Source organism: Cohnella caldifontis (assembly GCF_029360585.1).
Taxonomy (GTDB): Bacteria; Bacillota; Bacilli; order Paenibacillales; family Paenibacillaceae; genus Cohnella; species Cohnella caldifontis.
In genome coordinates, this window is sequence record NZ_JAQZSJ010000009.1 from 1 (window position 1) to 57,671 (window position 57,671).

At 60.8% G+C, this 57,671-nt stretch carries 46 protein-coding genes (1 of these 46 running past the window's edge); 11 read left to right on the top strand and 35 right to left on the bottom strand.

Going from position 1 to position 57,671, the window contains the following annotated elements; all coding sequences use genetic code 11:
• Positions 1-725 precede the first annotated feature (725 nt).
• The 3 genes from hrpB to PTZ19_RS13905 are packed head-to-tail and all read right to left on the bottom strand — an operon-like array spanning position 726 to position 5,442.
• The gene (gene hrpB, locus PTZ19_RS13895; RefSeq protein ID WP_276355458.1) at positions 726-3,272 is read right to left on the bottom strand and encodes an ATP-dependent helicase HrpB; all 2,547 of its coding nucleotides are present in this window, start codon (positions 3,270-3,272) and stop codon (positions 726-728) included.
• 57 nt (positions 3,273-3,329) lie between these two features.
• The gene (locus tag PTZ19_RS13900) at positions 3,330-4,187 is read right to left on the bottom strand and encodes an NAD-dependent epimerase/dehydratase family protein (protein WP_276355460.1); all 858 of its coding nucleotides are present in this window, start codon (positions 4,185-4,187) and stop codon (positions 3,330-3,332) included.
• 55 nt (positions 4,188-4,242) lie between these two features.
• Positions 4,243-5,442: an MFS transporter gene (locus tag PTZ19_RS13905; protein WP_276355462.1), complete on the bottom strand. Its 1,200-nt coding sequence runs from the start codon at positions 5,440-5,442 to the stop codon at positions 4,243-4,245.
• A gap of 124 nt (positions 5,443-5,566) precedes the next feature.
• Here PTZ19_RS13905 and pdxR point away from each other — a divergent pair, with 124 nt between their 5' ends.
• A complete protein-coding gene (pdxR, locus tag PTZ19_RS13910; RefSeq protein ID WP_276355464.1) occupies positions 5,567-6,991 on the top strand; it encodes a MocR-like pyridoxine biosynthesis transcription factor PdxR in 1,425 nt (474 codons plus the stop codon).
• 508 nt (positions 6,992-7,499) lie between these two features.
• Here pdxR and PTZ19_RS13915 read toward each other — a convergent pair.
• From PTZ19_RS13915 to PTZ19_RS14005, 19 genes are all read right to left on the bottom strand, one after another.
• Positions 7,500-8,711 (bottom strand): sugar ABC transporter permease, encoded by a 1,212-nt coding sequence (locus tag PTZ19_RS13915; RefSeq protein WP_276355467.1) that lies wholly within the window; start codon positions 8,709-8,711, stop codon positions 7,500-7,502.
• A gap of 45 nt (positions 8,712-8,756) precedes the next feature.
• Positions 8,757-10,277, bottom strand: coding sequence for a sugar ABC transporter ATP-binding protein (locus PTZ19_RS13920; RefSeq protein WP_276355469.1), 1,521 nt, complete (start codon positions 10,275-10,277; stop codon positions 8,757-8,759).
• A gap of 92 nt (positions 10,278-10,369) precedes the next feature.
• Entirely contained in the window at positions 10,370-11,485 is a 1,116-nt protein-coding gene (locus tag PTZ19_RS13925; RefSeq protein WP_276355470.1) for a sugar ABC transporter substrate-binding protein, read from the bottom strand.
• A 127-nt stretch (positions 11,486-11,612) separates the two neighbouring features.
• Complete coding sequence (gene xylF / locus PTZ19_RS13930; RefSeq protein WP_276355473.1) at positions 11,613-12,725, bottom strand: D-xylose ABC transporter substrate-binding protein; 1,113 nt, start codon at positions 12,723-12,725, stop codon at positions 11,613-11,615.
• Between the two features lie 19 nt (positions 12,726-12,744).
• Complete coding sequence (locus PTZ19_RS13935) at positions 12,745-14,304, bottom strand: response regulator (RefSeq protein ID WP_276355475.1); 1,560 nt, start codon at positions 14,302-14,304, stop codon at positions 12,745-12,747.
• Position 14,305: 1 nt separating this feature from the next.
• Entirely contained in the window at positions 14,306-15,745 is a 1,440-nt protein-coding gene (locus tag PTZ19_RS13940) for a sensor histidine kinase (protein WP_276355477.1), read from the bottom strand.
• Entirely contained in the window at positions 15,742-16,719 is a 978-nt protein-coding gene (locus tag PTZ19_RS13945; protein WP_276355480.1) for a substrate-binding domain-containing protein, read from the bottom strand. Before PTZ19_RS13945 ends, PTZ19_RS13940 begins: the two co-directional genes overlap by 4 nt.
• A 144-nt stretch (positions 16,720-16,863) precedes the next feature.
• A complete protein-coding gene (locus PTZ19_RS13950; RefSeq protein WP_276355482.1) occupies positions 16,864-18,561 on the bottom strand; it encodes a methyl-accepting chemotaxis protein in 1,698 nt (565 codons plus the stop codon).
• A 78-nt stretch (positions 18,562-18,639) separates the two neighbouring features.
• A complete protein-coding gene (gene mglC, locus PTZ19_RS13955) occupies positions 18,640-19,653 on the bottom strand; it encodes a galactose/methyl galactoside ABC transporter permease MglC (RefSeq protein WP_276355483.1) in 1,014 nt (337 codons plus the stop codon).
• A 16-nt stretch (positions 19,654-19,669) separates the two neighbouring features.
• Positions 19,670-21,172: a sugar ABC transporter ATP-binding protein gene (locus tag PTZ19_RS13960; RefSeq protein WP_276355486.1), complete on the bottom strand. Its 1,503-nt coding sequence runs from the start codon at positions 21,170-21,172 to the stop codon at positions 19,670-19,672.
• 79 nt (positions 21,173-21,251) lie between these two features.
• Positions 21,252-22,295: a galactose ABC transporter substrate-binding protein gene (locus tag PTZ19_RS13965; protein WP_276355489.1), complete on the bottom strand. Its 1,044-nt coding sequence runs from the start codon at positions 22,293-22,295 to the stop codon at positions 21,252-21,254.
• A gap of 132 nt (positions 22,296-22,427) precedes the next feature.
• Positions 22,428-23,399, bottom strand: coding sequence for a substrate-binding domain-containing protein (locus tag PTZ19_RS13970; protein WP_276355491.1), 972 nt, complete (start codon positions 23,397-23,399; stop codon positions 22,428-22,430).
• Positions 23,396-25,117, bottom strand: a complete 1,722-nt coding sequence (locus PTZ19_RS13975; RefSeq protein ID WP_276355828.1) for a cache domain-containing sensor histidine kinase — start codon at positions 25,115-25,117, stop codon at positions 23,396-23,398. The genes PTZ19_RS13970 and PTZ19_RS13975 overlap by 4 nt, the downstream gene beginning before the upstream one ends.
• Before the next feature lie 38 nt (positions 25,118-25,155).
• Positions 25,156-26,823, bottom strand: a complete 1,668-nt coding sequence (locus PTZ19_RS13980) for a response regulator (RefSeq protein ID WP_276355493.1) — start codon at positions 26,821-26,823, stop codon at positions 25,156-25,158.
• Between the two features lie 285 nt (positions 26,824-27,108).
• On the bottom strand, positions 27,109-28,002 hold the full coding sequence (locus PTZ19_RS13985; protein ID WP_276355496.1) for an ABC transporter ATP-binding protein: 894 nt from the start codon (positions 28,000-28,002) through the stop codon (positions 27,109-27,111).
• 3 nt (positions 28,003-28,005) lie between these two features.
• Positions 28,006-30,906: an ABC transporter permease gene (locus PTZ19_RS13990; protein WP_276355498.1), complete on the bottom strand. Its 2,901-nt coding sequence runs from the start codon at positions 30,904-30,906 to the stop codon at positions 28,006-28,008.
• 95 nt (positions 30,907-31,001) lie between these two features.
• The gene (locus tag PTZ19_RS13995; RefSeq protein WP_276355500.1) at positions 31,002-32,024 is read right to left on the bottom strand and encodes an efflux RND transporter periplasmic adaptor subunit; all 1,023 of its coding nucleotides are present in this window, start codon (positions 32,022-32,024) and stop codon (positions 31,002-31,004) included.
• The gene (locus PTZ19_RS14000) at positions 32,008-32,694 is read right to left on the bottom strand and encodes an ABC transporter ATP-binding protein (RefSeq protein ID WP_276355502.1); all 687 of its coding nucleotides are present in this window, start codon (positions 32,692-32,694) and stop codon (positions 32,008-32,010) included. Before PTZ19_RS14000 ends, PTZ19_RS13995 begins: the two co-directional genes overlap by 17 nt.
• Positions 32,654-33,790, bottom strand: coding sequence for a LacI family DNA-binding transcriptional regulator (locus PTZ19_RS14005; protein ID WP_276355504.1), 1,137 nt, complete (start codon positions 33,788-33,790; stop codon positions 32,654-32,656). Before PTZ19_RS14005 ends, PTZ19_RS14000 begins: the two co-directional genes overlap by 41 nt.
• Before the next feature lie 270 nt (positions 33,791-34,060).
• On the opposite strand from PTZ19_RS14005, the gene PTZ19_RS14010 reads away from it, so the two are divergent.
• The 5 genes from PTZ19_RS14010 to PTZ19_RS14030 all read left to right on the top strand — a co-directional run bounded on the left by PTZ19_RS14010 (position 34,061) and on the right by PTZ19_RS14030 (position 41,148).
• Entirely contained in the window at positions 34,061-34,924 is an 864-nt protein-coding gene (locus PTZ19_RS14010) for a MurR/RpiR family transcriptional regulator (RefSeq protein WP_276355506.1), read from the top strand.
• Positions 34,921-35,649, top strand: coding sequence for a glucosamine-6-phosphate deaminase (nagB, locus tag PTZ19_RS14015; RefSeq protein WP_276355509.1), 729 nt, complete (start codon positions 34,921-34,923; stop codon positions 35,647-35,649). The genes PTZ19_RS14010 and nagB overlap by 4 nt, the downstream gene beginning before the upstream one ends.
• Positions 35,646-36,827 (top strand): N-acetylglucosamine-6-phosphate deacetylase, encoded by a 1,182-nt coding sequence (gene nagA, locus PTZ19_RS14020; RefSeq protein WP_276355512.1) that lies wholly within the window; start codon positions 35,646-35,648, stop codon positions 36,825-36,827. The genes nagB and nagA overlap by 4 nt, the downstream gene beginning before the upstream one ends.
• Positions 36,828-37,194: 367 nt before the next feature.
• Positions 37,195-37,887, top strand: coding sequence for a response regulator transcription factor (locus tag PTZ19_RS14025; protein ID WP_276355515.1), 693 nt, complete (start codon positions 37,195-37,197; stop codon positions 37,885-37,887).
• 27 nt (positions 37,888-37,914) lie between these two features.
• On the top strand, positions 37,915-41,148 hold the full coding sequence (locus PTZ19_RS14030) for an ATP-binding protein (protein ID WP_276355517.1): 3,234 nt from the start codon (positions 37,915-37,917) through the stop codon (positions 41,146-41,148).
• 94 nt (positions 41,149-41,242) lie between these two features.
• Here PTZ19_RS14030 and PTZ19_RS14035 read toward each other — a convergent pair whose 3' ends face one another.
• Genes PTZ19_RS14035 through PTZ19_RS14045 form a run of 3 tightly spaced genes read right to left on the bottom strand, consistent with a single transcriptional unit; the run spans position 41,243 to position 44,747 of the window.
• Positions 41,243-42,844 (bottom strand): extracellular solute-binding protein, encoded by a 1,602-nt coding sequence (locus tag PTZ19_RS14035; protein WP_276355521.1) that lies wholly within the window; start codon positions 42,842-42,844, stop codon positions 41,243-41,245.
• A gap of 54 nt (positions 42,845-42,898) precedes the next feature.
• Entirely contained in the window at positions 42,899-43,771 is an 873-nt protein-coding gene (locus PTZ19_RS14040; protein ID WP_276355523.1) for a carbohydrate ABC transporter permease, read from the bottom strand.
• Between the two features lie 46 nt (positions 43,772-43,817).
• Positions 43,818-44,747, bottom strand: a complete 930-nt coding sequence (locus tag PTZ19_RS14045; protein WP_276355525.1) for an ABC transporter permease — start codon at positions 44,745-44,747, stop codon at positions 43,818-43,820.
• A 135-nt stretch (positions 44,748-44,882) separates the two neighbouring features.
• Between PTZ19_RS14045 and PTZ19_RS14050 the strand changes: the two genes are divergently transcribed.
• Positions 44,883-45,797, top strand: a complete 915-nt coding sequence (locus PTZ19_RS14050; protein WP_276355527.1) for an AraC family transcriptional regulator — start codon at positions 44,883-44,885, stop codon at positions 45,795-45,797.
• A 3-nt stretch (positions 45,798-45,800) separates the two neighbouring features.
• Here the strand turns inward: PTZ19_RS14050 and PTZ19_RS14055 are convergent, their stop codons facing one another.
• The 4 genes from PTZ19_RS14055 to PTZ19_RS14070 all read right to left on the bottom strand — a co-directional run bounded on the left by PTZ19_RS14055 (position 45,801) and on the right by PTZ19_RS14070 (position 49,389).
• Positions 45,801-46,793: a glycoside hydrolase family 130 protein gene (locus tag PTZ19_RS14055; RefSeq protein WP_276355530.1), complete on the bottom strand. Its 993-nt coding sequence runs from the start codon at positions 46,791-46,793 to the stop codon at positions 45,801-45,803.
• 147 nt (positions 46,794-46,940) lie between these two features.
• On the bottom strand, positions 46,941-47,267 hold the full coding sequence (locus PTZ19_RS14060) for a DUF2269 family protein (protein ID WP_339329330.1): 327 nt from the start codon (positions 47,265-47,267) through the stop codon (positions 46,941-46,943).
• A 300-nt stretch (positions 47,268-47,567) separates the two neighbouring features.
• Positions 47,568-48,137, bottom strand: a complete 570-nt coding sequence (locus PTZ19_RS14065; RefSeq protein ID WP_276355533.1) for a Uma2 family endonuclease — start codon at positions 48,135-48,137, stop codon at positions 47,568-47,570.
• Positions 48,138-48,294: 157 nt separating this feature from the next.
• On the bottom strand, positions 48,295-49,389 hold the full coding sequence (locus PTZ19_RS14070; protein ID WP_276355536.1) for a ParM/StbA family protein: 1,095 nt from the start codon (positions 49,387-49,389) through the stop codon (positions 48,295-48,297).
• Between the two features lie 192 nt (positions 49,390-49,581).
• Here PTZ19_RS14070 and PTZ19_RS14075 point away from each other — a divergent pair, with 192 nt between their 5' ends.
• From PTZ19_RS14075 to PTZ19_RS14085, 3 genes are all read left to right on the top strand, one after another.
• On the top strand, positions 49,582-50,595 hold the full coding sequence (locus PTZ19_RS14075) for a M23 family metallopeptidase (protein WP_276355538.1): 1,014 nt from the start codon (positions 49,582-49,584) through the stop codon (positions 50,593-50,595).
• Position 50,596: 1 nt separating this feature from the next.
• Positions 50,597-51,064, top strand: a complete 468-nt coding sequence (locus PTZ19_RS14080; protein ID WP_276355541.1) for a bactofilin family protein — start codon at positions 50,597-50,599, stop codon at positions 51,062-51,064.
• Positions 51,065-51,190: 126 nt separating this feature from the next.
• Complete coding sequence (locus PTZ19_RS14085) at positions 51,191-52,012, top strand: hypothetical protein (protein ID WP_276355544.1); 822 nt, start codon at positions 51,191-51,193, stop codon at positions 52,010-52,012.
• 65 nt (positions 52,013-52,077) lie between these two features.
• On the opposite strand, the gene PTZ19_RS14090 is transcribed toward PTZ19_RS14085, so the two are convergent.
• The 5 genes from PTZ19_RS14090 to PTZ19_RS14110 all read right to left on the bottom strand — a co-directional run bounded on the left by PTZ19_RS14090 (position 52,078) and on the right by PTZ19_RS14110 (position 56,421).
• On the bottom strand, positions 52,078-52,344 hold the full coding sequence (locus PTZ19_RS14090; protein ID WP_276355547.1) for a DUF1294 domain-containing protein: 267 nt from the start codon (positions 52,342-52,344) through the stop codon (positions 52,078-52,080).
• Positions 52,345-52,378: 34 nt separating this feature from the next.
• On the bottom strand, positions 52,379-54,445 hold the full coding sequence (locus tag PTZ19_RS14095) for an Ig-like domain-containing domain (RefSeq protein ID WP_276355549.1): 2,067 nt from the start codon (positions 54,443-54,445) through the stop codon (positions 52,379-52,381).
• A 192-nt stretch (positions 54,446-54,637) separates the two neighbouring features.
• Positions 54,638-55,132 (bottom strand): DUF1904 family protein, encoded by a 495-nt coding sequence (locus tag PTZ19_RS14100; protein WP_276355551.1) that lies wholly within the window; start codon positions 55,130-55,132, stop codon positions 54,638-54,640.
• Positions 55,133-56,090: 958 nt separating this feature from the next.
• Positions 56,091-56,261 carry a hypothetical protein gene (locus tag PTZ19_RS14105; RefSeq protein WP_276355554.1) on the bottom strand — a complete coding sequence of 57 codons (171 nt, stop codon included), beginning with the start codon at positions 56,259-56,261 and terminating at the stop codon, positions 56,091-56,093.
• A 16-nt stretch (positions 56,262-56,277) separates the two neighbouring features.
• The gene (locus PTZ19_RS14110; RefSeq protein WP_276355557.1) at positions 56,278-56,421 is read right to left on the bottom strand and encodes a hypothetical protein; all 144 of its coding nucleotides are present in this window, start codon (positions 56,419-56,421) and stop codon (positions 56,278-56,280) included.
• Positions 56,422-56,541: 120 nt separating this feature from the next.
• On the opposite strand from PTZ19_RS14110, the gene PTZ19_RS14115 reads away from it, so the two are divergent.
• The gene (locus PTZ19_RS14115) at positions 56,542-56,757 is read left to right on the top strand and encodes a hypothetical protein (protein WP_276355559.1); all 216 of its coding nucleotides are present in this window, start codon (positions 56,542-56,544) and stop codon (positions 56,755-56,757) included.
• Here PTZ19_RS14115 and PTZ19_RS14120 read toward each other — a convergent pair.
• A protein-coding gene (locus PTZ19_RS14120) for a metallophosphoesterase family protein (protein WP_276355561.1) crosses the window boundary here: on the bottom strand, positions 56,735-57,671 show its 3' portion. Its footprint extends 32 nt past the window's final position; the window shows 937 of its 969 coding nt (coding positions 33-969); its start codon lies beyond the right edge, outside the window; its stop codon occupies positions 56,735-56,737. The two genes, PTZ19_RS14115 and PTZ19_RS14120, sit on opposite strands and share 23 nt — an antisense overlap.

The following is a 57,671-nucleotide window of genomic DNA, read 5'->3' on the forward strand; positions in this document are numbered from 1 at the left end:
TTGGCGCGAGACTTCGGGCAAATTAGTGGATCACATACGCTATTCCGGGGTTGGTGCGAGACTTCTGGCAAAATAGTGGATCACATACGCTATTCGGGGGTTGGTGCGGGACTTCGGGCAAAATAGCGGATCACATACGCGATGCGGGGGGTGGTGCGCGACTTCGGGCAAAATAGCGGATCACATACGCGATGCGGGGGGTGGTGCGCGACTTCGGGCAAAATAGCGGATCACATACGCGATGCGGGGGGTGGTGCGCGACTTCGGGCAAAATAGCGGATCACATACGCGATGCGGGGGGTGGTGCGCGACTTCGGGCAAAATAGCGGATCACATACGCGATGCGGGGGGTGGTGCGCGACTTCGGGCAAAATAGCGGATCACATACGCTCTTCGGGGGTTGGTGCGAGACTTCGGGCAAAATAGCGGATCACATACGCTATTTGGGGGATGGTGCGAGACTTCGGGCAAAATAGCGGATCACATACGCTATTCGGGGGTTGGTGCGAGACTTCGGGCAAAATAGCGGATCACATACGCTATTCGGGGGTTGGTGCGAGACAACGCGAAGACCCCCGCGTCCGTTATGGAATGCGGGGGGTTTAACATGTCACGCTTGCGGGCGGATATGAATCGGCTACATTCCAATCTCGCTTCTGCTGAGTCCAAGTCTCGTCTCGGCTGCGTCCGGGTCCAGCTTACGCCCGGCTCTGACGATTCCCGGCCTAAGTCCGAGGCTTAGCCCTCCGGGTGGCGGGCGCTTCCAGCGGGTTGTCGGGCCAGTAATGCTTGGGGTAGCGGCCCCGCAGGTCCTTGCGGACCTCGAAATAGGCGCCTTGCCAGAAGCTGGCCAAATCCCGCGTCACCTGCACCGGGCGCTGGGCCGGCGACAGCAGCCGCAAGGTCAGCGGCACCCGACCACCCGCGATCCGCGGCGTGTCGGACTGCCCGAACATCTCCTGCAGACGCACGTCGAGAGCCGGCGCGTCCGGGTCCGAGTAGTCGATCGGCAGCCGCGAACCGCTCGGCACCGTCCAATGGGTCGGAGCAAGCCGGTCCATCTCCCGCCGCTGCTCCCAAGTCAGCAAGGTCTCGAGCGCCGACTTCAGATCCAGCCGCTGCAGATCGGCCAGGCTTCTCATGCCTTCCGCGGAAGGAGCCAACCAATCCTCCAGCGCCGCAGCCAGCGCTTCGTCCGACAAATCCGGCCAAGACGGATCGCTTCGGCGCAGGAAAACCGCGCGCTCCTGGTATTGCCGGGCCGCCTTCGACCAAGGCAACGCCTCCAGCCCGACTGCCCGGACACCCTCCAGCAAGGCCGCGGTCACCGCTTCGGCCGGCGGCGACGCCAACGGCCGCTCTTCCAGCAGCAAAGCGCCCAGCTTGCGCCGGACGCGGGCCCGGACCGCCTTGACGCCGGCATCCCATGATACCGTCCGCTCCTCCGTAACGGCTTCGGGAAAATGCTGAAGCAGATCCGCCAACGACACCGGAGCGGCCAGCCGGATGCGCGCTTCCGCACCGGCGTCTTCCACGTCCGCCGCCGCGATCCATTCGGCGCCGGCCGGCGGGGAATCGCCCGGCAGCGCCGCGCCGCGTCCGCCGCTGAGCAAATACTTGCCGTTCTCCCGGCTCCGGCCGATCCGGTCCGGATAGGCGAACGCCAGCAGCAAGCCGCAAGCCAAGTCCGACTGCCCCGGAGTGCCGCCCCCGCCGTCCCGTCGACCCGCAACGCCGCATTCCCTTTTCAACCGCGCGGCTTCTTCCCTCAGCCGGCGTCGAACGGCCTCATCCATGGCGAGCGGTCCTTGCCCGTGCAGAGCTTCCAGCCGATGGCGAAAATCGGCGTCCGCCGCCCCTCCGCCGGCGACCGGCCGTCCTTCTCCGAGCAATACCGCCGTTTCGCACGCCAAGTCTCCATAGCCGAGCGGCAACGCGCGCAAGATCATATGGGCCAGCCGGGGATGCAACCCGAACGCGGCCATCCGCCTGCCATGGGCCGTGACCGTGCCGTCCGCCCCAAGCGCGCCCAGCGAAGCCAGCAGCTCCCGGGCCTGCTGCACGGCCGGCGCGGGCGGCGGATCGAGCCAGCGCAGTTCCTGCGGATCCGGCGTTCCCCAAACGGCCAGCTCCAGCACCAGCGGAGCGAGATCGGCCTCGCGGATTTCCGGAACGTTCGCGGGCGGCAGCCGCCGCTGCTCTTCCTCGCTCCACAAGCGATAGCACGCCCCGGGCTGAAGGCGTCCCGCCCGGCCCCGGCGCTGATCCGCGGACGCCGCCGACACCGCCGCCGTCTCCAGCCGGGCCATGCCCGTACGGGGCGAAAAGCGGGATACCCGGGACAAGCCGCCGTCGATGACGACCGTGATCCCTTCGACGGTCAAGCTCGTTTCCGCCACGGAGGTCGACAGCACGATCTTGCGCTCTCCCTCCGCGGAAGGCGCCAAAGCGCGGTCCTGCTCCTCCGGCGGCAGGCTTCCGTGCAGAGGGAAAATCCGCACGGACGCCCCGGACCGCGTCCCGAGCACGGCCCTAAGCCTGCGCTCCGCGGCGCGGATTTCCGCCATTCCCGGCAAAAACGCGAGCACGTCTCCTTCCCGTTCCCGCAGCGCTTCCTCCACGACCGGCAGAAGGGCTTCGTCCACAGGCATCCCCGCCCGCGCGGGCGGCCGGTACAGCGTCTCCACGGAATATTGGCGTCCCGCGCTTTCGATCACCGGCGCGTCTCCCAGCAGGCGGGCGACCGGTTCGGCTTCGATCGTGGCGCTCATGACGAGAAGCCGCAAATCGTCCCGCAGCAGCTCCCTCGTCTGCAAGCAGAGCGCGAGGCCCAGGTCGGCCTGCAGGCTCCGTTCATGGAATTCGTCGAAAATGACCAGCCCGACGTCCGTCAGGCCCGGATCGTCCTGCAGCATCCGGGTCAGCACGCCTTCGGTCACGACCTCGACGCGGGTTTGCGGGCCGGCCTTCGTGTCCATCCGCACCCGATAGCCGACCGTTCCGCCGACCGGTTCCCCCAGCAAGGCCGACATGAACCGGGCCGCGCTCCGCGCGGCAAGCCGCCTCGGCTCCAGCATCACGATTTTGCGGCCGGCCAGCCAGGGCTCGTCCAGCAGCGCGAGCGGCACGCGCGTCGTCTTGCCCGCGCCCGGCGCCGCGACGAGCACGGCGCTTCGCGCTCCCGCGAGCGCCTCCTTCAGCCGCGGCAAGGCGGACTCCACCGGCAGTTCCTTCGTCACCTTCATGCCTCCGTCTTCGAGCGTATGCTGCATCCAGCTTACCATTTTCCCGGAGTGACGGAAACCGCCCCCATTCAAGGGGCAAGTGTCTCAATTGCCGATCGCTTGCGCGAAACCGGACCTCCAGGTCGGAAACAGAGGCTTCCATCCGTACGCGTTCCGCGCCTTGGCATTCGAGGCGCCGCGCTCCCATGCCTGCCTTCCCGGCTGATATTCCGGAGCGGGGGCCTTCAGGACCTCGGCATAGATCGGCAGCCACTCGGTACCCGCGGCAGGCTCGTCATCCGCGACGTTCACCGGTCCGTCCGGCCAATCCAGCGCCAGCAAGGCCGCGTTCGCGGCATCCTCCACATGCAGGAATGACCGGACCCCGTCGGTGGCCGGCAACTCGCGGTTCCGTACGCTTTCCGCTACCGTACCCCCGGCTTCGTACCAGGTGCCGGGTCCGTAAAGCATCCCGTATCGAAGAATAACGGAATGGGGCATTTCGGCCACCGCGTTCTCCAGCGCCGCGACGCCGTCGATCGTTCGTTTCCTGGGACTGGTGGCGCCCAGGTCAAGCGGAACGTCTTCCGTCGCGGGAACCTCTCCGGGCTCGTAGGCCCAGGCGATGCTTTGCGCGATCATCCGCTTCACGCCCGCGGCTCGTGCCGCATACACCAAATGGCGGGTTCCCTCGATCCGAATCCTGGCGTTCTCTTCCAAATTCCATTCGCCGAGCGAAGTCAACTGATGGATGACGACATCCGGCCGGACGTCCGCGACTGCCGCCCGCACCCCGTCCCGGTCGTACGCGTCGGCGACGACGGCCTTCGCGCCGAACGCGCGGATGAGCTCCCCGCGCTCGGCCGCATGCGTCATGCCGACCACTTCGTGGCCCGCCTGCACCAGCTTGGGCAGCAGCAACCGGCCGATCGCTCCCGTGGCGCCTGCGACAAAGATTTTCATATCCGATAGCCTCCTCATGGAATAACATCCGGAATCGCAGTCGGAATTCCGGTTTTTACGCGGCGGAGCGGACCGCCGGTTTCGCGCTTTGCCGAACGATCCGGCATTGGACGATCATCAGCGCCAGCATGACGGCGATCAACCCCAGCTCCGCCTCGCCGAAGGAAAGCGACGCGTCGTGCGTCCACCCTACCCAGATCGGTCCCGCGGCGGCGATCAAATATCCCGCCGATTGCGTCATCGCCGCCCAAGAGACGGCCTCCCGCGGATTCGACGCCGCATCGATGGGAAGCAAGGTGCCGAGAGCGAACAGCATTCCGGAGCCCAATCCGCATATCAGTACGGCTAACCAGAGACACGCCGGGCATACGATCAGGATAAGCCCGGCTAACACCAGGATTGACGCGGCAAGCAGCCATGTCAAGCGGGAAGGGTATCGCCGCAGCAGCATCTGCAGGATCCATCCGCTCGGAATTTGGATCACGGAGAATACCGTGAAAAGCGTCCCGGCGTAGAGGCGGGAAGCGCCCGCGCTCTGGAGCATCGGCGGCAGCCATGCGAGCAACGAATAAAAGACGAGCGCCATCAGCCCGAAATGGATGGTGAGCAGCCAAGCTTTCGCGTTGCTCCACGGCAGCTTCTGCACGGGAGGTCCGACAGCCGGCTTTGACGGTTCTTCGGCCTGCCGCCCGATCGCGCCGAACCAGACCGGAACGGCTGCGAGAGCGAGAAGGGCCCATAGGGCAAGCGCCGTTTGCCAGGAATGGAGTTTCGATTGCACCGGAGCGGACAAGCCGGCGCCTAAAGCCGCCCCCGACGACAGCGCCATGGCGTAGACGGCGGTCATCATCGGGGCGTTGCGGGGGCCGGCTTTTTTGATGATTCCGGACAACAGCGGGCCCATTACGGCGATGCCGATGCCGGTCAAGCAAGCGGTAGACAGCAGAAGCGGCGGGGAAAACGCGGCCAACCGCAACAGCGTGCCGGCGCCGATCAGGACGAGTGACCAGCCGATCACGCGTTCCTGTCCGAAGCGGCTGCCGAGCCCTGCGGAGATCGGCGAGAGAACCGCCATGCAGAGGACCGGGATCGATGTCAGCAAACTGGCGGCGGACGCGTTCATCCCCAAATCGCTTCGGATGAGGTCCAGCACGGGAGAGACGGAGCTGATCGCCGGCCTTAAATTCAGCGAGGCGATGAATAGCGCGGCAATCAGCCATCCCGCCGAGAGCGGCTTCCCGTTCCCTCGACTCATGTTCATCACCTCCCCCCTGTTCCGCGGTATTGACATCTTTAGCCTAGCAAAATAAATTGGTATCATTCAGATCCACTTTCCATCAATTTCGATCATACCAATTTCATACGAAGGGACGCGTCGCATGATGAATCGTTCTTCCTCCGGCGCTGCGGAAACGAAATCGAAACGAATCTACGACCTGCTGCGGGAACGGATTTTCCAGAACCGATACGCGGCGGGTGACCGGCTTCCTTCGACGAGGGATCTCTCGGGCGAGCTTGGGGTGTCGCGGTCGACCGTCGTGGAAGTCTACGAGCAGCTCATCGCGGAAGGGTATTTGGAGAGCCGGCCGGGCTCGGGAACCTACGTCGCGAATCTGGGAAAACGGCAGCGCTCCGAAGCGTTCCCTCACGCAGCGAAGGAAGACGGCGCTCCGGCCGGGCTTCCGGAAAATCCGGTTCCCTTTCGCGGCATCGATTTCCGCCCGAGCTTTCCGGCCCTGGATTCCGTTCCGGTCCGAAAATGGAAGGAAGCCGCCTTAACCGCGCTCGATCAGGCTTCCGCGGCGGATTTCGGCTACGCTGAAGATCCGGCCGGGAGGGAGGATCTTCGCGTGATCCTGTGCCGGCTGCTGCTGCATTCGAAGGGGATTCGCTGCAAGCCGTCGCAGGTCATCGTGACTTCCGGCGCGACGCAGGCGATCGCCCTGCTGTGCCGGCTATTGTTGCAGCCCGGCGACGTCGTCGCCACGGAGGATCCGATGGCTCCTTTCATCCGGCAAATCTTCGTGTCTACCGGCGCGGAGCTCCTCCCGGTTCCCGTGGACGAACACGGCTTGCGCGTCGAGGAACTGCCGGCGACTCCGAGGCCGAAGTGCGTGTACGTCACGCCTTCGCATCAATTTCCCCTGGGCGGCATTCTCTCCATCGGGAGGCGTTTTCAGCTTCTGGAGTACGCCCGGCAGACCGGCTGTTATGTGATCGAAGACGATTACGACAGCGATTTCCGCTATGAAGGCATGCCGATTCACGCGCTGAGGGAGCTGGACGAGGAACGCGTCGTCTACGTCGGAACGTTCAGCAAAACGTTGTTCCCCGCCCTGCGGATCGGTTACATGATCGTTCCGCATCATTTGCTCGACCCGCTTCTTCGGCTGAAGCGTCTGATGGACATGCACGGCCCGACTTTGCCGCAAGCCGCCCTCGCGAGATTCATCGCGGAGCGGCATTTCGAACGCCATGTCGCCCGCATGAAGCGCGTCTACGGCAAAAAACGGAGCCTTCTCATCGCTTGCCTGCGGGATACGTTCGGAAACGGGGTCCGAATATCGGGGGATGCGGCGGGCTTGCATCTGATCGCGGAATGGCCGGACTGCCGGTTCGACTCCCGGACGGTTGCGCTGCTGGAGCGGCAGCAGATCCGAATTTACCCTGCGGAGAGATACGCGATCGTCCGGGGGAAGCATGAAAACCGGCTCGTCATGGGGTTCGGCAACTTGGCGGAATCGCAAGTAGAAGAGGGAGTGCGGGCGATCGCGGAAATCGGACCGGGGATCATTCGGCGATAAAATTTCGCAACAATTCGGCCACCTGTGCGAAGACGGCTGGGAGAAAGAAATCATCACGAGACATGTCTGGCACCTAAGCAAGGAGTGGGTAAGTGCCCGCGACCTGCCAAAACATTAAGAAGATCGCCAATATCCTGGCCAAGAAGGCTGGATGATCGGCGATCTGCTTCATTTCATGCTCGAATACGGGTTTCTTCCCGTTCCGATCATGAATCAAAAACAAAATTCGTCAACAATCTGAACTCCATCGAAGGTCTTTCGAAGACGAGCGACCGCGTTAAGCCGAAGTTTTTCCAAGTACGAAAAGTTGTTTGCGCTATATTCCCTCAGTGAACTTAAACTTTCCGCATCGTTGAAAAAGGCCGCCCCCGCCCTCTCCCCGCGCTCCGCGGGGAAAGGAGCGGAAAGCGGCTCCTGCTCGTATTTAGCTCATGCTCCTAATCGCTCCTGCCCGCAATTAGGGAGCATGCGAAAATCGGCTTCCCATTCCGGCGTACGCCGCCAACGATCAGCCTCTTTTCCTGCGCGTGATGACGTCGAAAATGACCGCCGCCGCCAGCACGGCGCCGCGGATCATGTACTGGTAGGAGATGCCGACGCCGAGCAGGTTCATCCCGCTCGTCAGCGAAGCCATGACGATCGCCCCGATGATGGAGCCGGTCACTTTGCCGACGCCGCCGGCCGCCGACACGCCGCCGACGTACGCGGCCGCGATCGCATCCAGCTCGAACAGCGTGCCGGCGGTCGTCGTCGCGGATTGCAGGCGGGAGGTGAAAAGAATGCCGGAAAGCGCGGAGAGGAGCCCCATGGAACCGAACACGATGTACGTAATCTTCTTGACGTTGATTCCGCTGAGGTGCGCTGCTTCCGGATTGCTGCCCACGGCGTAAATGTGCCGCCCGAGCACCGTTTTGGTCGACAGGAAATGGTACACGAGAACGACGAACACCATGATGACGACCGTCCAGGAGAAGCCGTTGTAGCCGGCGATGATCCAGGTGATGTAAGCGATGATGGCCGATACGAACACGAGCTTGACCGCGAAAATGCCGCCGGACACGACTTCGAATCCGTATTTCAGCTTGTTCCGGCGGTTGGATACCTCGGAGAGGATATACAGCACGATCGCGACCACGCCCAAAATCAGCGAGAGCAGGCTGAGCCCGCCGACCGTGGAGATCGCCGGAATGTATCCGTTGCCGATCGCGTTGAAATCCTCGTCCTTGATGATGATGGTGCCGGTCTTCTCCGTCACGCGCAGCAGCGCGCCGCGGAAAATGAGCATGCCCGCGAGCGAGGCGACGAACGACGGTATGCCGAGGGAAGCGACGAGAAAACCGTTGATCATGCCGGCCGCGATGCCGAGCACGAGCACGATCGGGATGATCAGCCATATCGGGACGCCGGCCTGGGTCAGCAGGATGGCGGCTATCGCCCCCATGAAGCCCGCCGCGAAGCCGACCGACAAGTCGATATGGCGGATGACGATGACCAGCGTCATGCCGACGGCCAGCACGGCGATGTACCCCGTGGCGTCCAGCAGATTGCTGATGTTGCGGGAAGACATGAACAATCCGTCCGTCAGAATCGAGAAGATGAGCATGATCACGAACAAGGCGATATACATGCCGTATTCGCGAATATTGAACTTGACCAGCGATTTCGCCTCTTGGACGAAGTTCGTCTTCGGCTCCATCTTCAACTCATGCGAAACGTTCATCGGTGCTCCTCCTATGATCGGGAGTCAAACTTTCCCCTATTGCGACTATTGCGTGGCGAAATGCATGATTTTTTCCTGGTCGGCCTCTTCGGCCGGCAATTCGCCCTTGATCCGGCCTTCGGCCATGATGTAGATGCGGTCGCTCATGCCGAGCACTTCCCCGAGTTCGGACGAAATCATGATGATGCTCATTCCTTGGGCGATCAGCTCGTTCATGATCGAATAGATCTCGAACTTGGCTCCGACGTCGATGCCCCGCGTCGGCTCGTCCAGGATCAGCAGCTGCGGGCCGGCGAACAACCATTTGCCGAGCGACACCTTCTGCTGGTTGCCCCCGCTCAGCTTGCCGACGATCTGCTCGATGGACGGCGCTTTTACGTTTAAGGACTCCTTGTAGCGGAAGGCGGCTTTGATTTCCTCGTTCTCGTTGATCCAGCCCCCCGAAGCGAGCTTGCCCAGGTTCGCCGCCGATAGGTTGCTCTTGATGTCCTGAATCAGGAACAGCCCGTTGCCTTTGCGGTCTTCGGTGACGTAGGCGATTCCCTCCCGGATGGCGTCGCCGGGCAGGCGGAACGTTCGGGGGGCGCCGTTAACCAGAAGCTCGCCCTGCAGTTTATAGGATTTGGGATTGCCGAAAATGCTGAGCGCGAGCTCCGTCCGCCCCGAACCCATCAAACCGGCGATTCCGACGATTTCTCCTCTCCGCACGTGCAGGTTCGCGTCCGTCACGACGTTCCGGCCGGCCTGCGGGTCGTAAGCGGTCCAATTCCGGATTTCCAGCACCTTGTCTCCGAACCGCTTGTTGGCCCGCTTCGGATAAATATCCTCGATCTCGCGGCCGACCATGTTCCGGATGATGACGTTCTCGGAAATCTCGCCTTTCGCCGCGTCGAGCGTGCAGATCGTCCGTCCGTCCCGAAGCACGGTCGCCTTGTCCGCGATGGAAATGACTTCCTTCAGCTTATGGGAGATCATAATGCAGGTAATGCCTTGTTTCTTGAGTTCGCGCAGCAGCTGCAGCAGATTCTCGCTGTCGTTCTCGTTCAGCGCCGCGGTCGGTTCGTCCAAAATGAGCAGTTTGACGTCTTTGCTGAGCGCCTTGGCGATTTCCACGAGCTGCTGCTTCCCGACGCCCAAATCTTTGACCGGCGTCTCGGGACCCACGTCCAGCTTCACTTTCCGCAGCATCTGCTTGGCCTTGACGATCGTCTGGTTCCAGTCCATGAGCGCGCCGCGCTTCACTTCGTTGCCCGCGAAAATATTCTCGTAGACGGACAAGTCCGGGAACAGCGCCAGCTCCTGATAAATGATCACGATGCCGGCTTTCACGCTGTCGCTGATCGTCTCGAACGCTTGCGGTTTGCCGTCGAACACGATCTCGCCCTTATACGTGCCGTGGGGGTGCACGCCGCTGAGCACTTTCATCAGCGTCGATTTGCCCGCCCCGTTCTCGCCGACCAAGCAATGGATTTCGCCTCTTCCGACCTTGAAGCTGACGTCCGTGAGCGCCTTGACGCCCGTGAACTCCTTGGAGATGCCGTTCATCTCTAAAATATAGCTGCTCATGGTTTGCACTCCTTAGCCGTACGACTCTTACAACGGCGGAATAGTGATAGACGAATCTATCACTATCCCGCGTTGCCTATTCAGACTGGCGTTTAAAGGCCTTGGAAGTCGCCGGCTTGATAATAGCCGGACTCGACGAGTTCCTTCTTGATGTTGTCTTTGTCGACGGTGATGACGGGCGTTTGCTTCGACGGGACTTTGATTTGGCCGTTGTCGTATTCGCCGGTCGTCTGCGGCTTTTTGCCGTCGAGGATGTCGACCGCCATGCCGATCGCGTCTTTGACGAGCGTGCGGACGTCTTTGAATACCGTCATGGATTGCTTGCCGTCGATGATGTACTGGCCGGTCGCCTTTTCGGCGTCTTGACCCGTGATCACGGCGCTCGTGATCGCGCCGTCGGAATGGAACACGTCCGCGATGGAGCGGGCCGTGCCGTCGTTCGGCGCCAGGACGAGCACGTCGCCTTTCATGTCGGCGGCAGCCGCGGTCAAGTGGGTTTGGGCTTTGTTTTTCGCTTCGTTCGGATCCCAGTTCGTCGTGACCTGGCCGATGATCTTGCTCATTTCCTCGCGGGACAGCTTCGCTTTCCCCTTCAAGGCTTCCGCTTCGCTGGAGTTGGCGATCTTGAACGAGCCGTCGGCGATCTTCGGCTGCAGGACGTTCCAAGCGCCTTCGAAGAAGAGGAACGCGTTGTTGTCGGAAGCGGCGCCCGCGTATAGGTACAGCGGCTGGCCGCCTCCCTTCGAGTGGTCGACCAGGTATTGCGCCTGGGCCGCGCCGACCGAGATGCTGTCGAACGTCACGTAATAGTCGACGGCGTCCGTGTTCGTAATCAGACGGTCGTAGGAGATGACCGTGATGCCTTCCTTCTTGGCGGATTCAACCGCCGCGGCGGCGGCGTTGCCGTCGAACGGGCATATGATGAGGACTTTGATGCCTTTATTGATCAAGGTCTCGACGTTTTCCTTCTCTTTGGCGGAAGAGCCTTGGCTGAACAGGATTTCCGTCGAGTACTTCGTGTCTTTCAGCGCGGCTTTGAAGCGTTCTTCGTCTTGCAGCCATCTCGTCTCGTCTTTCGTCGGGAGTACGATCCCCACGCTGACTTTGCCGCCGCCGCCGCTGCCGTTCTTGTTCCCGCAAGCGGAGACGATCGCGGCGAAGAGCGCGACGATGAGCAGAATAGCCGCCGTCTTGAAGCCTTTTCCCATGTTCGAAACCCCTTTCGACCTTTAATCGGATGGATTGCAAGACCCATATTACACCTCCTCCGGATGACGTAAGCGCTTTATCGGTAGCACTCTTTTGCAAGCTTCTATACTTTTTTAACCGGTCCCGTCACGGGGCGGCCGGACCGTACACCTCTTCCCGGGTATGGAAACCGTCGGCGATAATCGTCGCGTCGAGGTTGAATCGGTCCACGGCGATCGGTTCCAGCAGCACGGACGGCACCTCGGTTTTCCCGTTGTTGACGTGCCGGTCCGCTCCCGTCTTCTCCCCTTTCGCCAGCTGGACCGCCAGCTCCGCCGCCTTCTCGGCCAGCCGCCGGATCGGCTTGTATACGGTCATCGTCTGCGTGCCCGCGACGATCCGCCGCGCGGCTTCCAGATCCGCGTCCTGCCCGGCGACCGGGATGCGGCCCGCGAGTCCCGACTCGCCGAGGGCTTGGATGACGCTGCCGGCCGTCGAATCGTTCGCGGCGATCACCGCGTCGACCCGCCCGCGGTTCGCGGCGAGCGCGGAGCGCATGTTGGCGAGCGCGAGCGCGGGCGACCAGTCTTTCGTCCACTGATCGTAGACGACGGTGACGTCCCCGCGGTCGATCATCGGCTGGAGGACGTTGAATACGCCTCTTTTGATCAGATTCGCGTTGTTGTCCGTGTCCGCGCCCCCGATGTACACGTATTTTCCTCTCGGGACCAGCTTCGTGATCGCCTTCGCTTGCAGCTCCCCGACCTTCTCGTTATCGAAGGAAACGTACAGGTCGATATCCGCGTTTTTGACCAACCGGTCATAAGAGAGCACTTTGATGCCTACGGAGTGCGCTTTTTTGACGATCGCGGCGGTCGCCTCTGCGTCGTGGGGCACGATGACGAGAACGTCGACGCCCTGGTCGATCAGCGCTTCGGCTTGCGCGATTTGCTGGGCCTCGTCGTTATCCGCCGCCATGACGGTCACTTCCGCTCCCAAATCCGACGCGGCGGCCCGGAACAACTCGCGGTCCCTCTGCCAGCGTTCCTCGAGCAGCGTGCCCATGGAAAACCCGATCTTGATCGTTCGGCCTTCTCCGGGCGCGGTTCGGGACGATGTTTCTCCCTGCCGCGGGGCGGCCGGGGGCGTATCGGGCGGCGCGCTCGTCCCGCCGCTTCCCCCTCCGGCCAGCAGGGCGTAAACGAACAGCGCCGTCAGCGCCAGCCCGAACGGCAAAAGCCGCCATGCTCCCGCTTTCATCCGTTTCGCATCCTTCCGGTCACGCATCGCGGACGGCCTGCCCCTTTTTCCCCAGAAGTGCCTTCCGGTATTCCGTCGGCGAGACTTCGCACGTTTTCTTGAACACTTTGCTGAAATAGTTCGGGTCGTTATAGCCGACCTCGAAGGTGATTTCCTTCAGGCTCTTCCCGGGATCGGCCATCAGCTTTTTGGCTTTCTCGATCCGGCACTCGGTCAGGAAGTCGATGTAGTTGACCCCGAACTGGTCCTTGAACATCTTGCTAATGTAGAACGGGCTTAAGCCGACCCGCTTCCCGATCGCTTCCAACGAAATGTCTTCATGGGAATGCTCGGCGATGTACTGCCGGATTCGCCGGATCGCGTCCGGTCCGATCCCCGCCTGATGTTCCTCGAAAGCCTGCCTCATCCGGTCCAGCAAAAGCCCGGCTTCGGCCCTCAGCTGGCGATAGTCCTGCGACCGGAACGAGAACAGCGGCTTTTCGGCCTCCATGCCGAGCTCGGCCATCATCCGCGAGACCAGCCACAGCAGCTCCAGCGCGCGCTGCTGGGACAGCAGCAGGTCGGCGCCTTCGTTCTCGCAGCGCCGGATGAATTCGAGGACGTCCGCGCGCACCTCGTTCCACAGCCCGAGCCGGATTTTCTCGACGAACCGCTTCTCCCATTGCCGGGCCTCCCGGCCTTCGCGGACCGGGCCCAACGCCGGCATGTCGGCATACAACCGGTATTTGACGGGCAGCGTCGGTTCGATCGCGGCGATCTGGGCTTCCCGATACGACCGGCGGATTTGATCGAGCGAAGCGCACGCGTTGCCGATGCCGACGAACCAGCCTTGTCCCTCGCCGGACGGCGCGGCCGCGAGCAGCTCCCGGGCGGCGGCGACCGCCTGGGAACGGAACGATTGGCCCGGGTCGCGAAAGGCGATGATCGGGATTTGCCGTCCGTACAGCGCGCCGATCCATCCGATGCCCATTCGGCGAACCTTGGCCTTGACCGAGAGATACGACTGCTCCGAGCCGGAGGGCGTCAAGACGACCATCGCGAACTTCTCGTTCTCCGTGCTCACGCCGAGCAGGCCGACCAGTTCGTCCAAATGCACGTCGTGCACGTGGTCGAACAGCAGCTGCGTGACGATGTCGGTCTCGACGACCGGCAGCACCTTCCGCAGCGCGTTCGATTGCTGCCGGCTCGCCTCCCGGGTTCGTTTCTCCGCTTCGATCTCCCGCAGCACGCGGCTGACCGTGTCCACGATATCGGCCGCTTTGCTGGGCTTCAGCAGGTAATCCTTGACGCCGAGCTTGATCGCCTGTCGCGCGAAATCGAACGTATCGTAGGCCGTGACCATGATGAATTTGACGTCCGGATCGGCCGCGCCGATCCGCTCGATCGCTTCCAGGCCGTTCATGCCCGGCATTTTGATATCCATCAGGACCAGATCGGGGCGGAACCGCTCCGCGACCGACACCGCGACCTTCCCGTTTTTCGCCTGCTCGATGTCCAAACCGGAAATCCCTCTGCGCAGGATGGCGACCAATCCTTCCCGTTCGATCTGCTCATCGTCCACGACCAGGAGTTTCGTCATTTTACTCGGCACTCCCCGTTCTCGGTATGGTCAACACGACTTTCGTTCCTTTTCCGTTCTCGCTTACGATGCCGATAACGTCATCCATTCCATAGAACAGCCTTAACCGCTGGACCACGTTGCCGAAGCCGATTCCCGTCGAATGTCCTTCCGGCCCGGCGTCTCCGCCTTCCAGCATCCGTTCGATTCGCTCCGCCGGAATCCCGGGGCCGTCGTCCGCGATCTCGATGGTCACCCGATCGGGGCCGCCCTCGATGCGGAAAACGATAACCCCGCCTTCTTCCTTCGGCTCGACCGCGTGAATGACCGCATTCTCCACGATCGGCTGCAGCGTAAGCCCGGGAATCCGCACGTGCAGGCACGACTCGTCGATCTCCGCCCGGAATTGCAGCCGGTCGGAGAATCTCGCTTTCTGGATTTCCACGTACTGGCGGAGCACGCCCACTTCCTCGGAAAGCGAAACCGCCCGGTCCAAACGCCTCAAGTTGTAGCGAAGCAGGCCGGCGACGCTGGCCAGGAGGTCGCTCGTTTCCTCCGCGCCTTCGAGGTACGCTTTTTTGGACAGCGTGTCCAGCGTATTGAACAGGAAATGCGGATGGATCTGGCTTTGCAGGCTTCGGAGCCGGCTTTCCTGCAGGAGGAGCTTGCTCTGCTGAAGCTCCTTCTCCAGCTGCGCCTTTTGCTGGATTTCCTGGATCAGGTTGTTGATGTTGATCCGCATGCGCTCGAACATTTTGGCGAGGAAGGAGATTTCGTCGTTCGACGCGACCTCCACTCTCAGGTCGAACCGGCCCCGCGACAGTTCCTTCGCCGCCTGCGTCAATTTCCGGACCGGCCTCGTGATGCTCAAGGAGAACAAATACGTGAAGATAAGCAGCAAAAACGTGATCGTGAGCAGCAGCCAGACGCCGAGCTGGGTGAGCGCCGTGGACTTTTCGATGATGCCGCGGTAGAACCGGTCGTACGTTTTGAGGTCGGTGTCGAGCAGCGTCAGCGTCATGTCGGAAATATACTTCGAGATCCGCGTCGCCTCCGTGAACGCCAGGCTCGAATCTTCGGTTTCTTTTTCCGATTGGAACATGAGCGATCGGTCCGTCGCTTCGAGGAGGCTGTCGATCAGGTTGGCGTAGTTGGTGAGGGCGAAATCGTTTTCTCCGTTCCGCAGGTCGAGGATGTCGATTTTGGCCCGGCGAAGCCTTTCCCGGCCGCTCTCCAGCTGTCCCAGACGGTTCGAATTCGGCAGGAGCAAATAGTTGTTCAGCTCCGCGACCGTCTGTTGGCTGGCGTTCGTCACTTCATTGAGCCGAAGGTAGCGCTGCAGGATGCCGTTATACTGCTCTAAGGTTTGGCGGTTGTAGTAGGTCAGGGTCATCCAGATGGCGACCATGATGAAAAGCACGATGCCGGCGAGCGACCAGATTTTTTTCTGGATGCTGTTCATGGCGCCTCGTCCGCTTTCCGGATCCTGATGTCGGTATAGTACCCTCCCGAGTCCAGCGGGATCTGATCTCCTTTCAGCCAATCGAGGAGAAGATCCACGCCGAGCCGGCCCATCGCCTCGGGCGATTGCTCGATCATGCCGTCCAGCTTGCCGTCTTGGAACAAGGATAAGGCATCCGGACTGTCGTCGAACGTATAGATATCGTAGGGCTCGACCCGGGCCCGTCGGCCGATTTCCTGCACCATGGCGCCGGCCAGGCTCGCGTTGACGGCGACGAACGCCTCCGCGTCGGGGAATCGGTTCATGAGGTCTTGCGTCGCCGCGATGACCTGCTCCCTCGTATTCCGCGTTTCCTCGTATTCCGTCCGAATCCCGGGGTAAGCTCCCAAAGCGTCCCGGATCCCGCTCAGCCTCTGCCGCTGGTAGAAAGCGTTGCCGCTGTCCCCGAGCAGCAGGACGGTGCCGGACGGGCCCATGTCCTCGAGCAGCTGGCCGGCGATCATCCGTCCCGCCAAATACTGATTGGAACCGACGTACGTTTTGCGGAGGCTGTCCCCCATCGGCACGTCGTTCGCCACGGTGATGACGGGAATCCCGAAAAACGCCGCCTTGTACTTCGTGAGCTCCTTGAACGCATCCGAGTCCAAGCCTTGGACGATGATGCCGTCCACCTTGGCATCGATGGCGATCTCGAGTTTCTTCAGGAATTCTTCCGGATCGTTGCCGTAGCTGCCCCATACCTCAAGGCCGGCTCCGGCCTTCGCCGCTTCCCGCTTCGCGCTGTCCCCGACTCGGTCCCAGAAGGGGGTCTCGAGCTCCTGCGTAATCAGGACCAGGCGGTATTCCGCCTGCTGCCGGGCAGGCGCCCGCGGCAATTTCCATTCGGAGCGGAACGCTTTTTCGGCCGATACCGTCGTGAAATACAGCAAAACCGCGCAAATGCAGGCAAGCACGAAAATGATGAGTTTCCGCAAGGCGCCGATTCTCCGTTTCCCGCTCAGATTTCAATGGGAGGAATGAAAACCCTTTTCCAACAATGTATGCGCTTGCACCCATTGTAGCACGGAAAGCTTTCCCGCGGAACGCGGGCGCGTCCTAGGGGCGCCTCCCGCAGCCGGTTATTCGAACGCGGCAGGCTGCTCCCCGATCCGGAAACGGGAGATGCGGGCCTGCAGTTCCTCCGCTTCCCGAGCCAAACGTTCGGCCGAAGCCGCCATTTCTTCCAGCGCCGCGTTCTGCTTGACCACCGTCTCTTTCACGCCCAGCGTGCCGGCCGCCGCCCGCTCGGACACCTCCCGGATCCCTTCCATCGCTTCCGCCGCATCGCGGGCCAGCCGCGACAGCATTTCCGAGCGCGCGGTCATTTCTTCCGCTTGGCGGAACGCTTCGCGCACCGATTCGCCGATCCGCCCGAAGGCATCGCCGGCTTGGCGGACGATCGCGAGACCCGCGGATACTTCCCGGGAGCCGGAAGACGTTGATTTTTCCACTTCCCCCATCTCGAACTGAATGTTCTCGACCATCGCGCCGACCTCCTCCGCCGCCGCGGAGGTTTGCAGGGACAGCTTGCGGATTTCCTCCGCCACGACGCCGAAGCTTTTGCCGTACACGCCCGCGCGCGAAGCTTCGATCGAAGCGTTGAGCGCCAGCATGTTCGTCTGCCGCGCGATCGCCGCGATCGATCGGGCGATCCGGTCGATCTGCTCGGCGCGGCCGGACAGCCTTTGGACCGCGGAGGCGAGCCCTTCCATTCCCCGTCCGATCAAGCCCATCTGCCGGAGAACTTGCTCCATGAACGATTGGCCCTCGTCCGTCGCCGCATGGGCTTCCGCGGAGCGGCTCAGCACGATCCGGGACGCTTCCTCGATCTCCCCGGCGGAGACCGCCATGCGGTCCATGCCGGCGGCGCCGCGGAGCACGCTGTCCCTCTGCGCTTCGGCGCCGGCCGCGATTTCCGCCACGACCGACGCGATATGCTCCGACCATTCGCCCACGTGCCCGCTCCGAATCCGAAGCCGGCCCGTTTCTTCGGCTACCCGCCCGGCGCTGCGTCCCGCTTGCCGCAGAATGTCCCGCAGCCCTTCCTTCATCGAATGGAAAGCATCCGCCAGCTTGCGGAGCTCGTCCTTCGTGCGGACCGCGATCGCACTGCCCGTCAGGTCGCCCTGCGCGATGGCGTCCGCCGCTTCGACCAGCCGTTTCACCGGCCGGACGATCGTCCTCGACAGCGTCCAGCCGATCAGCACGGCGAGCCCGACGGCCAGCACGCTGAAGCCGATCGAGGCCTGAAGGAGAAGCCGAACGTTCGCCTCGTTGTCGGCCTTGGCCGACGCCAAGCGCTCCTTCTCCCGTGCGCTCACCGACGCGGCGGATTCCGCCAATTGGGCGGAGGTCGGAACCGCCCACATGCCGGCCTCGGTCCGCGCGAGATCCGGTTTGTTTTCCCGCACGTAGGAAACGACTTTCTCGACCAACCGGGCGAACGTCTGGTTGGACTCCTTCATGCGGGAAATGCCCTCATCATCCCCCGCGCGGTCCGCGGCCAAGGCGTCGATTTCCCGGCCGAGCCTGCCGTTCGCGTCCCGCAATTCCCGTTCGGAGTCCGCGTCCGGTTTCAACATATAGCCGTACAGCAGCCCCTGCTGCCGCTCCGCCAACGATTGGATGTCCGCGATCCGCTCCGAAACCGCGGCTTGCCTTGCCAGCAGGCGATCGTAGGTGTCTTGCACGCCGCTCATCAGCGTGCTGGCCATTCCGCTCGTTGCCGCCACCAGCAAGGCTACGGCCAGGAAAGCCCCGATCAATTTTCGACGCACCGGTCATCCTCCTTTCGCTTGTAAGCGCTGTCACGAAACTTCCGCGAAAAGGCCGCCGAAGCGGCAGCCCTTATGCGATCATTTTTTGGCCAAATATTTGCGGATATCGATCGAGACGGCCGCGACGATAATCAAGCCTTTAATGATCAATTGATAGTAGGGACCGACCCCGATGAACGTCAGCCCGTAGTTGATGACGCCGAAGATCAGCACCCCGGCCATGACGCCGGGAACGGTTCCGATGCCGCCCGTCGTCGATACGCCGCCGACCACGCAAGCCGCGATGGCGTCCAGCTCGTACATGTTGCCGTAAGCGCTGGACGCTCCGCCCGACTTGGCTGCCTCCAGCATGCCGGCCAGCCCGTAGAGCGCGCCCGCGATGCCGTAAATCCACAGCAGGTTGCGGCTGACGTTGATGCCGGAGACGTGGGCGGCCTGGACGTTGCCCCCGATCGCGTACATGTTTTTGCCGAGCCGGGTTTTATTGAAGATCACCCAGCAAATGACGGCGACCGCGATCGCGATGAGGACGAGATACGGCAGGCTGAAAGAGCCGATCTGGAAACTCCCGGAACCCCATTTGGTGAAATCGGAACGCAGGCCGCCGATCGGCTGAGAATTGTTGGGCGGCATGTCGAAGTAGAGGGAGTTGACGCCCAGCACGATGACCATCGTCCCCAGCGTCGTGATGAACGGCGGCACGTGCAGCTTGGAAATGACGAGCCCGTTGATCAAGCCGACGACCAGCCCCGCCAGAATCGCCAACAAAATCGGAACGAAAACCGGCAGTTCGTTCAGATGGGGAAAAAACTTCTGCGGATAGTCCGACATCTGCACCATCGAGGCGGAAATGACCGCCGCCAGCCCGACGACGCGGCCCGCCGACAGGTCGACGCCCCCCGTGATCAGCACGAATGCCGCGCCCAGCGCGATGATCGCCTTCGTGGAGTTCTGGTGCAGAATGTTCGTCAGCGTGCTGAGCGACAAAAAGTCCGGATTCGACAAGGAGATGCCGATCACCAGCAAGACCAGAACGACGTAAATCGCGTTCTCCGCAAGAAACGAGTTGATTTTTTTCACGTTTACGTTCATGCGATATCCTCCCGTTTCAGGCCGAATGTTGGGCGGCCAGCCGCATAATCTGTTCTTCCGTGGCGGTTTTGCCGTCCACGATGCCGGTCAGCCGGCCCTCGCACATGACCATGATCCGGTCGGACATGCCCAGCAGCTCCGGCATTTCGGACGAGATCATGATGATGCTTTTGCCGCTCGCGGCCAAGTCGGCGATGATCGAGTAAATCTCGTATTTGGCGCCGACGTCGATGCCGCGGGTCGGTTCGTCGAGCAGCAGGATGTCCGGCTGCGTCAGCAGCCAGCGGGCCAGCAGCACCTTCTGCTGGTTGCCTCCGGACAGGTACCGGATCAACGTCTTCATGGACGGCGTCTTGACGCTCAGCCGGCCGACGTGGCGTTCGGTATCTTCGCGGCGCCGCGCTTCGTTCAAGAAGCCGTATCGGGCATAGCTTTTCTGGTTGGCGATCACCGTGTTCTCGAGCACGGACAGCACGGGAATGATGCCGGTGACGCGCCGTTCTTCGGTAAGCAGGGCCATTTTGTGCCTGATGGCGTCCACGGGCCTGCGGATTTTGACCGGCATGCCGTTCAGCAGCATGCTGCCGGACGCCACGGAGCGGAGGCCGAACAGCGCTTCGATCAGTTCCGTGCGCTGGGCGCCCACGAGTCCTCCGACCCCCAGGATCTCGCCCCGCCGCAGCTCGAAGGATACGTCCTTGAACGACTTCGGAAACGGCGAGGTGAATCCTTCGACCCGCAGCACCACTTCTCCGGGCACGTTCTCCCGGTTGGGGTAACGCTGGGTCAGATCGCGGCCGACCATCCGGGAAATGATGAGGTCGGTCGTCAGCTCGGACGCCGGCCAGGTCCCGATTTTCCGGCCGTCGCGCATGATCGTGACGTCGTCCGAAATCCGCAAAATCTCTTCCATCTTGTGCGAAATATAAATGATCGCGACTCCCCGTTTTTTCAAATCCCCGATGATCCGGAACAAATGCTCCACTTCGTTGCCCGTTAGGGAAGACGTCGGTTCGTCCATGATTATCACTTTCGCGTTATAGGAAACCGCTTTGGCGATCTCGATCATTTGAATCTGGGAAACGGAGAGGTTGCCGATGATCGTATCCGGTTTCAGGTCCATGTTCAAATCTTCGAAAAGCTTCTCGGTATCGCGGAACATGCGGCCATGGTCGACGAACGGCCCCCGCATCGGGAACCGGCCCAGCCAAATGTTCTCCATGACGCTTCGCCGGGGGACCGGATGCAGCTCCTGGTGGATCATGGCGATCCCGCCGTTCAAAGCCGAGCGGGAATCCGGCAGATGCAGCTTCCGCCCGTTCATCCGGATTTCGCCCGCGTCGGGCGCGTAGATGCCGAACAGACACTTCATCAAAGTCGATTTGCCGGCGCCGTTCTCGCCCATCAGGGCGTGCACCGTGCCCGTACGAACCTGCAGCGTGACGTCGTTCAGCGCCTTGACGCCCGGAAATTCCTTGGAGACCCCGTCCATTTCCAGCAAATATTGCGGTTCCGTCATCTTACACACCCCTTGGCGTTCGGTCTCGCGGACAGGAAAACGGAGAAGCGGCGCAAGAGCAGCCGCTTCTCCGCCCCGTTTACTTGGCGTCGTTCATGTTGTCCTTCGTGATTTTCTTGTAAGGAACCCAGATGTACTTGCCGTCGGTGATGTCGAAGCCGGTGTTGTCCTTGGAGGGCGTCTCGCCTTTCGCCAAGGCTACGGCCAGCTTCAGCGTCGCGCCGCCTTGGTTCTTCGCGTCGTTGAGGACGGTGCCCAGCAGCGTGCCGTCGGACAGCGCCTGGAGAGCGGGAGCCGTCGCGTCGACGCCGACGACCGGCATGAATTTGTTGTCTTTGAAATAGCCGGCGGCTTTCAACGCTTCGATCGCGCCGAGCGCCATGTCGTCGTTGTTGGCCAGCACGGCTTCGATCTTGTCGCCGTGGGCGGAGAGGAACGTCGCCATTTTGTCCTGCGCTTTGACGCGGTCCCACATGGCGGTGTCTTCCGCGAGCTTCTCGACCTGGATGCCGGCGTCTTCGATTGCCTGGACGGAGAATTTCGTGCGGAGCGTCGCGTCTTGGTGGCCCGGTTCGCCCGTCAGCATGATGTACTGGATTTTGCCGTCCTTGTTCTTGTCGGCCTCGGGATGCGCCTTCCAGTAGTCGACGAGCAGCTCGCCTTCCATCGTGCCGGATTGCTCGGCCTTCGCGCCGACGTAGTAGACTTTATCCCACTTCTTCATGTCGTCCGCCAGCGGTTCGCGGTTGAAGAACACGACCGGGATGTTCGCGGACTTCGCCTTGTCGATGATGACGCCCGCCGCCGTGCGGTCGACCGGGTTGATCGCCATGGCGTTGTATTTCTTCGAAACGAACAGGTCGACCTTGTCGTTCTGGGTCGGCTGCGAGTTCTGGCTGTCGACGATGTCGACTTTGGCCAGGCCGTTCGCCGCGTCCGAGATCGCGTTGCGGACGCCCGTCATGAAGGTGTCGTCGAATTTGTAGATCGCGACGCCGATCGTCAGGTCTCCGCCGCCTCCGCCGGAGCCCGCGCTGCCTCCGTCGTCCTTCTTGCCGCAAGCGGACAGCGCCGTGACCGCCAATGCCCCCGCAATGACTACCGGAATCCATTTCTTTTTCATGCTTGGACCTCCTTGAATGGGTTCGGAAAAGTGGATTACACCGACGATTATGGCCGAATCGGCTCGGGAAGCGAATTGAAAATCCTCCTGTATATCATGAAAATCCTCATGACTATTTCCCGTGAATACCGGTTACTGCACGAACGGGAACAGCAGCTTCTGGTTGTCGGACCAGAACATGCTCTCCGCGTCGATCACCTTCGTGCCCGTGTCGATGCGTTTCTCCACCGGCTTGTGTTCCAGCGCCTCCACCGCCGTTTTCACGCCCAAATACCCGATGCTGAAAGGGTTCTGGATTACCGTCGCCTGAATCACGCCCTCCTGCAGCCACTCCAGCTCCTCCGGGCTGTTGTCGAAACCGACGAGCTTGATCCCGCCGATTCGCTTCATTCGGCTGATCTGTTCGGCCGCGCCCGCCGCCGCCGAGGCGTTCAGCGCCAAAATCCCGTCGAACGGCCCTTCCCGGGCGATCAAATCCTTCACCATATCGGCGCACTGGTGCGCGTCCAGACTGCAGGGCGCGGTACGGACGGCGAGAATATCCGGGTCTCCTGCCCACTCGTCGAGAATTCCGCGTTCCCTCTCTTCCGTATTCCGCGCCCCCTTCAAGTAGCCCAAGATGAGAAACCGCCCCTGGCCGGTCGCGATCTCCTTCATCTTCCGGGCGGCTTGCCGCCCGGCTTCGTAATTGTCGATGCCGACGAAACTGCGGATCTTGCCGGAGTCGATCTCCGACTCGATCGCCACGACCGGCACGCCTCGGCTTTCGGCGCTTTCCGCCGGCGCCGCCAGCCGTTCGTAATCGCTCGCGGCGATCACCATCCCGTCCACGCCGTACGCCAGGTAGCGATTGACGCGGTCGATCTGTCCCGCGACGTCGGTCTCCTGCTCCGGCGCGTCGAACGTCAGCTTGACCCCGAGCTCTTTCGCGGCGGCTTCGGCACCCATTTTGACCGTGCTCCAGAACTCTCCCCGGCTTTTGGCGATCAACGCGATTTCCTTCTGCGAATCCTCGGCGCTCGGGATTTCCCCTTGGCGGGTACATGCCGCAAGCAGCGCCATGGCGAATAGGGCGGCGCTCAGCCGAATCCGGAATCCGGTCATTGGCGTTCCTCCTCCCGCAGGCAGGGAAGCCAGACGTCCACCGTCGTCCCTGCCTCCCGCTCGCTCTGGATCCGCAGGCCGTATTCGTCGCCGAACTGCAGCCGGATCCGTTCATGCACGTTATACAGTCCGATGCCGTTCTCCCGGACGCCGCCCGCTTTCGGTCCCTCCAGCAGGCCCGCCAGCGTCTCCGGTCCCATGCCCAGACCGTCGTCCTTCACCCGCAAGCGGAGCTTGCCTTCCACGACCGCCGCGGAAATCGCGATGAACCCTTCGTCGGCGCCCGGCTCGATCCCGTGGTAGATGGCGTTTTCCACGAGGGGCTGCAGCACCAGCTTCAGCGTCAGGCAATCGAGCGCGGCTTCTTCCGCTTCGATGGCGTACTCGAATTTGTTTTTGTAGCGCATTTTCTGGATGATCAAATAATGCCGGACATGCTCCATTTCGTCGGCGACGGGGATGACGGTCTTGCCCTTGGATAAGCTGATGCGGAAAAACTTCGACAGCGACGTGATCATGGTAATGACTTCCTCGTTCTTCCCCGTCCCCGCCAGGCGGACGACCGAATTCAGCGTGTTGTACAGGAAATGGGGATGGATCTGCGACTGCAGCACCTCGAGTTCGGTTTTCCGCTTGGCCTCCTGTTCGTGGATGATCTGGTTCATGAGCTCCCGGATCCGCGTCACCATGAGATTGAACCGGCGGGACAGCCGGCCGACCTCGTCGTCCCGGCGGATCGGCACGAGAATGTCGAAATTGCCCCGCTCCACCAGCTGCATCGACTTCTCCAGTCGTTTGATCGGCTGCGAGATTTTGGCGGACATGTACCAGGTGATGAGCAGCACGAAACCCATGACCAACGCGAGCAGCCAGACGAGAAAACTCGTGATTTCCTTGCGCGTCGTCACCACTTCGTCCATATAGGAGACGCCGACGATTTTCCACCCGACGTTGCCCACGGTCTGGATCGTGATCATCCGGTTCTCGCCCGTCGAATCGTCGTAGTAACTGCCGTACGTGTATTTCAGGGCTTGCTCCACGTTCTCGTATTTCAGGCCGGCGTAGATCAGCTGCTGCTGAGGATGGTAGATGATGTTGCCCGCCGATTCGTCGATGATGTAGGCGTAGCCCTTCCGCCCCAGCTTGACGCTGCGGGAGAGGTCGTCGATCATTTTGAAATTGACGTCCACGAGCAGAACCGCGTTCAGATCCCGGCCGCCCATGTGCAGCGTGATGCCCTTGCTCATGGACACGACCCATTTGTACTGCCCTTTGAAAAGGTTCTGCACGTGCGGCACGGAAAAGCTGAGATGGTTCGGGTTCTCGACGGCGGAGCGGAACCAGCTCTGGCTCGTGAGATGCGTATTGGACCGCATTTCCTGCGAAGGAAGGGAGGTCATCCGCTGTCCCGCTTCCGTGAACAAGGCGATGGTGACCAAGTCTTCCCGCGTGCTGAAAATGGTGCCGAGCTGCTCCGACAGCAGTTGGTTCGGGAACGCCTCGCCCTGCCGAACCTTCTGCTCCACGGCGGAGAAGACGGTTGCCATGCTGCGGATGTAATATTCCAGGTTGGACGCCACTTGGTAAATGACCTGCTGGTTGCTCTGGACCGTGTTCTTCTCCGCGGTCCGGTTGAATTTGTCGTACAGGACGGCGCTCACGAAGAAGACGACCACCGCCGTCATGGCCGTGAAGGATACGGCGATCAAAAACTGCATGCTCTTGAAGCTGTACAGCCGGCGGATTCGCAGCCCTTTCACGTCGCGGCTTCCCCTCTCGCGCGGCTCCGATAGTCCTTGGGGGACACGCCGACTTGTTTTTTGAAGCTGAAGCTGAAATAGTTCGGATCCGCATAGCCGACCTTCTCGGCGATTTCGAACGTTTTGAGGTCCGTGGAGAGAAGCAGTTCTTTGGCCGCTTCCATCCGAATCTGGAGGAGATAGGCCATGTAGGTCATTTTCGTCTCCCGCTTGAAAATGCTGCTGAAGTAGCCGGGACTGATGTGCAAATGCGAACAGACGCGCGCGATCGTGATGTCGCAGTCGGCGTAATTCCGCTTGGTGAAAGCTTTGGCCTCCTCCACGAGAGAACGGTACGTCGTTTGGCGGTTCGACGCGATCCGGCCCATCAGCTCGGCGCAGGTGCGGATCACCCAATCCTGGGCATCCTGCAAACTCGCGAATTGATGCATGTCTTTGAGAGGATTCGTGCCGGCCCATGGATCGCCCGGCTGGTCCTCGACGTCTTGGGCGGCCTTCAAGATGACGGCCAGCAGCTGGTGCATGAAAATTTGCGCGTCGCGGAAATTGGCTTCCGAGCCCGCGTCGTGCAAGGGGGCGAACAGCTCTCGGACGATCGCCTCCATTTCGTCCGCCGTGCCGACTTTCAGGCAGCGGGCCAGGGCCTCTCCCTGCAGCTCGTCGAAGCGGACGGGAGCGCCGTGTTTGGGGCGGATTCGGGTTTCGACGTCCTCGATGGAAATGGCCCGATTGCCCCCCAGCAGCAGCCGGTAATCGAGCGCGGCCAAGGCGTCGTCGTATGCGTATTTCAGCTCGGCGGGACTGGAGACGACCGAGCCGATTCCGGCGGTGACGGTCAGATTGAGAAACTTGCCGACGTTCTGGCAAGCCTCTTCCAGGATCGCGGCCGTGCGGCCGCGGATGATGTCCGGATCGGCCGCGTGCGGAGGAGAGAAGGTCAGGACCGCGACCAGCTCGTTATGTTGGAAGACGAGTCCGGACCGCTCCCGGACGACGATCTCCTCCGCGATGTTGCGGACGGCGAACCGCCGCAGTTCCTCGTCGGCGGATTGAAGCGCGGTCGCGGACGACGCGGGCAGCGGAGCGGGGTCGTCCAGTTGGAGCACGGAAACGCAGAACAGCCGGGGAACCTCCAGGTCCCCCAGTCCGTAATGCGCCGTTTTTTCCCGGATTTCCTTTTCCGGCAGTTTGCGGGAGACCAGCGTCCCGAGAAACAGCTCGCGGAGCAGCGGAAGGCTGCGAAGGTAGTGCGCCTTCAAGGTGTCGAGGTTTTCCCGTTCGGCGATTTCCGCGTCCAACCGGTCTTTGACTTTCCTTAGCGCTTGAAGCAGCTCCGCGGACGAGAACGGTTTGAGCACGAATTCCTCGACCTGCAGATGGATGGCTTTGCGGGCATATTCGAATTCGTCGAAGCCGGTGAGGATGATGATTTTCGCCCTCGGGTACAGCCGGCGGATTTCCTCCGCCAGCTGAAGGCCGTCCATAAACGGCATCTTGATATCCGTCACGACGACGTCGGGGGCTTGCTTCTCCGTCATTTCCAGCGCTTCCCGCCCGTTCTCGGCCACGTCCGTGACGCGGAAGCCCGCGGCCTCCCAGTCGATTTCCCGAAGCACGCCTTCCCGAACGTCTGCCTCGTCGTCCACCAATATCAGGTTATACATGGCCGGAGTTGCCCCCTGTTTCGTTATGAATGCGTTTACAGGGTATTGTAGCATGAACGATTTGGATGGGGGAGAGGGACGAGGGACAAAGCAGCTTTGAGAGAGGCATTGGGGGAAAGAGCGTCCCATCGCCTACCAAACTTGCCCAACGAGCGCTGCAACCCGTCATCCGACTCCAAACGCAAAACGGAGGCCGCAGCCCCATTCCGGCCGTGCCTCCGTCCGTTTTCTCCATTCCATCAGATACCCCATGCGGGATTCCGGCCTCGCCATCCAACCGCCGCGCTACGAGGCTTCCTCCGGAGGCGTCAGCACGATCTTGCCGTCAACGACCTCCAACTTCACCTTGTTTTTGTCCTTCACGCCGATCGCCTCCAAATAGCCGGCCGGCACTTGCAGGCGTCCCGCTTTGTCCAGCACGGCGTATTCCACGTGGGAGTCCTCCCCGGGATCGGCCGGCGCCGCGCCGCGCTCGAGTTCGGCCAGCTCCTCGGCGTACGAGCGCTTGCGCAGCATTTCCGAAGAGATTTTCCCGTCCCGGATGGCGACGACGCGGTCCACTTTCTTGGCCAGATGCGGATCGTGGGTGACGATGACGATCGTGATGCCGTACGTCCGGTTCATTTCGCGGAACAGGTCCAGGATCTGGTCCGCCATGCGGGAATCGACGGACCCCGTCGGCTCGTCGGCCAGCAGCAGCTTCGGCTGGTTCGCGAGCGCGATGGCGATCGCCACGCGCTGCTGCTCGCCGCCGGACAGCTGGTGCAGCTTGTTGTTTTTGCGGTGCGTGAGCCCGACCGCTTCGAGCAGCTCCAGCGCGCGCATCCGCTTGCGGCGCCCCCGGAGCAAGATCGGCAGTTCCACGTTCTCGAGCGCGGTCAGGTAGGGAATCAAGTTGCGCGCGTTGTTCTGCCAGACGAAACCGACGCTTTCCCGTTTGTAGCGCACGAGGTCCGGCTCGGACATTTTCAGCATGTCTTTCCCGTCCACCGCGAGCGAGCCCGCGGAGGGCCGGTCAAGCCCGCCGAGCATGTTCAGCAGCGTGGATTTGCCGCTTCCGCTGTTGCCGATGATCGCCATCATCTCGCCCGTCTCCACGCGCAAATCCAACCCTTGCAGCGCGAATACTTCCAGATCCGCCGCCTTGTAGATTTTGACCAGTCCTTCGCAATGAATCACGGCTTAATCCTCCCCGAGCTTCAAGGCTTGATGGATGCGGATGCGGGACAGCATGTAGGCGAGAATGCCCAGGCCCAGCAACAGCATGAAGCCGACCGTGCCGTACAGCCGGACGAAGTCGGCCGATTCGAACAGCACCCGGAACGGAGGCACCATCTGGGCCGGATCGAACGCGATCTGGAAGTTCGGCACGTACAGGCGGCTGGCCAGATGCCCGACCAGCACGCCGATCAGCACGGCTACGCCGGAAGTGAGCAGCTGTTCCAGCGCGAGCATGCCGATCAGCTGGCCCAGCGACAAGCCGAACGCCCGCAAAATGCCGTTCTGCAGCGTGCGCCCTTTAAGAGACAACACCCAATACAGCAAAAACCCGACGAAGCTGACGAAAATCGAAAGGAGGAATCCGAGCGTCAGCACCCCGTTCAGCGAGAGCAGGAACGGGTCGTTCTTGGCCCGGACGAGATCCGCCCGCGTGTTCACGACATTCGTCACGCTCAGCTTCGCCTTCTCGATTCCTTCGTACAGCGCTTCGGTGGAAGCGCCCGGCGCCAGCTTCAGCCATACCTGGTACGGCTCCAAGCCCAGTTGCAGTTGGATGCGGGACAAGTGGCCGACGATCAGCATCGGCGCGTTCGTCTTCGTGTCCTCGTCCGCCGCGTTGACCGACCCCAGCGGGGGATTCGGATTGAAGGACGGAAAATAGTCCACGATGCCGTAAACGGTGAAAGGCTGTTGGTCGGTTCCATCCCAGCCGACGAAGATCGTGTCGCCGGCTTTCACGTTCTTCTGCTCCGCCAGCGATCGGGAGATAAGCACGGCCTTGGAATCGCCGGCGATCAGATTCAAATATTCGTAAAACGGATATGGCAGCAGGCCGTTCGGAAACCAGGCGGTTCGCCCGAATTCGTCCGTGTCGATGCCGATGAGCTTGGCGGTGCCCGACTGTTGTTCTCCCGCCCCGAAAAACGCGTCTTTCTTCACGAATACTTTCGCGGTAGCCTCGACGCCCGGCAAATTGGCATAAGGCTCGTACGGCGGTTCCAAATAGTGGACGGGACCTTTGGAGAGGGGTTGGGCGGCGGGCGCTCCCCCTCCCATCGGGGGTCCTCCCATCGGCGTTTCCGGCGGCTTGTCGTTCGGCCATTCCGACTCCAGCACGAATTCGGCCCCGTTCGCGTACCGGATCCGGTCCTCGGTATTGTGGTTCAGCGTGCGCGCCGCGCCGGCGCTGAACACGCCGATCGCGATCGTCATGATCAGGAACACCATCAGGAATTGGTATTGGCTGTTCGACCGGCCGACTTGGATGAGCGTCGAGTACAGGGAGGGAGGCCACCATTTGCGGCCCAGCCAGTAAACCAGGCGCAGCGCGTAGGGATACAGCCGGAGCAGCAGCAGCCCCGCGCCGAGCACGAACAGCGCGGGCACGACGAACTGCAGCGGGTCGAGACTCAGGGAGTCCGCGCCGAGCCCCAGATTCCGGGCATCCTTGAGCTTCGTCCGGAACAGGTAAAGGCCGTAAATCGACACCCCTAAAGCCAGCACGTCCAGGAACGCTTTATGCCATAAAGGGACTTTCTGCACGCGGGCCAACTGCTGCTTATGGCTGACGATCGACGCGCGGGTGGCGAGCAGCGCCGGAATGAGCGTCGTCAAGAAAGAAGCGGCCGAGGCCAAGCCTCCGTAGCGCCAGGCTTCCGCGTTCAGGTGCACGGCCATTCGGGCCCGCTGGACGAATTCGAGAAATCCGTTCGAAGCGCCCAGCATTTTCGTCAGCGCCGTTCCGATCGGCGGGCCGAGCGCCCAAGCCGCGGCGCCCAGCAGCAGCCCTTCCGCCGCGAAGGACGCGGCGATCTGCCAGCGGGCCGCGCCGCGGCTGCGCAGCACGGCGATTTCGTTCTTCTGCCGGTCGACGATCAGATTGGAGACCATGAACATATAGAACGCCAGCATGATCAACACGGGGACGTTCAAGGACCACATCAGGATGCGGAGCTTCGCCGCCCGGTCGAAGTATTTCTCGATAATGGGAAGCGAAGGAGCGTTGAACTCGATCTGGTATCGTCCCACGGCGGCCGCCAAAGCGTTCCGCAGCTTCTTGTCCGTGTCCAGGAACCCCGCCACGTTCCGAAGCTCCAGCTTCGTGTAGTCCATCACGAAGAACCAACCGGCCGTCGTCAGCGGAATCCGGCTTTGATCGACGAACTCCGACCGGAACAGCCGCTCGTTCATGACGAACGCGGAATTCAGGTCGCTGAGGTTGGGAGTCCGGAAATACGGATCGTCGTCCGCCTTCTTTTCGAACACCCCGACCGGCTTGATTTTGATCGTGCCTTTGACTTTCTCGTCGCTCACGACCAGCACCGTGTCCAGCACCAGCTTGAGGTTCCCCAGCGCGCGTTCCGTGAGCAGCACTTCATAGACGCCGTCGACCGGGTGGTCGGCGGGCAGCCGGCCGTCGATCAGGCGGATGTGCTCTTCCAGCCCGCTGTACATCCGGAAGGAGGCGCTGGGCTTGTTGCGGAGCGTCTCGTTGCGGGCTTGTTCTTCGTAGCCGAACAGAAAGGACTGGGTGCGTCTGTCCGCGACCAGCTCCTTGATCGGAATCCCGAACCCGCGCTCGGCGTCCTCGGCCATATACCGATCGAGACCAGCGAGCGTCGCGCGGCGCTTTTGTTCCGTCTGGTTGTAAAAATTGACCTGCGCCCAGTAAGCTCCCGGGTAAACGCCGGATTTGGTCTGGGAAGCTTCCAGATCCTTGACCAGCATGCGGGATAAAATGGCTTCGGAATAGATCGGCATGGTGCTGACGAGCGCCACGGTGAGGAGCATGCCGAGAAACAGGCTGACGACCAGCCATCGGTTCTGCAGCATTTTGCGAATGATCATGACGAATAAAGCCACTGGAAAACCTCCCCGGAAACATTCCCCCGAAAGTGACGCGAAGCTTGCGGCTTATTCCTCTCGGCGGAGCCCCCAGTTAAAATGGCGAAACGGCGTTACTGCAGGATCACGTCCTGCCCCTCTTCCAAGCCGCTCATGATCTCGACGGAGGTCGAAGTGGTCAACCCCTGCTCGACGTCGATTTCGCGGATCCGCTTCCCGTCCTCGAGCACCCGGACGAACGTCCGGCCTAAGTAAGACCGCAGGCCGCTTCTCGGGATCTGCAAGACGTTATCTTTCTTCTGCGTGATAATGGAGATTTCGACCGAGCTCCCGATCTCGGCTTCTTTCGGGAGGGCGGCAACGTCGACGTACAGCGTTCTGGCGTAACGGTCCGCCAAATCCTTATTCATCGTCACCGGAGCGGAACTGGGCGTCTGCACGACTTTGCCTTGCACGGTTTCCTTCCCGAGCGTCACCTCCGCGGCCATGCCCACTTCGGCGTCCTTGATATCGGCCGAATTGTCCACCCGCAGCGCCACCCGGAGCTTGGCCGGATCCGCCACGGTCACCAGCGTCTGGTACGCTTCGACCGGATCGCCTTCCTTCAGGCTTTCCACGAAAGTGACCTGTCCGTCGATCTTCGCGCGCAGGATCCGGCTGTCGAATTGCTGTTTCAGGCGCTCGTATTTCATCTGTTCGAGTTCCATTTGAAGCTCGGCGACGCGTTGCTGATCCTCGCCCGCTTCCCTGGCTTGGCGCCAGGCCAGCCTGGCTTTCTCGAGCGCGAGCTCCTGCTCCTTCAGCTGGATGTCCAAGCCGTCCATGATCAGCTGTACGAGCACGTCGCCTTTCTTGACCATGTCCCCGGACTGGACCGGAATGCTGTCGATCCGGCCGCCGTTTCCGGTAAATTGCGCGATGTCGGTCGATACCGATTCCAGGTATCCGATCCCCGCGATCCGCTTGACGATCGTTCCTTTCTCCACCTTGGCGGTTCGATAATTTTCCTGGGCCGGTTTCACCAGCGGGGGCTTCAGCTCGCTTTCCTCCTTGGGCAGCAAGGAACACCCGGCCGTTGAAACCGCGAGCATGGCCGCCCCCGCAAGCAGAAGGCCGGTCTTAAGGCATCGCGACAATTCGTCCATCCTCCAATTCGTAGACTTGATCGACGATGTCCATGATCGCCGGATCGTGCGTCGTTAGAATGACGGTCATCCCTTGCTGAACCAAATCGCGGAACACCTTGATGATCTGCAGGCCCGTGCGGCTGTCGAGCTCCGCCGTCGGTTCGTCCGCCAGCAGCAGCTTCGGCCGGTGCGCGATCGCCCGGGCGATCGCCGTGCGCTGCTGTTCCCCGCCCGACATCTCGAAGGGGCGGTGATGCATCCTCGCCTTGAGGCCCACTTGACCCAGCGCTTCCGCCGCGGCATCCTTCCGGTCTTTCGCCGGAACTCCCGCGATCCGCAAGAGAAACTCCACGTTCTCGTAAGCGGACATCAGCGGAAACAGCGCGAACGACTGGAAGACGAGCCCCATTTCCTTCCGGCGGAGGTCGCCCCGCTCGCGCTCCGACAGGCCGCCCAGTTCCCTTCCCGCGAACGAGATCGTGCCTTCGTCGGGACGGTCGAGGGCCGCGAGCAAGTTGATCAGCGTCGTCTTGCCGGAGCCCGATCGGCCTTTGAAAGCGACCAATCGGCCCGGCGCGATCGAGAGATCGACGCCGTCCAGCACGGTAACGGCCGCCGTTCCCCGCCCGAAAACCCGCTTAATGCCGTCGGCCCGTATCATGGGCGGAGTGGCGTCCATCCGTGCGGCTCCCTCCTTTTTTGCGCGGTCCCGTTCCGGGAACGCGGGCTGCCGATTGCCGTTCCATCAACACGGGAAGCACCCTTTCCATTGTTCCGTTTTCGCCTTGCAGCAATCGTTGCAGCAGGATGACGGCTTTGGCCGCCCCCAAATCGCGGGCAGGCCGGACCGTCGTCAGCGGGGGCATCGTATAGGCGGCGCACGTGTCTCCGTCATACCCGAGCACCGAAATCCGGTCCGGCACGGGGATGCCGTTCCCGGCCAAAGCCTGCAGGGCCCCCGCCGCCATCAGGTCGTTCCCGCAGAACACCGCCGTCAGGTCGGTTCTCCGGCGGAGCAGTTCCGTCATGGCGCGGCTCCCGCTCGAGCCGGAGAAATCCCCGTCCGCGAGCAGGTCCGGCGGATGCTCCAGCCCTCTCTCCCGCAACGCCTGGCAGAAGCCGGCGTACCGTTCCCGGCTGATCCTCAGCTCCTTCGGTCCCCGGATGTGGCCGATTACCCGATGACCGTCCTTCAGCAGCCGTTCGCCGGCCATACGTCCCCCCTCGAAGTCGTCGGACACGATCGCGGAGCAGCGGGGGCCTACGGCGCCTTCGAAGTTGACGCAGGGAATGCCCAGCGCCAGCGCCTCCCGCATCAACGGGTGATCGGCGGTGAACGCGGGCAGCATCATGCAAGCCTCCAATCCGCGCGAACGGATCCAATATCCCAGCTTGCCCGGGGAATAAGAAAGCAGCGGAACGGAGAAAAAGAGGGTGTCCATCCCGATCCGCTGCAGCTCCCGTTGGACCAGCGGCAGGAAATGGACGAAGCTGTTGCTTGCCTCGAATTCGAATTCGGGCATCATGACTCCGACAAGCCTGCTGCCTTTGCCGACCAGCTGCTTCGCCCCGAAGTGGGGGACGTACCCGAATTCCTCGGCCTTCTCCAAAACGCTTTTTCGCGTGGCTTCCTTCACGCCGCGCACCCCGTTCAACGCGCGGGAAACCGTGCTGGGCGAGATCCCGAGCGCTCCGGCGATCGTCCGGATGACCGGCGGGCCATCCCGGGGAGCGCCGGTGAAACCTTTCGCGTAAGACGGTCGCCGGTCGGACATGTCGTGACCTCCTCCGCATCGCGCGGGCCGGAATGAAGGTGGAGAAACGGCGGTTTGCAAACGTTTGCAATTCTGATTTCCAATATAAGGATTGGGCTCCGAATCTGTCAATGACTGTTTTTACGGGAAAAGAGTCGCATTTTACGAACGCTCCGCGATGTGCGGGTTGCGGTCTGTTCGATGTTGTCGTATCTTATGTGTAGATAGGAAAATAATTTTCGCGGAAATAAGTATATGTAGGAAATTTATTTTCTTGAGGAGACGATCGTTTTGAGCATTCTTTCCGCGATCCGGGAGAACATGGACAGCCTGCACCCGAAGGAAAGGGAGCTGGCGGCCTTCATGCTCGAGCAGCCCCGGGAAGCCGTGCAGCTGAGCATCACGGAGCTGGCGCGCCGCGCGGGCGGCAGCACCTCGACGGTCTCGCGGTTCTGCCGGACGTTCCATTTCCGGAATTTCCCCGAATTCAAACGCCAGCTCGCGGCCGAGCTCGCCGGTTCGCCCATGCCCGCGCAGTATCAGGACATCGTGGCCGGCAATCCGCTCCCCGACATCGTCCACGCGATCACGGCCAACCATCTCCGCTCGCTGGCCGACACGACCCGGCTGTTCGACCTGGAGCAGCTCCGGCGGGCGATCGGCGGCCTGCACCGGGCCGCGCGGATCGACCTGTACGGCTCCGGCACGTCCGGCTTGGTCGCCCAGGATTTCTGGAGCAAGCTCATCCGGATCGGCAAAGCGGCCGCCGCGTTCTCCGACCCCCACATGCAGCTGACCTCGGCGTCTTCCCTGTCGCCGAATGACGCGGCGATCGGCATTTCCTATTCCGGGGAAACGCCGGAGACGATCCATTCGCTCCGCAGCGCGGCGGAACGGGGAGCCCTCACGATTTCGATCACGGGGTTCGGCACGAACACGCTCGCCTCCATGGCGGACGTCTCCCTGTTCACGTCGACGGCGGAAGCCGGCATGCGGCGGGGGGACATGGCTTCCCGCATGGCGGCGCTGCACGTGGTCGACATCCTGTTTACCGGGCTGGTCAGCGAGCATTTCGACGAGTATGTCCCCCGCCTGGAGCGTTCGTTCCAGACGGTGCGCAAATATACGAGCAAAAAGGAGAAACAACCGCGATGAACGTTTGGGTATACGATTCCGACGACAAATTGAACGAAGCGGGGGCCGGCATCATCTCCGGCATCGTGCAGACGAATCCCCGGGCGGTGCTGGGCCTGGCGACGGGCGGCACGCCCGTCGGCATTTACAAGCAGCTGGTCGGCGACTTCGAGCGGGGCATGTTCAGCTTCCGCGGGGTGACGACGTTCAACCTGGACGAATACGTCGGCCTTCCGGAAAACCACCCCGAGAGCTACCGCGCCTACATGAATGAGCATCTGTTTCGGCATATCGACTTGCCGAGCGGGCAGGCGCACATTCCGGACGGCAACGCGCCCGACCTGGAAGCGGAGTGCCGCCGGTACGACGAGCGGATCGAGGATGCGGGCCAGCTCGACCTTCAGCTGCTGGGGCTCGGCCATAACGGGCATATCGGCTTCAACGAACCGGCGCATGCGCTGATCAAAGGCACGCATGTGGTCGATCTCGCCGAGGAAACGCGCAAAGCGAACGCCCGGTTCTTCCCCTCCCTAGACGAGGTGCCGCGCCAAGCGCTGACGATGGGCGTCGGCACGATCCTGAAGTCGAAAACGATCCTGCTCGTCGTCAAAGGCGCCGACAAAGCGGACATCGTCCGGCGGGCGCTTCAGGGGCCGATCACGACCGATTGCCCCGCCTCGCTGCTGCAGACGCATCCCCATCTCGTCGTGCTGCTCGACCGCGCGGCCGCGGAGAAGCTGTCATGAGCGGGGCCGCGGAATCGGTTATCGTCGCCGGCGCCCGGGTCGTGACGCCGGCCGGCGTTCTGGAAGCCGGCTGGCTCTGGATGAAGGACGGGAAAATCGCGGGGATCGGCGGCGAGGAGTCGCCGTTGCCGGAGGAAGCCGCCGGCGGGCGGGAAATCGACGGCGCGGGCGGATGGGTGCTGCCCGGCTTTATCGACATGCACGTGCACGGGGGAGCGGGCTTCGACTTCATGGACGCCGACGCGGAACAATTGCGGGCCATTACCCGGTTCCATGGAGAACACGGGACGACGGGGATGCTCGCGACTTCGCTCACCGCCCCGAAAGACCGGCTCACCCGCGTGTTGGAACGGGTGGACCGGTTCATGCGGGGAGAGATGCCTTACGCCCGGTTGATCGGCGTCCACATCGAAGGCCCGTTCGTCAGCCTCAAGTGGAAAGGCGCGCAGAACCCGGACTATATCCTGCCGCCGCAGTTGGACTGGCTGGAGGATTGGGCCCGGGCCTATCCCGGGCTGATCAAAATGCAGACGCTGGCTCCGGAGACGGAGGGCGCGATCCCGTATATCGAAAAGCTGGCGGAAATCGGCGCGATCCCGGCCTGCGGCCACACGGACGCCGTGTACGAGGAACTGGGGAAAGCGGCGGATCACGGGCTGCGCCACGCGGTGCACACGTTCAACGCCATGCGGCCCTACCATCATCGCGAGCCCGGCACGGTCGGGGCGGTGCTGACCGACAACCGGATCATGGCGGAAGTCATCGCGGACGGCCACCATGTCCATCCGGCCGGCATCAAGCTCTTGGTTGCCGCGAAGGGCACGGATCGCGTCATCCTGGTGACGGACGCCATGACCGCGGCGGGAATGCCCGACGGCGAGTACGACCTCGGCGGGCTGCCCGTCGTGATGGCCGGCGGGGTCGCGCGGCTGAAGGACGGCGGAAGCTTGGCCGGCAGCACGCTCACCATGATCGACGCGTTCCGGTTCATGGTGCGGGAGATCGGCGTCAGCGTCGCCGAGGCGAGCCGGATGGCCAGCGCCAACGCGGCGCGCCAGCTGGGCATGGACGGCTCGGTCGGCACGCTCGAGACCGGCAAGCGCGCCGACGTCCTGCTGCTGGACGATTCGTTGGAGCTGCGCCGGGTCTGGGTCGGCGGGCGGGACATTCTGGCTTGACGGCGGAGCCGCTGTCGATCGGCATTCCGCGTCAACATCCCCGGTAACGACAACAACCCGCGGATCGAGGGAATCCGCGGGTTGTTCGTTTTCGCTCACGCCACCGATGTCGAGTCGAACGTCCTTCTGACGCAACATCCGCCTACACCGCCGCTCGGCACGTTCCTAGCGCATTCTCTCTCGACGCACCATTTTCTAGCCGCCCGTTTCGCCGCAGGGGGGAGTTTCTCCCTCTGCAGTGCCGCCCGCCTACTTTCGACGCCTAGATTGGAGTTTCACCCTTTGCTCACTCGCGCCCTTCCCCTCCCTCCCTTACACATTTTTCAGCAGATATTGACATTTTCGCTTATAATGGAGCCAAAGAACCATGGACAACCAGGAAATGGGGAGACCGATGATCCGAATCGTGATCGCCGACGACCAACGCTTGCTCCGCGACGGCCTCCAGACGATGATCAATCTGTCCGACGACATGGAAGTGGTCGGACTGGCGGAGAACGGACGCAAGGCGCTTGAACTGGTAGATTCGCAACGCCCCGACCTCGTGCTGATGGACATCCAGATGCCCGAAATGGACGGGATCGAATGCACCCGCAAAATCCGCGCGAACTACCCGAATACGAAAGTGCTGATCCTGACGACTTACCCGGAGGACGAGTACATCATCGACGCGCTGGTCGGCGGCGCCGGCGGCTTCCTGCTTAAGGACCTGCCCGGCGATAAAATCATTTCCGCGATCCGCGACACCATCGACGGGACCCTGCTCATGCCGACCGCGATTTCGGCCAAGCTGGCCGCCCGGCTCGCCGCCGGTTCGCATGCGGCCCCCGGCCTTGCATCCCCGCTTGCGCCGGATAAGGATCCCGGGCTCACCGAACGCGAATGGAAAATCGTCGAGCTGATGGCCGAAGGCAAGAGCAACCGCGAAATCGCCGCCCGCCTCTTCATCAGCGAAGGGACGATCCGCAACTACATCAGCATCATCTACAGCAAAATCGGGGTCAACGACCGCTTGAAAGCCGTCAACCTGCTCCGGGAATGGCTGTCCCCCAAAAACTGATCCTTCCGAACGGAGGCTGCTGCTTCGGTGCTGTCCGCCCTGCTGAAAAAATGGATGCTGAGGACGGGCCTTGTCCTGCTGCTGATCGCAGGCTGGTCCGTCCCGCTCCTGTTTCTGAACGATACGACCAATGCCCGGTTCACCAATTTGAGCGGCAGCCCGGAATGGCAGTATCACGAAGGCGACCTTCCGCTGTCCGCCATCCAAAACCCCACGTCGATCAGCACCGAGTGGACCCCGCTTCAGGACGCGAAGCCCCGCCTTTCCGGGCCCGGTTACTACTGGCTGAAAATCGACATCCATGCCGAGCCGTACCGCGATCCCCATCTGTTCATCAGCGACCTTCGGCATTACCAGGCCTACTATAATGAGAAGCTGCTCGCGGAAACCAACTTCGACCCCATGAACCCGCGCTTGCTGGAGCATTTCGAGTGGAAGCTGGTGTCGTTCTCGTTCGGCTACCCCGAAGAACCGCTGCTGCTTCGGGTCTATTCCGACGACGGCAAAATCAAAACCGGAACGATCCAAATCGGCAACGCCGCCGACTTCATCGTCCGGATCCTGCACAAAGACGGCGACAAAATGCTGTTCGGCGTCATTTTCACGCTGCTCTGCATCGTGGCGGGCCTATTTTATTTCAATACGCGGAAAAAGCTGTATTCGTATTTCAGCCTGCTCGCTTTTTGCGCCGCCTACGCCGCGATGTGCCGGACGTTCGCGCTGGGATTGTTCGTGCACGTGCCGACCTTGATCTATTTCCACGAGCTGATGCTGCCGCTGGGTTCTTTCGCGTTTAACGGTTTCTTCAACCACCTGTACGGCGGAGCGACCCGTTTTCACCGTACCGTCCGCTATTGGATGCTCGCCTTCACCCTCGTCTGCTTCGGCGTCGGGTGGTGGGACAACCGGCTTTATCACGCGCTTCTTTACGATTTGTTCCCGGTGCTGTTCCTGATGCTGATTTTCTCCTCCGTCCGGCTGCACTCCCGTAAAATCAAGGAACAGCCGAGCCGGGAATCGGCCATCATCGTGTTCGGCTATGCCGTGTCCAACATCTCGACGTTCTTGACGTCCCTGCTGCTGATTTTTCCCGAACTGAGGACGTATTTGTCCCGGCACCTGCCCTGGCTTGAGCCGTATGTCCGCGACGACCAGCTGCCCGTGTTCACGGGATTGTTCGTGTTCCTGTGCTGCATGGGCTCCATCATCCTGTTGCGGGAGAACGAAGTGCACCGCCAGGTCCACAGCTACTCGCGCGAGCTGGAGGACAAGAACCGCAAGCTGGAAGAGCTCGACAAGCTGAAGGACGAATTCCTGGCCAACACGTCGCATGAGCTCCGGACCCCGCTCGGCGGCATCATCGGCATCACCGAGTCGCTGCTGGAGGGGGTCGCCGGACCGCTGAACGAGCTGGCGCGCAGCAATTTGGCGATGGTCGTGGCCAGCGGCAAACGGTTGTCCGGCCTGATCAACGACATTCTCGATTTCTCCAAGCTGAAGCATGCCGACGTCTCTTTGGTCATCCAGGGCGTCGATCTGAAACGGACCGGGGACAGCGTGGCGAACGTGCTGCAGCCTCTCGCCGTCCTGAAAGACATCCGGCTCGCCAACCGGATCGACGACCGCCTGCCGCTTGCCGCGGCGGACGAGAACCGGGTGCTGCAAATCCTGTACAATCTCGTCGGCAACGCGCTCAAATTCACGGAGAAGGGACAAGTGGAAATCTCCGCCGAGGTGGACGACGGCTGGATTTACGTGTCGGTCTCCGATACCGGGATCGGAATCGCGGCGGACAAACAGGACAAAATTTTCGAGCCGTTCGAGCAAGGGGAAGGATCCGCCTCCCGGGAATACGGGGGTGCGGGACTAGGCCTGGCCATCACGAAAAAACTGGTCGAGCTGCACGGCGGAAAAGTCGGTCTCGTCTCCGCGCCGGGACGCGGCTCCATCTTCACGTTCACGCTGCCGGTCGCGGACCGGGAGCTGCAGGATGCCGCCCCGCCTGCCGAACGATCCCCGGCGCAGGCGTTCGCGCCCGCGCTTCAGCCGGCGGAGAACGCGTACGGGGAGCCGCCCGGCGCCGCTTACGCCGCCGTCGCGACGGAACCGGCGGCTCCCCGCGTATCGGCTCGCAGCGAAAGTGAGACGACGCTGCTCCTCGTAGACGACGACCCGGTTAACCTTCAGGTGCTGACCAACTTTTTGGCCGCCCAGCCTTACACCCTCGTGAAAGCGGCGGGCGGAGCGGAAGCGCTTCGGCTGATGGAGAAGGGGCTTCGGCCGGATTTGGTGCTCACCGATCAGATGATGCCCCGGATGACCGGGCACGAGCTTTGCCGCCGCATCCGGGAGAAATACACGCCCGCCGAGCTCCCCGTCATCGTCCTGACCGCCAAAAACCAGGTGAACGATCTCGTGGAAGGGTTCGACGCGGGGGCCAACGATTATTTGATCAAGCCGGTCGCCAAACGCGAATTGATCGCCCGGATCGAGATGCACCTCCAATTGGCCGAATTGACCGGGTCTCTCGAACGCAAAGTGCGGGAACGCACCCGCGAGCTCGAGGAGACCCACCTCCAGCTGCAGGCCGCCATGCGGGAATCGGCGCAGGCGATGGCCGAAGCCTCCGTGCTCGAGGAGAGAAACCGAATCGCCTTCGACATCCATAATACGGTGGGTCACACGCTGACCGCCTGCATCGCGCAGATGGAAGCTGCCAAGATGCTGATCGCCCACGGCCGGTACGAGCACGCCGTCCCGAAGCTCGACACGTCCCGCGAGTTGGTCGGCAAAGGGCTGCAGGAGATCCGCGAGTCGATCCGGATGCTCAAGCTCGAAAGCTCCAGCGAGAACTTGTCCGTGACGCTCATGCGGCTGATCCGGAAAACCGAAGAATCGGCGGACGTCCGCATCGAGGCCGACATCGCCGCGCTGCCGGCGCTCGGTTCGACGCAGAAACGGACGATCTACCACGCCCTGCTCGAAGGGCTGACCAACGGCATCCGCCACGGAAAAAGCCGCTCGTTCACGTTCACCTTGACCCAAGGAGGCGACAAGCTGCTGTTCCGCCTGGCCAACGACGGAGAGCCGATCCCGGAGGGAACGGCTTTCGGGTTCGGCATGACGGCGATGGAAGAGAACGTCCAGCAATTGGGAGGAACGCTTTCGCTGACGTCTACGGGAGAACGCGGCTCCCTCCTGTCGATCGACATCCCGCTGGACTGGCGGGCGCAAGCGCGTTACGTGGAGCAGGGCGATTGAATTCCTCATTCCCGAACGGAGAGGCAACAGGCGGTTGAGTCCGTTCGACTCAACCGCCATCGCCATGGATCCGGGACTCAACCTCCGGGTTGGGTTACGGCGCCACTTGGTTCATGTAATCCACGTATTCTTTCTCCGCGTCGGCCGTAGCCGGGAACCATTCCTTTTCCAGGAAGGACCGGTATTGCTCCAGCGTGATCTTGCCGAGAACGTACTTCATTTCTTCGTCGTCCTTCTTCTTCACCAGATCGGGGATCGAGTTGTTCAGGTTCAGGATCTTCGGCGAACGGACCCCCGGGACGTTGACGACTTTAATCTGCTGCATGGCGGCGTTCAGCTGGTCGTTGAACTTCTGCATTCTTTCCGGCGTGTCGGCGCCTTCGATGATCGATGCGTTACCGTCGATTGCATTGGCGACCGTCATGTAGGTACTGGTCGTCTGCGCCAGCCGGGCCGCCTGATCGGGCGTTCTGGAGACCGCCCTCGTCGCGGGATCATAGCTGTCGTACGTCATTCCCTTCAGCCCGAGCTGGAACAGCTGCGTCGCCTCCGGCGTGTTGCCCCAATCCAAGAACTTCAGGACGGCGTCGACGTTTTTGGAATCCTTGGAAATCATCCAGCCGCCCCAGATGGCGGGCCCCACCCAGCTGTGCGCCGCGCCGTCTTTGTCCTTGAGCGGGGCGTGGTAGGTGAACAGCTTGTCGGAATCCGGGTTTTTGCTCAGGTTGCCCATGACCCCGTATTGATGGGAATAAATGATGCCGACGCGGTTCTGGTTCAGCTTGTCTTGGTCGACGTAGATTTTGTTGATCAGGAATTCGGGATCGATCAGCTTCTCGTCGTTCAACTGCTTCAAGTAGGTCAAGTAAGGAAGGTAGCCCGTCATCTTTTCCCGGAGCTTATACTGACCATCCGTGTCCTTGACGCCGTACGCGGTAGGCAGGGCGAATGCGGACGCCAGGAAGTTGGAGGCGTTCCAGATCGTGTTGTTGCCCAGCGTCGGATTGGAGAACGACAGGCAATACGTGTCCGGCTTGCCGTTGCCGTCCGGATCGTTTTTGACGAACGCCCGGCAAACGTCCAACATTTCGTCGAGCGTGGTCGGAGCCTTCAGGCCGAGCTTATCCAGCCACGTCTGGTTGATCATGTAGCCCCAATGATTCACGATGTTGGGCCGGGGAATCAGGTAAATATGCCCGTCGTTCACGGATTTGACCGAATCCCACATTTCCTTCGTGATGTTTTTCATCAGGTTCGGGTAATTCCCGATCTTGTCGTCCAAGGGAGCGAGCAGCCCGTTCGCGGCCCACGTTTCCATGTTGGAGTCGGCGGCGGCCCAGTTGTAGATCAAGTCCGGCAGATCTCCCGACGCCATCATGACCTGCAGCTTATCCTGGTAATTGTTGATCGGGGGCGCTTCCACTTCCAGCTTGACGCCCGCCAGCTTCTCCGCTTCCTTGATCACCGGGTTGTCGTCGATGACCACCTGCGCGTTGACCCGGTTGAATATTCGGATCGTGACCGGTTTCTCCGACGCCGAAGCCGAAGCCGGGGCCGACGAATCGGACGCCGGTGCGGGAGCGCTCGCGGAGCCTCCGCTCTCCGCGTCGCTCTCCGAACTGCATGCGGCCAGCACCGAGCCCAGCAACATCGCGCAAATCAGAAGACCGAACGCTTTTTTGCCCGCCTTTTTCATCCTTTACAACTCCTTGTCCGTATTTTTGTATTAAATCTGCAGGAATCTGCAGGTTTAACCTTTGATCGAGCCGACGAGCAGCCCCTTCATGAAATATTTCTGCATGAACGGGTAGACCAGCAAAATCGGCAGCGTGGAGAAAATGATGATCGCCATCTTAAGCGTGAACACCGTCACGCCCTCTTGGCCGCCGTTCAGATCGGACGCGGCGAGTCCGCCGTCATCGACGACCAGGTCCCGAAGGATCAGCATCAAAGGCCATAACGTTCTTTTGGACGTATAAATGATCGCCGAGAAAAACGTGTTCCATTGGGTCACGGCATGGAAAATCACGAACGTCGCGATTGCCGGTTTGGACAGCGGAACGATGATCCGGAACAGCACCTTGAACTCGTTGGCGCCGTCGATAAACGCGGATTCCTCGAGATCCTTCGGGATGGCGCCGATGAAATTTTTCATCAGCAGCAGGTTATAGGCCCCGAGGGCGCCGGGCAGGATCAAGGCCCACAGCGTGTTATACAGGTGAAGCGACTTTACGAGATAAAAATTGGGGATCAGCCCGCCGTTGAAGAACATCGTGAAGGTGATCAGGAACAAGATCGCGTTGCGGCCCTTCAAATCCTTTTTGGACAGCGGATAGGCGGTGATCAGCATGAGGAAGATGTTGATCGCGACCCCGGTTACGGTGATGATGACCGTATTCCGGTATCCGGTCCACATTTGCGACATTTCCGCGATTTGCTTGTAGGCCCCGAACTCCAGCCGGCTCGGAATCAGCTTCAACGGATTCTGCAAGTATTCCGCGTAGGGCGTGACCGAGAAGGATGCAACGTAGAAGAACGGAAACAAGCAGGCCAGCGCGAACAGGGTAATCACCGTATAAATGAAGGCGTCAAACAGCCTGTCGCCGAACGATCTGATTTTCATTGCGGGTACCTCCTTGATGGGAACGGATGCGGACGGAAGCCCGACTCTACCAGATTCCGTCTTCCTTCAACCATTTGGCGATCCGATTGCTGGCCAGCAGGAAGACGAGGCCGATGACCGAAGTGAACAATCCGACCGTCGCGCCGAAGGAGAATCTCGCTCCCAAGATTCCGACCCGATAGGCGTAAGTTTCGAATACCTCGGAAACCTCGAGGTTCATCGGATTTTGCAGCACGAAGATCTGTTCGAAGCCGTTGTTCATGATCATGCCCAAACGGAGGATCAGCAGAATCACGATCGTGGATTTGATGCCGGGCAGCGTCACGTGCCACAGCCGCTTCAATCGGCCCGCTCCGTCGATGCTCGCGGCTTCGTACAGCTCCGAATTCACGGAGGAGATGGCGGCCAAGTAGATAATGCTCTCCCAGCCGGAATCCTTCCAGATGCTGCTCAGGACGACCAGCGGACGGAAATAGGCGGTGTCCGCCAGGAAAAAGACCGGTTCGAAGCCCATTTGCTTTAGAAACAGATTGAGAACGCCCCAGGAAGGCGACAGGAAATTGACCAGGATCCCGCCGATGACGACCCAGGAAATGAAGTGCGGCAAATAGATGACCGTCTGGGTGATTCTCTGGTAGGATCGGTTGCGCATCTCGTTCAGGAGCAACGCCAGCAAAATCGGGAACGGAAACCCGAAGGCGAGCCGGAGCAAGCTGAGGGAAAACGAATTCCAGAACACCTGGTAGAAATCGCTCAGTCCGAACATGTACTTGAAATTCTCGAAGCCGATCCAGGGACTTCCGAGGATACCCTTGGCGAAGTTGAAGTTCTTGAAAGCGATCACGACGCCGTACATGGGGATATAGTTGAAGACGAGAAAATAGGCCACGCCGGGAATCAGCATGAGATACAAGTATTTTTTCCGGTTCAAATAACGAAGCCCGTCTTTCCAACCCGCCCAACGTGAACTCGGCATAAGATGCCCCCTTGTTTCGCTTGATGACGCAATCTCGGAATTGCTTCTGTCGAAAGCGTATACTAAAATATCGCTATCGAAATCTCTAAATTTTATAAATTCATCCTAAATTTTTAAGCCGATGGGGGCGCTTACATGACCGTCTACCCCATGAATAAGCATCTCTCCGACTATGAAATGATTTCCCCGGATTTTCCCTTCTACATCTCCCTGAACGAAGTCCGCCGATATTTTCCCGCGCATCGCCACGATTTCCTCGAATGCTCCCTGGTGGTGGAAGGAGAAGGCTACGAAACGATCAACGGCGTGCGCCATCCGATGAGCCGGGGGACGTTCACCTGGCTGCTTCCTTATCAGGTACACGATATCGTGACCACTTCCCCGACGCCGATCCGGCTCTACAATTGCATGTTCGAAATGGAGTTGCTCGCGCTGTCGTCGAAACAAGGGGCTCGCCATTTGCGGTTTCTTCAGGTGGAACAGCGTCAGCCGTATGTCCAGTTGGAGGGGACCCGCATGGCGTCCGTGGAACGCCTGTTTGCCGAGATGCTGGACGAATACGGGCAAGAGCGGCCATACCGGCAGGAATTGATGCTGGTAAAAATGCACGAAGCGCTGATCCATTTCCAGCGGGAGCAGCAAGCCCGCGCCCCTGAGGCGGATGCGGACGAACCCGATTTCGGCCGGTCCGGCTCGGTCTGGCCGGTGATCGCGTATATCCACGCCCATTACCGGGAGGAATTGTCGCTCTCCGAGCTATCCGCCAAATTCGGCCTCCATCCCTCCAGACTGAGCGCGGAGATCAAGAAGCACGCAGGAATCGGCTTCCTGCACCTGCTGCATGACATCCGCCTCCGGCATGCCTGCAGCCTGCTGGCGGCGACGGACATGAGCATCCTGGAGATCGCCGTCGAAGTCGGATTCAGCTCCTACAAGGTGTTCGCCAGGGTTTTCCGGGACGCCAAGGGTTTGACGCCCGGCGAATACCGCAAACGCCGCCAAGCGGGGGAAAAGCCGGAACGGCAGCGGGAGAGCCGCTCCGACCGTTAGGGATCAGGACTCCAAGCAGAGGCGGATCAAATCGTCCACATGGGCCGTGGCCAAGCATTCGCAGGTATCCGCCGCGCCGTAATAGATTTTCACTTCCCCGCTGTCTTCCAAGATCATGCCGCCGGGGAAAATGACGTCGTTGCGGAAACCCTCCTTCTCATAAGGAGCTTCCGGCACGAGCAGCGGATTCGTGCAGCGTCCCACGATCCGGCGCGGATCGTCGAGGTCCAGCAGCATGATGCCGGCCGTGTATCTTTTTTTCCAGAAAGGTTCCCATCCGTTCTTGCCGCGGGCCGGATCGAGGTCCACCGCATGGAACAGCGTCAGCCACCCTTTCTCCGTCTTGATCGGCGGAGCGGCCGGCCCCAGCTTGTCGTTCGCGAAGCGGACAGCCTCGACGGCCAGCAGAAGCTCCGAATCTCCCCAATACCGCAGATCGGGAGAACCGGAAATCCAGATGTCGAACCGGTGAATGCCTCCGCGGCCGTAGATGGGAAACGGACGTTCCAGCCTCACGTAAAGGTCCCGGATTTTTTCCGGGAACAGCACCATGTTCCGGTTGTCCGGTACCGAAAGGCTGAGCACTTCGAATCTCTCCATGTCGTCCGTGACGGCGATGCCGCCCCGTACGCCATGCGGCGTATCGACCGCGAAGCACATGTAGCACCGTCCGTCCATGACGGTCAGCCTGGGATCGTAGCATCGGATCGCTTCGCCGCCGTCGAGCAGCCTGAGAGGTTCGGGCCGAACGACCCAGCGAATGCCGTCATCGCTGAAAGCCAGCCCCATGTCCGTCGTGTTGGTGGGCAGCAGCGTCTGCGTTTCCGCATCCCCGTAATCGTTGCGGAAAACCATGACGTATTTGCCCTGGAACTTGGCTACGCCGGCGTTGAACACCAACGCCGGATGGTACGGGACGTCATCCGACGTCAGAATGGGATTGTTGGCGTATCTGGCAATCAGGGGGCTCGATACCAAGTCCGGGATGCGCTGCATGAATCAAACTCCTTATCGGCAGTAGGTATACCCGTGCAAAACGGGATAGACTTCATCCAGAAGTCTATCCCGTTTCCGAACCGCCGATAGGACAAAATTAAACGATTTCATCCCACTTTTTACATCCGCTTCCTTTGCTGCCATCGGTCAGATCGGCTTCGAGACCATCAGGTACAGGATGACGACCGGCAGCAGGACGGCCAAGGTGCCGAATACGGCCCACGACAGGCTCGCTTTCCGATAACCTTCGGGGAGCGAGCCTTTCTCCAACGCCTGGGCGCTGAGGCGAATCATGCTTCGCTGCAAGGGAAGCAGCAGGACGGCCCAAATGACGCCGGTAAGCGCGAACAACGCGAGGGACAACGTGAGCCAATTGAAGCCGGCTAAGGAATATCCGGCTCTCTCGGCCATCAAGGCTCCGGTGACGATCAGCAGGAGAATGCCGGGAATCGTAAACGCGAAATCGGCCAGCATGACGTTCTTCGCCGCGCCATGGATCTCCCGAAGATCTCCCGAAGATCTCCCTTCGCGTCCGCCCTGACCTTCCAAAAAGCGGCCGTAACGATATTGCCCACGAGCAGCATCGCCCCGACGACATGAAGAAACAGCAACAAGTCCATTCGTCTTCCTACCTCCATTGACCGGATATCGCGATTCCGGCCGTTTTTTATTTATTGATAAATAAATATTAGTTTGAGAAAAGCCGACCGTCAAGGGGGAAGAATAACGAATTTCCGCCCGGAGCCGGTTAATGGGATGTACTCTCGGATGACCCTACTGTCTCGAATCCTTGGGAAATATCGCGACTAAGTCGACGGACAAGCAAGGTATCGTCGGCGATTCAAGGAAATCCGGCTCGGCCAGCGTCGCGGCGAGCCGATATCGACCGTCCTCCAGCACGAACTGATCGACCGTGCGGTAGATCGGGTCAACGAGCCAATATTCCTTGACCCCAGCCCGTTCGTAGAGGCTCTTTTTGAGCGTTTTGTCGCGGCTGCCGGTGCTGTCGGACAAAATCTCGACCAGCAGGTCCGGTACGCCGAAGACGTAGCCGTCGCGGATGATGCCCAGGTTGGATGCCGCGACGAAAATCAAATCCGGCTGCACGATGTTCTCTTCATCGAAATGGACGTCCATCGGCGCCAAGATGATCTCGCCCTCCAAACTGCACGCGCCGTGAAAAGCGAGATGAAGGTTCGTTAAAATCTTCTGATGCACGAATATTGGCGAAGACAGAAAATCGTAACGCACGCCTCCTATGATTTCATACCGTTCGGGAATATCATAGATTCCCTGCTGTTCCTTGACTTTCGCCGGCCGTTTAGGCGACTTCTCCCCGCTCATAGGCCAACCTCCTCGTCCGTTCGGATTCTATTAACACCAGTATACCATTCTCATGGTCATTTTCTAGATTTTGCCTTTCCTTCGACAAATAAAAACGCCCTTCCCTCCTGAGAGCAGGAATGGAAAGGGCGCTCTTCGTCTCTTATGCGTGACCTCGTCAAATCGCTTCCGTATTCGAGGTTCTGCTGCGGGCCATTTTCAGGTACCCATAGACGTTCTGAAGCTCGCTGTCCTCGACGAACCGAAGGCGCATGTTCTCGGCGGCGTCGAGTATGTACGGCCTGAGCGCGGCCGCGCCGCCGCCCAGCACGTAGAAGCATTGAATGTCGGGATACTTCTTCCAGCGCTTGCGGATCAGGTCCACGATTTTCTGCGCCGCGCGGCTGAAGTACGTATCGACGATCGGCCGGATGTCCGCCTGGCCTTCGCCGACGCGCTGGATCAGGAATTCGCCGCGGCGAATGCGCTGAATGAGCTTCGTCCGGCTCGCGAACCGGTAGCCGTACTGGTCTTCCACGTCGCGGATGATGCCGTCTAGGTAAGAAGCCAATCCCAACTGCTCGCCCGTGCTGAACTGGTTGTCGATGCTCATCCGCTTGACGACCGGGAAATCCGTCGTCAGCGCGCCCATCTCGCACACCCCGATGCAGCCGTAGTACAGTTCCTCGTCCCGCACCTGCAGGTTTTCGTGCGTCGCCATATGGAACAAAGCCGCCGCCCCTTCCACGGACACGATCGCGCGGCGGATGAGGACGCGGACGGTCCGCCCGCGCAGCTTCGGCGTCGAAAGGAACGTCACCTCGTGCTCCCCGACCAGCCGTTCCTCGAGGACTTGATGATAGCGCGCATACGTTCGGACCGGAAGTCCGGTTCCGAGCACGTACTCCACTTGGTCGACCGTCTCCCCGGGCTGCAACGTCTGGGCGACGCCCGTCACGCTGGCGTAGGCCAGCGCGGTCAGCGCCACGATCAGCGCCTGGTCGCTGGTCGCCTTGTTATCGGTCTCCTCCAGCTCCGCGTTGTCCTGATCCTCCGAGGCCAGCATGCCGACGAAATACCTCTGGTTTTTCTTTTTCAGCTTAGGGCTGTACACCATGACGTCCAGCGCCTTCAGCGGGGAATCTTCCTCCTGCAGCACGTGCCGCTCGTAGCCCGGCGATACGACGCTGGGAATGATAATCGGCTCGTTCGTTCCGCTGACGACGAGCTTCACGCTGTCGTTGCCGATATCGAGACCTGCCAATTTCAACATCCAAGTCCGACCTCCTGATCCTGCCTTGATCCTCCGGTGATCAACAAGCTACCTTACAGATTTCGCCTCGTCCTGACAAATTCCTTCTTTTTCAGTAGTAGATTCGCATGTTTTTCTCCGAAATAAAGGAAATTTGCCGCTTCGAGTCGAATGAATGAAATCGTAACGCGCAAGAATCGCAGGAGGAACCTCATGAAGTTCTTGAAGTGGAACCGCCAAAAATTCACGTTTATGGTCATTCCGGACGCGAACAGCCAAGTCGTCCGGTTCCGGTTGTCGTCCGGTTGGCTGTTCGGCGCATTGATCGCGGTCGCGATCGTGACGATCTCGGCCGCCGTCGCCCTGGTGCTGTACGGCGACCGGAAAACGGAGGTTGCCCGCCTGAAGCATCAACTGGCGGACGCAACCGGCAAGTACGAGCAAATCATTTCCGATAAAGACCGCCACATCGGCGACCTCCAGACGGAAGTCGCCGACTTGTCCGACCAGGCGAAATCGATCCAGGACAAGATGGCGGATATCGGCAAGCTGGAAACCCAGCTGAAGCAAATCGCCGGACTGGAAAAGCCGTCTTCCGGCTCCGCCGGTTCCGGGGAAGGCACCGCGGCCGAATCGGAAGGGTACGCCATGGACGGAGGAACCGGGGGCGAAGAGTTGCCGGTAACGGACGGGGAAATCGCGGACATGGTGGAGGAAACCCGGCAAAATTTCGCCGATCTCGGCCAATGGATCGAGGAGATGAAGCCTCGGCTGGAGGAAACGAAGGACGCCGTCCTGAAACAGCAGAAGAAACTGATGGCTACGCCGACCATCTGGCCGGTAGACTCCCGCAAAATCACGTCGACGTTCGGGGTGCGCAAGGATCCTTTCACGCATCGGGCCCGGTTCCACGCCGGCATCGACATCAGCGGGGATACCGGGGATCCGGTGTACGCGACGGCGGACGGCGTCGTGTCGCATACCGGGCGGGACGGCGACCACGGCAACAACATCCTCGTTTCGCACGGCAACGGGCTCACGACGCATTACTCCCACCTGAGCAAAATCCTGGTCAAGCCCGGCGCCAAGGTCCGCAAAGGCGAGATCATCGGCGAAATGGGCTCCACCGGGCGAAGCACGGGGCCCCATCTGCATTACGAAGTTTACGTGAAGGGGACCCACGTCGATCCGAAACCTTATCTCCAGACCGACAGAAAGGACGACTGACATGTTCAAAAACAAGAAAAGCAAAATCGATCCGAACATGACCGACACTTTGATCGGGGAAGGCACCCATTTCGAAGGAAAGATCAAGTCCGAGGCCGGCATCCGCGTCGAAGGCCACCTGACCGGCGACATCGAGTGCACGGGCGACGTGACGATCGGCGAGAACGGCTCGGTCCGATCCAATATCAAAGCCCGCCATATCATCCTGGCCGGACATGTGACCGGCAACGTGACCGCTTCCGGCAAGCTGACGATCAAAGCGTCGGGGCAGCTTCACGGCAATTTGACCGCGCAAGAGCTGTCCATCGAAGCGGGCGGCGTGTTCCAGGGCTCCAGCCGCATGGAGACGGCCCGCGAATCCGCGGGCGCCGCCGAGGAGAGAACCGCCAAATCCGAGAATAAAGACCACGGGGGCGGCGCCTCTCCCCTCGAGGAACCGAAAACCGCCGCAGCGTACAAGTCCTGGTAGAATCCTTCCTCTGTCGCCCCGATGCCCGCCTTGCGGGTTCGAGGCGATTTGCACGTTCTTCCGGGCTTCGTGTATGATTCATAGGGAGACCATTTTTCTTGCGAAGCCAACAATGGAGTGAGCGGCATGGACGATTTGAAGAAGGCCTACGAAACGCTGGGTCTGCCGGAAGACGCGTCGCGGGAGCAGGTGGAACAGCGGTATTTCCTGCTTCTGAAGAAAGCCCGTTCCCGGCAGGTGGAGCTTGACGAGATTAACCGGGCCTACAAGCAAATCATCGGCCACGAGGCCGAGAAGGACGCCCCCCAGGAAAAACAGAGCAAGCTGTCCTACTTTTTCTATTATTATAAAATCCACGTCATCGCGGCGATCCTCATCATTCTGGTGACCGCTTTCACGGTCAAGGGCTGCATCGACCGCAAAAACGAGGAAGCGAACAAACCGCCGCTCGACGTCACGGTCACGATGTACGGGAATTATTTCAGCTTTGACGGATCCGATCCGAAGCTCTCGGAGAATCTGCTCCGGCTCATGCCGGAATGGAAACGGATCGACGTCGGCATCGCCTACGTTCCGAGAGAGATCAAATCGCAAGAGGACATGGCCATGCAGCAGAAAGCGATGCTGACGCTGATGACCGAGAAACTCGACCTCATGGTCCTGGACGAACCCAATTTCGATCTGCTGGCCAAGCAGGGAGCGTTTCTCCCGCTGGACAGTTTGAGCGATTGGCCGGAACTGAATATAGACGCAAGCCGGGTTCGGAGCGCCGTCGCGGAAGAAACGACGGCCGAACGTCCCTATGGCGTCGATATGACCGGCAATCCCGTCTTTCAAGGCAGCATCGCGGAAAACTCCGGGGAAAAAACGATCCTCGCGATCCGGGCCCAGCCGGCGCATCCGGAGAAAGCCGAGCGATTGTTCCGACTGCTTGTCTCGTCCCGATAAAGCGAAAACCTCGATTCCCGGCCCCTGGAGGCCGAAAATCGAGGTTTTTCATTTGGATCGGGAGGTCATCGCGCGTAGACCCAGACGAGCAGGGCGGCCTGGAGGACGAACAGGAACGGGATGCCGACGGCGAAAACGGCATGCTTCGTTTTGTGCCGGCGGGTCCGCATGGCGATCCAAGCGCCCAGGGCGCCGCCGACCGCCGCGGCGAGCAGCAGCGTCCGTTCCGGGATTCTCCAGGCGCCTCTCCTGGCTTTCGATTTGTCGAGGGTCATGAGCAGGTAGGCGAGCGCGTTCACAAAGGCGAGATAAATCCATAAGGCTTGCTGCAAGTCCGTGTCCTCCGCCGTATCGGGTTAAACCTTATTATACACCCCGGAATTCCACGGCGTAAGCTTTCGATCCGTCTCGGGTCTGGAATCCGTTCCATCCGGCGGCGTCCGTCACGGTATCCGATATGAATGTCATGATATAGGATTGGTCTCTCAGTTCCGGTTCGAGTTCCAAAACCGCTTCGGTCACGACATCGTTCTTGTCGATGCCTTTGACTCCCGTGACGTTCACGTCGCCTTTGTCCCCGTTCTTCTTGTCGATCTTGAACGCTTCTTTGCTCACGTTTTTCACCGGCTCGCTGAAGTAGACTTTGACCGTATCGTCGTCAAGCGCCACGACTTTCGTCACGCGCGGAGCAGGATTGTCGACCTCCGTACCGGCGAAACGGCCGACGTTGTCGTTATCCGTGACATCCAGATTGTCGATGCCGGTCACGCGGGCCGTGTAGAGGTGTCCGGGACGGAACAGATGGGGATTCGCGTCCTTTCCGGTCCGGAATTGCACGGTCACGGTCTTGCCGTCGCTCTTCGGCTTCAGCGCCTGGTAAGGCTGCGGCCATCCGGACATGGATACGGAGGAGCCGTTGTCGGTCAGCACGGCGGTTCTCAGCTTCGCGACGTCCGAATCGCTTAACGACCGGTTAAACGTAATCTCGATCGTGTTCTCGTTGACCGCTTGCATGGAGGACAGCCGAACCGGCGACGAGGGATGGGCGACCCCGGCGAATTGGAACGTTTGTTTCGCCATCCGGTTCCCGGCCAAATCCGGGATGCCGGACACGGTCAGCGTGTAGACCGTCGCGTCCTTCTGGTCCGACGTGGTCAGGGTCACGGTTTTGCCGTCGCCCGAGAGCTCCGCCTTCACGGGATACAAGCCTTTGTCGAAGCTGTAATGGTCGAGGTTCCGCGCGGCATCCGCATTCACTTTCTCGCTGAAGGAGACGGTAATCCTCGCGGTCGATTCGTTGAATTTGAAGGAGGCGACCGGCGACTTGCCGTCGGTGGAAAACTCCGTGCTCCAATCGTCCATCACGTTGCCGTTCAGGTCTTTGACGTTCTGGACGTACAGCCGGTACTTGACGCCTTCGTCCTGATTTGACGTCGTCACCGTCACTTTGCGGTTGTCGTTCGACAACTGAACGCCCCTGGCTTTGAGCCCGTTGTTGAACGTGTAGTTGGAGCGGTTCGTGGCCGTCGTCCGTTCGACCGGCTCCGAGAACGTCAGCTCCAGCGTGTCGTCCGATACCCGGGTGAACGAAGAGACCGTCGGTTTGGCTTGGTCATCGGACTTGGCGACGAACGCCCAAGGAATTCCGTCCACGTAGAGCGAATAAGAACGGCCCGCGAACTGCGGTTCGGTGTAGACCTGCACCGTCAGTCCATCCCAACTCAGCACCGCGGCGAAAACGTTATACTCCAGCCCGTAAACGTCGCGAAGCCGGAAATGCGTCTGATCGACGGTTTTGACCGGTCGGCTCAAATTCACCTGGATCTGCTGGCTCGAAATCGGAGTGACGGAGGACGCGTACAGCTTGCCGCCGTTCGACTTCTCATACACCGCGTAAGCCGCTTCCACGAGCAAGCCTCGGGTGGCCTCGATCGTATAGTCCTTCATTTGCGGAATCAGCTGGTTTTGCAAGGCAATGGCCACCGACGCCCTTGCCCAAGGAGATACTTTGCCGGACACGAAGGTGTTCCAGCCGTCGGTCCAACCGTAGGAGCGGACCAGCACGGCGGCCAGCTGCTCGACCGTTACCGGGCTTTCCGGGCTGAATTTCCGGTAGCCGGTTCCGACCATCAGCCCCGCGTCGGTTACGGCTTCCACCGGCTGGAAGGACCAACGGGTCCGAAGAACGTCCGAATAGCTCGACTTCCCGACGGGATCGGGAAGATCCAGAAGCTTGTAAAGCACCTGCGCGAACTGCTCGCGGGTCATCGACTGGTACAACCCGGCCGATCCGTCGCTGAAACCGGAAAATATCCCTTTTTGCCTGAGCGTCTCGAACTTCTGCTCCGTGGTCAAATCCGCCGCTCCTGCTGCCGGAGCCGCAATGCCGCAAAAGAGCAGCATCGCCAGCAGTGCGGTCATCCACCTTTTCATCGCGCGACCTCCTTTGGTTTTGCGTACCCTTGCGAGCCGCAGGTAACCAATGAGACGCACGATAGATACATTTTGTTTCTTGTCCCACCAAATTTTTTTAAAAAATGAGACATAACGGAGCAGGCTTGTCCCAGCCGTCCGACCCCATCCTCCCGGTACCGGAGTCGATGGAGTCGGCTCGACGTCTCGGATCTACTCGCGGAGAGCGTCCCGCAATTTGCTGGACATGGAGGAGTCCGAACCGGGAGCCGCGGTTTTCCGCGCCGCTTTCCGCAGCGACTCGCGAAGCCGGGCGTTCTCCTCCCGCTCGGCCGCAAGCTCCTTCGTCCATTCGGCGGCGGATTTCTCCTCCCGGCATTCTCCCGCTCTCCGGCCATTGATGTAATAGTGGTCCTGACGATAGATGCGGAACGCGATCTCCGATTCCGCTATGCCCGCTTGCCGCAGGTGCCGGTCCACGATTTCCGCGAAGCGGTCGCGGATTTCCTCCCCGCGGTCGAACCATGCCGCTTCCACGAAAGGGTATGATACCGCGGTTTCCCCTTGTACGACGGCCGTCGTGTGCGACACTTCCAGCAAGATGTCTTCCCGGGGGCAACGGCACAATTCCGCAAGCTCTGCAGCCAGAGTAACGCTGATGGCCTTAACCTGCTCGACCGAAACTCCCCGAAAGGTCAGATGTGGCATGCTTCCCGAATCTCCTTCGAACCGATGATGGCGTTTCTCGGAATCTTCAAACTTCCGAAACTATCATACCCGAATCCGGCCGCGCGTCAAAGCAGGCGTCAAATCCTCGGGACGAAAATCAAGCGGGAGGCATTCGGGCGCCGGGAGATCCGCCGTAAGTCGCCGATGAGGCAAGATGGCTGTTCAAAGCGTCGGTGTGGATGCTGCCTGGCGAGGCGATGTACGGAAAAATCGGATAACGGAGGCGATTCTGCTGAGAATGCGAGTGGATGTACGGAAAAGTCGGACAACGGAGGTGATTCTGCTGAAAATGCAGGGCGATGTACGGGAAAGTCGGACAACGGAGGCGATTCTGCTGAAAATGCGGGGCGATGTACGGGAAAGTCGGATAACGGAGGCGATTCTGCTGAAAATGCGGGGCGATGTACGGGAAAGTCGGACAACAGCGCGTAGGGGCAAACAATCTAGGACTTCCATTCCTTCTCCAGGCCGTGTAGAGCATGACGTGCGCTATTGCGGCGATTTGTCGGCGGGACGTGCGGAATTGAGCATGACGTGCGCTATTGCTGCGATTTGTCGGTGGGACGTGCGGAATTGAGCATGACGTGCGCTATTGCGGCGATTTGTCGGTGGGACGTGCGGAATTGAGCATGACGTGCGCTATTGAGACGGTTTGTTGGTGGGGCGTGCAGAATTGAGCATGACGTGCACTATTGCGGCGATTTTTCGGCGGTACGTGCGAAATTGAGCATGACGTGCGTTATTGCGGCGATTTGTCGGTGGGGCGTGCAGAATTGAGCATCTCGTGCGCTATTGAGACGGTTTGTTGGTGGGGCGTGCAGAAAAGAGCACGACGTGCGTTATTGCGACGATTTGTCGGTAGAGAATGCGAACGAACGCCGAAAAACCGGCCTCGCGGCCGGTTCTCCCTCTTGGCACCCTGATCCCGGAATCCGGATTACTCCCGGATCTCCTTCTCCTCGGGCTCGTCGTATTTGTTGATATGCGCCACCATGGCTTCGACCGCTTCGCCGCCGTTCGTGCTGGCCGGCACCTCTTTGACCTCGTCTTCCGTCTCGTCCAGGAAATTCTGCTGATCGGCCCGGATCGCGTCAATGCTGTTGCTCATCCCTATTCCCCCTTTGTCACCCTTTGATGGATTGCAGCCATTCATCGTAGCAGCCGGGGCATAAAATCTGCAACCGGTCTTCCACGCCCGTGTCGTCATACAGGGTAACGGTATGCGCCGTTTCCGATTCCTGTCCGCAATCTTCGCACGTATACGTCACCGAACGATCCCTCCGCGTTCCAATCCTGCCCCGTATTGTCCCCGGCGGAATCCGCGGCTATGCATCTCGGTTGCTCCCGCAGCGGCAATATCGTATAGTGGACGAAGAGGTGATCGAAAGATGTCCAAAAGCAAAAACCGAAAAGCCCGCCTGAAACGGGAAAGGGCAGGCCGTCTCAACCCGGAGCTGCTGCGCGGGGAATGGATCCGCAAACCGATGACGCAGGTCAAACGAAACGACAAAGCCGAACAGCGCCGAACGCTGTGCCGCCGACAAGGCAGCCGCGACGGCGCTGGTTTATTTTCACCCCGGGTCAGCGGCCGAACGGTTTCCTGAGTTTCTCCCCGATCCAATGCCGCCAAGGTCTGTGAACCGGCGGTTTGTCGATCACGCGCCCGTCGTGCAGCCTTACCCAGGTATCGAATTCCCGCTCGCCCGCTCTCAGCCGGATGACCCGCGCTCCCCTCGCAAATCTCCATAGACCGTAAGCCTGGTAGCCGCTCGCCCGGCCGTAGTACAGCCAAGTGTTCAGCAGCTTGCCGCCGTAATCGTTAATGTGGTCGTGCCCGCAGAACGCCCCGACCACGTCGGCGAGTTCCGACCAGGCGGCGAACCAACCCGAATTCACCCGGGGACAACCCGGTCTCTCGTATCCTCTGCCGTAGCACACCTGCGTCCGCCATACCTCCGCGTATTCGGGCAGCGGGATATGGAAGAACGCCAGCGACGGAACGGCGGCTCCGCCGTTTCCGGCGGTCAGCCGGGCGGATTCCCCCGCGTACCAGCGGATCTGGTCCCTTCTCACCCAATCGTAGCCCGGCACCCACGGGAGTTCCGACAACGCCCCGGTGTCCACGAAATACAACGCGTTCCGCGTCCTCCCGCTCCTGTCTTCCAAACGAATCAAGTAGTTGCCCGTTCCGTGGACGTCCGCCGGCCCGCTCTCCGCCAGGCACCCGCGCATGTCCCGCATGGCAGCCATCAATTCCGGCCGGCTCGCCGCCCCTTCCGCGTCGTGGTTGCCGAATACGGCAGCCCACGGAATCCCGCTTTCCTCCGCCACGGCGAGGGCGTCCCGCAGGGATCGCTTGGGGTCCCGGCAATTCGGAGCGTAGATCAAGTCTCCGGTAAAGACGATCAGGTCGGGCTGCTCCGCCTCCAGGATCCGCTCCATGAGGTCGCGGGTCCGCAGATCTTTCGGTTCCCCGTTCTGCCAGTGCAAATCGGTGAACTGCACGATCGTGAACGTA

Coding starts and splice junctions, on each gene's coding strand:
- PTZ19_RS14055 (WP_276355530.1), bottom strand. CDS start 46,793: ATGCAGCGCATCCCGGACTTGGTATCGAGCCCCCTGATTGCCAGATAC.
- PTZ19_RS13970 (WP_276355491.1), bottom strand. CDS start 23,399: ATGACCGGATTCCGGATTCGGCTGAGCGCCGCCCTATTCGCCATGGCG.
- PTZ19_RS14005 (WP_276355504.1), bottom strand. CDS start 33,790: ATGTCCGACCGGCGACCGTCTTACGCGAAAGGTTTCACCGGCGCTCCC.
- PTZ19_RS13935 (WP_276355475.1), bottom strand. CDS start 14,304: ATGACGAAACTCCTGGTCGTGGACGATGAGCAGATCGAACGGGAAGGA.
- PTZ19_RS14035 (WP_276355521.1), bottom strand. CDS start 42,844: ATGAAAAAGGCGGGCAAAAAAGCGTTCGGTCTTCTGATTTGCGCGATG.
- PTZ19_RS13980 (WP_276355493.1), bottom strand. CDS start 26,823: ATGTATAACCTGATATTGGTGGACGACGAGGCAGACGTTCGGGAAGGC.
- PTZ19_RS13915 (WP_276355467.1), bottom strand. CDS start 8,711: ATGAACGTTTCGCATGAGTTGAAGATGGAGCCGAAGACGAACTTCGTC.
- hrpB (WP_276355458.1), bottom strand. CDS start 3,272: ATGCAGCATACGCTCGAAGACGGAGGCATGAAGGTGACGAAGGAACTG.
- PTZ19_RS14075 (WP_276355538.1), top strand. CDS start 49,582: ATGAAGTTCTTGAAGTGGAACCGCCAAAAATTCACGTTTATGGTCATT.
- PTZ19_RS13920 (WP_276355469.1), bottom strand. CDS start 10,277: ATGAGCAGCTATATTTTAGAGATGAACGGCATCTCCAAGGAGTTCACG.
- mglC (WP_276355483.1), bottom strand. CDS start 19,653: ATGAACGTAAACGTGAAAAAAATCAACTCGTTTCTTGCGGAGAACGCG.
- pdxR (WP_276355464.1), top strand. CDS start 5,567: ATGATGAATCGTTCTTCCTCCGGCGCTGCGGAAACGAAATCGAAACGA.
- PTZ19_RS13965 (WP_276355489.1), bottom strand. CDS start 22,295: ATGAAAAAGAAATGGATTCCGGTAGTCATTGCGGGGGCATTGGCGGTC.
- PTZ19_RS13900 (WP_276355460.1), bottom strand. CDS start 4,187: ATGAAAATCTTTGTCGCAGGCGCCACGGGAGCGATCGGCCGGTTGCTG.
- xylF (WP_276355473.1), bottom strand. CDS start 12,725: ATGAAAGCGGGAGCATGGCGGCTTTTGCCGTTCGGGCTGGCGCTGACG.
- PTZ19_RS14000 (WP_276355502.1), bottom strand. CDS start 32,694: ATGGACGCCACTCCGCCCATGATACGGGCCGACGGCATTAAGCGGGTT.
- PTZ19_RS13975 (WP_276355828.1), bottom strand. CDS start 25,117: ATGCAGTTTTTGATCGCCGTATCCTTCACGGCCATGACGGCGGTGGTC.
- PTZ19_RS13905 (WP_276355462.1), bottom strand. CDS start 5,442: ATGAGTCGAGGGAACGGGAAGCCGCTCTCGGCGGGATGGCTGATTGCC.
- PTZ19_RS14085 (WP_276355544.1), top strand. CDS start 51,191: ATGGACGATTTGAAGAAGGCCTACGAAACGCTGGGTCTGCCGGAAGAC.
- PTZ19_RS14040 (WP_276355523.1), bottom strand. CDS start 43,771: ATGAAAATCAGATCGTTCGGCGACAGGCTGTTTGACGCCTTCATTTAT.
- PTZ19_RS14105 (WP_276355554.1), bottom strand. CDS start 56,261: ATGAGCAACAGCATTGACGCGATCCGGGCCGATCAGCAGAATTTCCTG.
- PTZ19_RS14095 (WP_276355549.1), bottom strand. CDS start 54,445: ATGAAAAGGTGGATGACCGCACTGCTGGCGATGCTGCTCTTTTGCGGC.
- PTZ19_RS14115 (WP_276355559.1), top strand. CDS start 56,542: ATGTCCAAAAGCAAAAACCGAAAAGCCCGCCTGAAACGGGAAAGGGCA.
- PTZ19_RS14050 (WP_276355527.1), top strand. CDS start 44,883: ATGACCGTCTACCCCATGAATAAGCATCTCTCCGACTATGAAATGATT.
- PTZ19_RS14060 (WP_339329330.1), bottom strand. CDS start 47,267: ATGCTGGCCGATTTCGCGTTTACGATTCCCGGCATTCTCCTGCTGATC.
- PTZ19_RS14100 (WP_276355551.1), bottom strand. CDS start 55,132: ATGCCACATCTGACCTTTCGGGGAGTTTCGGTCGAGCAGGTTAAGGCC.
- PTZ19_RS14070 (WP_276355536.1), bottom strand. CDS start 49,389: ATGTTGAAATTGGCAGGTCTCGATATCGGCAACGACAGCGTGAAGCTC.
- PTZ19_RS14045 (WP_276355525.1), bottom strand. CDS start 44,747: ATGCCGAGTTCACGTTGGGCGGGTTGGAAAGACGGGCTTCGTTATTTG.
- PTZ19_RS13960 (WP_276355486.1), bottom strand. CDS start 21,172: ATGACGGAACCGCAATATTTGCTGGAAATGGACGGGGTCTCCAAGGAA.
- PTZ19_RS13925 (WP_276355470.1), bottom strand. CDS start 11,485: ATGGGAAAAGGCTTCAAGACGGCGGCTATTCTGCTCATCGTCGCGCTC.
- PTZ19_RS13940 (WP_276355477.1), bottom strand. CDS start 15,745: ATGAACAGCATCCAGAAAAAAATCTGGTCGCTCGCCGGCATCGTGCTT.
- nagA (WP_276355512.1), top strand. CDS start 35,646: ATGAGCGGGGCCGCGGAATCGGTTATCGTCGCCGGCGCCCGGGTCGTG.
- PTZ19_RS14065 (WP_276355533.1), bottom strand. CDS start 48,137: ATGAGCGGGGAGAAGTCGCCTAAACGGCCGGCGAAAGTCAAGGAACAG.
- PTZ19_RS14025 (WP_276355515.1), top strand. CDS start 37,195: ATGGACAACCAGGAAATGGGGAGACCGATGATCCGAATCGTGATCGCC.
- nagB (WP_276355509.1), top strand. CDS start 34,921: ATGAACGTTTGGGTATACGATTCCGACGACAAATTGAACGAAGCGGGG.
- PTZ19_RS14080 (WP_276355541.1), top strand. CDS start 50,597: ATGTTCAAAAACAAGAAAAGCAAAATCGATCCGAACATGACCGACACT.